This is a genomic window from Sagittula sp. SSi028, assembly GCF_048553715.1.
GTDB lineage: Bacteria > Pseudomonadota > Alphaproteobacteria > Rhodobacterales > Rhodobacteraceae > Sagittula.
Genome location: NZ_JBLZNC010000005.1, coordinates 1 through 56,541, shown reverse-complemented (window position 1 = coordinate 56,541; position 56,541 = coordinate 1). Strand labels below are relative to the sequence as shown.

50 protein-coding genes, 1 other RNA gene and 1 pseudogene (1 of these 52 only partly in view) are annotated in these 56,541 nt (G+C 62.6%); 23 read left to right on the top strand and 29 right to left on the bottom strand.

Annotated elements, in window-relative coordinates; all coding sequences use genetic code 11:
• The 7 genes from urtA to ACN5AZ_RS10890 all read left to right on the top strand — a co-directional run.
• Positions 1-550, top strand: partial view of an urea ABC transporter substrate-binding protein gene (urtA, locus tag ACN5AZ_RS10920; protein ID WP_419428916.1) — the final stretch only. Its footprint begins 740 nt before the window's first position; the window shows 550 of its 1,290 coding nt (coding positions 741-1,290); its start codon lies beyond the left edge, outside the window; the stop codon is at positions 548-550.
• Between the two features lie 116 nt (positions 551-666).
• Positions 667-2,595, top strand: coding sequence for an urea ABC transporter permease subunit UrtB (gene urtB, locus ACN5AZ_RS10915; RefSeq protein ID WP_419428915.1), 1,929 nt, complete (start codon positions 667-669; stop codon positions 2,593-2,595).
• Positions 2,596-2,597: 2 nt separating this feature from the next.
• Positions 2,598-3,065 (top strand): GNAT family N-acetyltransferase, encoded by a 468-nt coding sequence (locus ACN5AZ_RS10910; RefSeq protein ID WP_419428914.1) that lies wholly within the window; start codon positions 2,598-2,600, stop codon positions 3,063-3,065.
• Entirely contained in the window at positions 3,062-4,228 is a 1,167-nt protein-coding gene (gene urtC / locus ACN5AZ_RS10905; protein ID WP_419428913.1) for an urea ABC transporter permease subunit UrtC, read from the top strand. Before ACN5AZ_RS10910 ends, urtC begins: the two co-directional genes overlap by 4 nt.
• Entirely contained in the window at positions 4,225-4,965 is a 741-nt protein-coding gene (gene urtD / locus ACN5AZ_RS10900) for an urea ABC transporter ATP-binding protein UrtD (RefSeq protein WP_419428912.1), read from the top strand. The genes urtC and urtD overlap by 4 nt, the downstream gene beginning before the upstream one ends.
• A gap of 74 nt (positions 4,966-5,039) precedes the next feature.
• The gene (gene urtE / locus ACN5AZ_RS10895; protein ID WP_419428911.1) at positions 5,040-5,738 is read left to right on the top strand and encodes an urea ABC transporter ATP-binding subunit UrtE; all 699 of its coding nucleotides are present in this window, start codon (positions 5,040-5,042) and stop codon (positions 5,736-5,738) included.
• Positions 5,739-5,885: 147 nt separating this feature from the next.
• Positions 5,886-7,358 carry a methyl-accepting chemotaxis protein gene (locus tag ACN5AZ_RS10890; protein WP_419428910.1) on the top strand — a complete coding sequence of 491 codons (1,473 nt, stop codon included), beginning with the start codon at positions 5,886-5,888 and terminating at the stop codon, positions 7,356-7,358.
• Between the two features lie 8 nt (positions 7,359-7,366).
• Here ACN5AZ_RS10890 and ACN5AZ_RS10885 read toward each other — a convergent pair whose 3' ends face one another.
• From ACN5AZ_RS10885 to ACN5AZ_RS10855, 7 genes are all read right to left on the bottom strand, one after another.
• Positions 7,367-8,419, bottom strand: a complete 1,053-nt coding sequence (locus ACN5AZ_RS10885) for a Gfo/Idh/MocA family protein (protein WP_419428909.1) — start codon at positions 8,417-8,419, stop codon at positions 7,367-7,369.
• Positions 8,412-9,416 carry a Gfo/Idh/MocA family protein gene (locus ACN5AZ_RS10880; protein ID WP_419428908.1) on the bottom strand — a complete coding sequence of 335 codons (1,005 nt, stop codon included), beginning with the start codon at positions 9,414-9,416 and terminating at the stop codon, positions 8,412-8,414. Before ACN5AZ_RS10880 ends, ACN5AZ_RS10885 begins: the two co-directional genes overlap by 8 nt.
• 1 nt (position 9,417) lies before the next feature.
• A complete protein-coding gene (locus ACN5AZ_RS10875) occupies positions 9,418-10,434 on the bottom strand; it encodes a Gfo/Idh/MocA family protein (protein ID WP_419428907.1) in 1,017 nt (338 codons plus the stop codon).
• Positions 10,431-11,495, bottom strand: a complete 1,065-nt coding sequence (locus ACN5AZ_RS10870) for an ABC transporter ATP-binding protein (protein WP_419428906.1) — start codon at positions 11,493-11,495, stop codon at positions 10,431-10,433. The genes ACN5AZ_RS10875 and ACN5AZ_RS10870 overlap by 4 nt, the downstream gene beginning before the upstream one ends.
• Positions 11,492-12,571 carry a carbohydrate ABC transporter permease gene (locus ACN5AZ_RS10865; RefSeq protein WP_419428905.1) on the bottom strand — a complete coding sequence of 360 codons (1,080 nt, stop codon included), beginning with the start codon at positions 12,569-12,571 and terminating at the stop codon, positions 11,492-11,494. The genes ACN5AZ_RS10870 and ACN5AZ_RS10865 overlap by 4 nt, the downstream gene beginning before the upstream one ends.
• A 49-nt stretch (positions 12,572-12,620) precedes the next feature.
• Complete coding sequence (locus ACN5AZ_RS10860; protein ID WP_419428904.1) at positions 12,621-14,033, bottom strand: carbohydrate ABC transporter permease; 1,413 nt, start codon at positions 14,031-14,033, stop codon at positions 12,621-12,623.
• Positions 14,034-14,108: 75 nt separating this feature from the next.
• Positions 14,109-15,401, bottom strand: coding sequence for an ABC transporter substrate-binding protein (locus ACN5AZ_RS10855; RefSeq protein ID WP_419428903.1), 1,293 nt, complete (start codon positions 15,399-15,401; stop codon positions 14,109-14,111).
• Between the two features lie 246 nt (positions 15,402-15,647).
• Between ACN5AZ_RS10855 and ACN5AZ_RS10850 the strand changes: the two genes are divergently transcribed.
• Positions 15,648-16,583 (top strand): sugar phosphate isomerase/epimerase family protein, encoded by a 936-nt coding sequence (locus ACN5AZ_RS10850; protein WP_419428902.1) that lies wholly within the window; start codon positions 15,648-15,650, stop codon positions 16,581-16,583.
• 80 nt (positions 16,584-16,663) lie between these two features.
• Positions 16,664-17,614 carry an aldo/keto reductase gene (locus ACN5AZ_RS10845; protein WP_419428901.1) on the top strand — a complete coding sequence of 317 codons (951 nt, stop codon included), beginning with the start codon at positions 16,664-16,666 and terminating at the stop codon, positions 17,612-17,614.
• A gap of 5 nt (positions 17,615-17,619) precedes the next feature.
• Here the strand turns inward: ACN5AZ_RS10845 and ACN5AZ_RS10840 are convergent, their stop codons facing one another.
• The 4 genes from ACN5AZ_RS10840 to ACN5AZ_RS10825 form a co-directional block, all read right to left on the bottom strand.
• Positions 17,620-19,824 carry a xanthine dehydrogenase family protein molybdopterin-binding subunit gene (locus tag ACN5AZ_RS10840; protein WP_419428900.1) on the bottom strand — a complete coding sequence of 735 codons (2,205 nt, stop codon included), beginning with the start codon at positions 19,822-19,824 and terminating at the stop codon, positions 17,620-17,622.
• 3 nt (positions 19,825-19,827) lie between these two features.
• A complete protein-coding gene (locus tag ACN5AZ_RS10835; protein WP_419428899.1) occupies positions 19,828-20,841 on the bottom strand; it encodes an FAD binding domain-containing protein in 1,014 nt (337 codons plus the stop codon).
• Complete coding sequence (locus ACN5AZ_RS10830; RefSeq protein ID WP_419428898.1) at positions 20,838-21,347, bottom strand: 2Fe-2S iron-sulfur cluster-binding protein; 510 nt, start codon at positions 21,345-21,347, stop codon at positions 20,838-20,840. The genes ACN5AZ_RS10835 and ACN5AZ_RS10830 overlap by 4 nt, the downstream gene beginning before the upstream one ends.
• Positions 21,348-21,428: 81 nt before the next feature.
• The gene (locus ACN5AZ_RS10825; protein ID WP_419428897.1) at positions 21,429-22,709 is read right to left on the bottom strand and encodes an NAD(P)/FAD-dependent oxidoreductase; all 1,281 of its coding nucleotides are present in this window, start codon (positions 22,707-22,709) and stop codon (positions 21,429-21,431) included.
• A 187-nt stretch (positions 22,710-22,896) separates the two neighbouring features.
• Here ACN5AZ_RS10825 and ACN5AZ_RS10820 point away from each other — a divergent pair, with 187 nt between their 5' ends.
• Positions 22,897-23,370, top strand: coding sequence for a MarR family winged helix-turn-helix transcriptional regulator (locus ACN5AZ_RS10820; RefSeq protein WP_419428896.1), 474 nt, complete (start codon positions 22,897-22,899; stop codon positions 23,368-23,370).
• A gap of 72 nt (positions 23,371-23,442) precedes the next feature.
• Here ACN5AZ_RS10820 and ACN5AZ_RS10815 read toward each other — a convergent pair whose 3' ends face one another.
• From ACN5AZ_RS10815 to nudC, 3 genes are all read right to left on the bottom strand, one after another.
• Positions 23,443-24,249 carry a DUF4198 domain-containing protein gene (locus ACN5AZ_RS10815; RefSeq protein ID WP_419428895.1) on the bottom strand — a complete coding sequence of 269 codons (807 nt, stop codon included), beginning with the start codon at positions 24,247-24,249 and terminating at the stop codon, positions 23,443-23,445.
• A 52-nt stretch (positions 24,250-24,301) separates the two neighbouring features.
• Positions 24,302-24,772 carry an SRPBCC family protein gene (locus tag ACN5AZ_RS10810; RefSeq protein ID WP_419428894.1) on the bottom strand — a complete coding sequence of 157 codons (471 nt, stop codon included), beginning with the start codon at positions 24,770-24,772 and terminating at the stop codon, positions 24,302-24,304.
• An 80-nt stretch (positions 24,773-24,852) separates the two neighbouring features.
• On the bottom strand, positions 24,853-25,800 hold the full coding sequence (gene nudC, locus ACN5AZ_RS10805) for an NAD(+) diphosphatase (RefSeq protein WP_419428893.1): 948 nt from the start codon (positions 25,798-25,800) through the stop codon (positions 24,853-24,855).
• Positions 25,801-25,969: 169 nt separating this feature from the next.
• On the opposite strand from nudC, the gene ACN5AZ_RS10800 reads away from it, so the two are divergent.
• Both ACN5AZ_RS10800 and ACN5AZ_RS10795 read left to right on the top strand, forming a co-directional pair.
• Positions 25,970-27,946 (top strand): bifunctional 2',3'-cyclic-nucleotide 2'-phosphodiesterase/3'-nucleotidase, encoded by a 1,977-nt coding sequence (locus ACN5AZ_RS10800; protein ID WP_419428892.1) that lies wholly within the window; start codon positions 25,970-25,972, stop codon positions 27,944-27,946.
• A gap of 125 nt (positions 27,947-28,071) precedes the next feature.
• On the top strand, positions 28,072-28,734 hold the full coding sequence (locus ACN5AZ_RS10795) for an HAD family hydrolase (protein ID WP_419428891.1): 663 nt from the start codon (positions 28,072-28,074) through the stop codon (positions 28,732-28,734).
• 3 nt (positions 28,735-28,737) lie between these two features.
• On the opposite strand, the gene ACN5AZ_RS10790 is transcribed toward ACN5AZ_RS10795, so the two are convergent.
• On the bottom strand, positions 28,738-29,832 hold the full coding sequence (locus ACN5AZ_RS10790) for a THUMP domain-containing class I SAM-dependent RNA methyltransferase (protein ID WP_419428890.1): 1,095 nt from the start codon (positions 29,830-29,832) through the stop codon (positions 28,738-28,740).
• Positions 29,833-29,909: 77 nt separating this feature from the next.
• Here ACN5AZ_RS10790 and ffs point away from each other — a divergent pair.
• Positions 29,910-30,009: signal recognition particle sRNA small type (ffs, locus tag ACN5AZ_RS10785), an RNA gene on the top strand.
• Positions 30,010-30,068: 59 nt separating this feature from the next.
• Here the strand turns inward: ffs and ACN5AZ_RS10780 are convergent.
• Positions 30,069-30,644: a protein phosphatase gene (locus ACN5AZ_RS10780; RefSeq protein WP_419428889.1), complete on the bottom strand. Its 576-nt coding sequence runs from the start codon at positions 30,642-30,644 to the stop codon at positions 30,069-30,071.
• A gap of 80 nt (positions 30,645-30,724) precedes the next feature.
• Entirely contained in the window at positions 30,725-31,567 is an 843-nt protein-coding gene (locus tag ACN5AZ_RS10775; RefSeq protein ID WP_419428888.1) for a neutral zinc metallopeptidase, read from the bottom strand.
• A 117-nt stretch (positions 31,568-31,684) separates the two neighbouring features.
• Here ACN5AZ_RS10775 and ACN5AZ_RS10770 point away from each other — a divergent pair, with 117 nt between their 5' ends.
• The 4 genes from ACN5AZ_RS10770 (at position 31,685) to recR (ending at position 35,258) form a co-directional block, all read left to right on the top strand.
• Positions 31,685-33,445: a DNA polymerase III subunit gamma/tau gene (locus tag ACN5AZ_RS10770; RefSeq protein WP_419428887.1), complete on the top strand. Its 1,761-nt coding sequence runs from the start codon at positions 31,685-31,687 to the stop codon at positions 33,443-33,445.
• A 284-nt stretch (positions 33,446-33,729) separates the two neighbouring features.
• Positions 33,730-34,185, top strand: a complete 456-nt coding sequence (locus ACN5AZ_RS10765; protein ID WP_419428886.1) for a hypothetical protein — start codon at positions 33,730-33,732, stop codon at positions 34,183-34,185.
• An 86-nt stretch (positions 34,186-34,271) separates the two neighbouring features.
• Positions 34,272-34,616, top strand: coding sequence for a YbaB/EbfC family nucleoid-associated protein (locus ACN5AZ_RS10760; RefSeq protein WP_419428885.1), 345 nt, complete (start codon positions 34,272-34,274; stop codon positions 34,614-34,616).
• A gap of 48 nt (positions 34,617-34,664) precedes the next feature.
• The gene (gene recR, locus ACN5AZ_RS10755) at positions 34,665-35,258 is read left to right on the top strand and encodes a recombination mediator RecR (protein ID WP_419428884.1); all 594 of its coding nucleotides are present in this window, start codon (positions 34,665-34,667) and stop codon (positions 35,256-35,258) included.
• A gap of 48 nt (positions 35,259-35,306) precedes the next feature.
• Here the strand turns inward: recR and ACN5AZ_RS10750 are convergent, their stop codons facing one another.
• Entirely contained in the window at positions 35,307-36,056 is a 750-nt protein-coding gene (locus ACN5AZ_RS10750) for a DUF1013 domain-containing protein (RefSeq protein ID WP_419428883.1), read from the bottom strand.
• Between the two features lie 162 nt (positions 36,057-36,218).
• On the opposite strand from ACN5AZ_RS10750, the gene ACN5AZ_RS10745 reads away from it, so the two are divergent.
• Complete coding sequence (locus tag ACN5AZ_RS10745; RefSeq protein WP_419428882.1) at positions 36,219-36,848, top strand: ribonuclease T2 family protein; 630 nt, start codon at positions 36,219-36,221, stop codon at positions 36,846-36,848.
• Positions 36,849-36,925: 77 nt separating this feature from the next.
• Here the strand turns inward: ACN5AZ_RS10745 and ACN5AZ_RS10740 are convergent, their stop codons facing one another.
• Positions 36,926-37,576: a sulfotransferase family 2 domain-containing protein gene (locus tag ACN5AZ_RS10740; protein ID WP_419428881.1), complete on the bottom strand. Its 651-nt coding sequence runs from the start codon at positions 37,574-37,576 to the stop codon at positions 36,926-36,928.
• A 92-nt stretch (positions 37,577-37,668) separates the two neighbouring features.
• Between ACN5AZ_RS10740 and ACN5AZ_RS10735 the strand changes: the two genes are divergently transcribed.
• Both ACN5AZ_RS10735 and ACN5AZ_RS10730 read left to right on the top strand, forming a co-directional pair.
• Entirely contained in the window at positions 37,669-39,294 is a 1,626-nt protein-coding gene (locus ACN5AZ_RS10735) for an AMP-binding protein (protein WP_419428880.1), read from the top strand.
• Positions 39,295-39,391: 97 nt separating this feature from the next.
• Positions 39,392-40,408, top strand: a complete 1,017-nt coding sequence (locus tag ACN5AZ_RS10730; RefSeq protein ID WP_419428879.1) for a hypothetical protein — start codon at positions 39,392-39,394, stop codon at positions 40,406-40,408.
• Positions 40,409-40,467: 59 nt separating this feature from the next.
• On the opposite strand, the gene ACN5AZ_RS10725 is transcribed toward ACN5AZ_RS10730, so the two are convergent.
• The 6 genes from ACN5AZ_RS10725 to cdd form a co-directional block, all read right to left on the bottom strand.
• Positions 40,468-41,793, bottom strand: coding sequence for an SPOR domain-containing protein (locus ACN5AZ_RS10725; RefSeq protein ID WP_419428878.1), 1,326 nt, complete (start codon positions 41,791-41,793; stop codon positions 40,468-40,470).
• A 327-nt stretch (positions 41,794-42,120) separates the two neighbouring features.
• Positions 42,121-42,753 (bottom strand): uracil phosphoribosyltransferase, encoded by a 633-nt coding sequence (gene upp, locus ACN5AZ_RS10720; protein ID WP_419428877.1) that lies wholly within the window; start codon positions 42,751-42,753, stop codon positions 42,121-42,123.
• Positions 42,750-43,754: an adenosine deaminase gene (locus ACN5AZ_RS10715; RefSeq protein ID WP_419429154.1), complete on the bottom strand. Its 1,005-nt coding sequence runs from the start codon at positions 43,752-43,754 to the stop codon at positions 42,750-42,752. The genes upp and ACN5AZ_RS10715 overlap by 4 nt, the downstream gene beginning before the upstream one ends.
• A gap of 17 nt (positions 43,755-43,771) precedes the next feature.
• Positions 43,772-44,983 (bottom strand): phosphopentomutase, encoded by a 1,212-nt coding sequence (locus ACN5AZ_RS10710; RefSeq protein ID WP_419428876.1) that lies wholly within the window; start codon positions 44,981-44,983, stop codon positions 43,772-43,774.
• Positions 44,980-46,269: a thymidine phosphorylase gene (locus tag ACN5AZ_RS10705; RefSeq protein ID WP_419428875.1), complete on the bottom strand. Its 1,290-nt coding sequence runs from the start codon at positions 46,267-46,269 to the stop codon at positions 44,980-44,982. Before ACN5AZ_RS10705 ends, ACN5AZ_RS10710 begins: the two co-directional genes overlap by 4 nt.
• Positions 46,269-46,661, bottom strand: a complete 393-nt coding sequence (cdd, locus tag ACN5AZ_RS10700) for a cytidine deaminase (protein WP_419428874.1) — start codon at positions 46,659-46,661, stop codon at positions 46,269-46,271. The genes ACN5AZ_RS10705 and cdd overlap by 1 nt, the downstream gene beginning before the upstream one ends.
• 257 nt (positions 46,662-46,918) lie before the next feature.
• Here cdd and ACN5AZ_RS10695 point away from each other — a divergent pair, with 257 nt between their 5' ends.
• Together ACN5AZ_RS10695 and prpE are read left to right on the top strand one after the other, a co-directional pair.
• Positions 46,919-49,210, top strand: coding sequence for an NADP-dependent malic enzyme (locus tag ACN5AZ_RS10695; RefSeq protein ID WP_419428873.1), 2,292 nt, complete (start codon positions 46,919-46,921; stop codon positions 49,208-49,210).
• A 256-nt stretch (positions 49,211-49,466) separates the two neighbouring features.
• The gene (gene prpE / locus ACN5AZ_RS10690; RefSeq protein ID WP_419428872.1) at positions 49,467-51,356 is read left to right on the top strand and encodes a propionate-CoA ligase PrpE; all 1,890 of its coding nucleotides are present in this window, start codon (positions 49,467-49,469) and stop codon (positions 51,354-51,356) included.
• 35 nt (positions 51,357-51,391) lie between these two features.
• Here prpE and nhaA read toward each other — a convergent pair whose 3' ends face one another.
• From nhaA to ACN5AZ_RS10675, 3 genes are all read right to left on the bottom strand, one after another.
• Positions 51,392-53,188: a Na+/H+ antiporter NhaA gene (nhaA, locus tag ACN5AZ_RS10685; RefSeq protein ID WP_419428871.1), complete on the bottom strand. Its 1,797-nt coding sequence runs from the start codon at positions 53,186-53,188 to the stop codon at positions 51,392-51,394.
• A gap of 108 nt (positions 53,189-53,296) precedes the next feature.
• The gene (locus ACN5AZ_RS10680) at positions 53,297-53,977 is read right to left on the bottom strand and encodes a Hint domain-containing protein (protein WP_419428870.1); all 681 of its coding nucleotides are present in this window, start codon (positions 53,975-53,977) and stop codon (positions 53,297-53,299) included.
• A 146-nt stretch (positions 53,978-54,123) separates the two neighbouring features.
• A complete protein-coding gene (locus ACN5AZ_RS10675; protein WP_419428869.1) occupies positions 54,124-54,885 on the bottom strand; it encodes an NAD kinase in 762 nt (253 codons plus the stop codon).
• 191 nt (positions 54,886-55,076) lie between these two features.
• Here ACN5AZ_RS10675 and glyA point away from each other — a divergent pair, with 191 nt between their 5' ends.
• Positions 55,077-56,360: a serine hydroxymethyltransferase gene (glyA, locus tag ACN5AZ_RS10670; RefSeq protein WP_419428868.1), complete on the top strand. Its 1,284-nt coding sequence runs from the start codon at positions 55,077-55,079 to the stop codon at positions 56,358-56,360.
• Positions 56,361-56,430: 70 nt separating this feature from the next.
• On the opposite strand, the pseudogene ACN5AZ_RS10665 reads toward glyA, so the two are convergent.
• Positions 56,431-56,541, bottom strand: a pseudogene (locus ACN5AZ_RS10665) (bifunctional methylenetetrahydrofolate dehydrogenase/methenyltetrahydrofolate cyclohydrolase); the annotation flags it as partial.

The following is a 56,541-nucleotide window of genomic DNA, read 5'->3' as shown; positions in this document are numbered from 1 at the left end:
TGGTATCTCTGCCGATGACATCCCCGTTGTGGCCTTCTCCGTGGGCGAGGAAGAGCTTTCCGGCCTCGACACCTCGAACCTCGTCGGCCACCTCGCCGCGTGGAACTACTTCATGTCCGCCGAAACCGATGCCAACGCCGAATTCATCGAACAGTGGCATGCCTTCATCGGGTCCGAAGACCGCGTGACCAACGACCCGATGGAAGCGCATTACATCGGCTTCAACATGTGGGTGAACGCGGTTGAGCAGGCAGGCACCACCGATGTGGACGCCGTCCGCGAAGCCATGTGGGGCCAGGAATTCCCGAACCTGACCGGCGGCACCGCCGTGATGGGCGTGAACCACCACCTGTCCAAGCCGGTTCTGATCGGCGAGATCCGCGCCGACGGCCAGTTCGACATCATCTCCTCCACCGACCCGGTGCCCGGCGATGCATGGACCGACTTCCTGCCGGAATCCGCGGTTCTCAAGTCCGACTGGAAAGATCTGGCCTGCGGTATGTACAACACCGAGACCTCTTCCTGCGTCCAGCTGGAATCCAACTACTGATCGCGCTGGGTCGGGCGGGGATGACCGTTCCCGCCCGCACCACCCGCATCACAGCGTAGGGCGGCGCTATGCGCCGCCTTCCTTTCCCCAGACGATCCTTTACGACAGGCCCACCCATGCTCCGAGCCCTTCTCGCGGTCCTTTTGCTGATCGGGCTTCACAGCCCCGCGCACGCCCAGACTGGCGATCTCCAGACCATCCTCCAAGAGCATCAGGCCCAGATCGTGAAACCCTCGCGCTCCAAGGTGGCCCCCGCGATCGAGGCGCTGACCGCCTCTGGCCTGCCCGAGGTGCCGTTGTTTCTCGAAGATTGGCGGGACAAAAACATCTGGGTGGCCGACGACGGGCTGTTCTACGCCATAAGCGGCGACACTGTCACAGACATCACCACGCGCACCGATGTGGCCATTTCCAAGGATACGTTGACCCAGATCCGCCCCAACGGCGGCGTGCGCCGTGTCATCAACGAAGCCCTGGTGCAATTCCAGCTCTCCGATCCCGATATCACCCGCCGGACAGAAGCAGTGGATGCCATCGCACGCAACCTGTCCCCGGACCAGATCGCGCCGCTCTCGGGCGCGATCGACAACGAAGCCGACCCCGCGCTGAAACTGCGCAAACAGCGTTTGCTGAACTATCTCACCGCCCGCTACGGCGACAGCACCGAGGCACGTATTGACGCGATCGAGGCGCTGTCCTCTGACCTCTCTGTCGAAGGCCGCGCAGTGCTCAGCCAGATCCTGAGCACGCGGACCGAAATCGCCCAAACCGCGCCCGATGGCGCGAACATCGCCGGTCAACTCACCCCGGGCGAAGACCTGCCCCGCCTTGCGGCTTACAGCCAGATCGCACAGGCTGCGGACCTGCCGCCGGTCCTGTCAGACACCGACATCCGCAGCGCGCTGGAACAGCATGTGGACGGCGGCAAGGTGGCAGGTGTGTCCGTGGGCACACTCAGTGACCTCGACGCGCGTCTGACCGCCTATGACCGTCTCTCCGCAGAGGGTACCCTGCCCCCACGCGCCACCGAGGACATGATTTCGCAAACGCTGGCGGGCTACACCATCTTCGAGATCTACGACGAACCCGACGCGGCCATCACGGATGCCGCGCGCACCACGCAGAAGGCGGTCAACACCCGCGTCGGTGCCTCGCAAACCGCCGATCTGGCGCTGGACGCGATTTCGCTGGCCTCGATCTACTTTCTCGCAGCCATCGGACTGGCCATCACCTTCGGCGTCATGGGCGTCATCAACATGGCCCACGGCGAATTCATCATGATGGGCGCCTATACCGGCTTTGTCGTGCAGCAGATCATCCCCAATTACACGGTGTCCCTGATCGTCGCGCTGCCTTTGGCCTTTGCCGTCACCTTTGCCGCCGGTGTTGCGATGGAACGGTTGGTTATCCGGCACCTTTACAGCCGCCCTCTGGAAACCCTGCTGGCCACCTTCGGCATCTCCATTGCGCAGCAACAGCTGGCCAAGAACATCTTCGGCACGCAGGCCCGTCCGCTGACTTCGCCCGCGTGGCTGGACGGCAATCTCGCCTTTAACGAGGTCATCTCGATCAGCTACATCCGCATCGCGATCTTTGTTCTCGCGCTGATCTTTCTCGCACTTCTGCTTTTCATCCTGAAGCGCACCCGCCTCGGGCTGGAGGTCCGCGCCGTGACGCAAAACCCGCGTATGGCGGCCTCGATGGGCATCAACCCTGACCGGATCAAGATGATGACCTTTGGCCTTGGCTCCGGCATTGCCGGTATCGCAGGCGTGGCCATTGGCCTGTATGCCAAAGTCACGTCGGAAATGGGCGCGGATTACATCGTGCAATCCTTCATGACCGTGGTTGTCGGCGGCGTCGGCAATGTCTGGGGCACGCTGGCCGGGGCCACGATGATCGGCACCCTGCAAAAGGGCATCGAATGGCTGAACCCCTCCAATACGCTGGCCGCACAGACCTACATGATCCTCTTTATCATCCTGTTCATCCAGTTCCGCCCCAAGGGCATCGTCGCCCTCAAGGGCCGCGCCGCCGGAGACTGACCATGCGCATCGACATCCTGCCCGCCCCGACCCCCGCCTTCGAGGATCTGGTGAACACCCATACCACCTTTTGTGATGGCACCGCACCGGCCGAAAGCTGCCACCGCTTGCCCGTGACGGCCCTGTTCACCCCCGATATCACCGTTTGGGCCGCCCATGACGGTGACGCCCTGATCGGGATGGGCGCGCTCAAGACGCTCACCCCCACCAAGGCCGAGATCAAATCCATGCACACCCGGACCGCCGCCCGTGGCAAGGGCACCGCAAAGGCGCTGCTCGAGGCGATTGAGACCCACGCCCGCGCCCGCGGCATAACAAGCCTGTGGCTGGAAACCGGCGTGCATCCTGACTTTGCCGCGGCCCGCGCGCTGTACGCGGGTCTGGGCTTCACCGAATGCCCGCCCTTTGGCGACTACCAACCGGACCCGCATTCGACATTCATGACCAAATCACTGGAGGCCGCGCAATGAACCGCTCCTTCCTTGCTCAGAACCCCTCCGTCTTGTGGTTCCTCGCCATCCTCGGCTTGTTCACCCTGATCGTGACTGTGTGTTCCGAGGCTTTCGGCGCCGGGCTGATCTCCACCTCCTTTGTAAAGACATTGGGCAAAACCCTGTGCCTGTGCCTCATCGCCGTGGCGATGGATGTGGTCTGGGGCTATTGCGGCATCCTGTCGCTTGGCCATTTTGCGTTCTTCGGCATCGGCGGCTACGCCGTCGGCATGTGGCTGATGTATGCGCGCACGGAAATCATCGTGACGGGCAGCCTGTCAAACCAGTTGATCCCCCCCACCAGCACCGAAGTGCAGGACGCCATTGCCACGCAGATCTTCGGCGTGGTCGGCGCATCAGAATTCCCCGCCATATGGGCCTTCGCCCATTCGCTGCCACTTCAGCTTCTGATGGTGCTTCTGGTGCCCGGCGTGCTCGCCCTTGTGTTCGGCTGGCTCGCTTTCCGCAGCCGTGTGACCGGCGTCTACCTGTCGATCCTGACTCAGGCGATGACGCTGGCCCTGTCGCTGTACCTCTTCCAGAACGACAGCGGGTTGCGCGGCAACAACGGCCTGTCGGGCCTGCAAAACATCCCCGGTGCCGAGAACATCCCACAAAGCGTCATCTCGATCTACTTCCTCTGGGGGTCGGCACTGGCCTTGGGCTGCGGTTATGTCCTCTTCGCCTGGGTCGTCTCGGGCAAAATGGGCAGCGTGATCCGCGCCATCCGCGACGACGAAACACGCGTGCGGTTTCTGGGCTACCATGTGGAAAGCTACAAACTCTTCGTCTTTACCCTGACGGCCATTGTCTCGGGCATCGCGGGCGCGCTGTATTACCCTCAAGCGGGCATCATCAACCCCGCCGAGATCGCACCGATAGCCTCGATCTACCTCGCGGTCTGGGTCGCCATCGGCGGACGCGGTCGCCTCTACGGCGCGGTTCTGGGCACTGTTTTCGTCACACTTCTGTCGAGCTGGTTCACCGGCGGCGGGGCGCCGGACGTGAACCTTGGCGTCTACACCATCCAATGGACCGACTGGTGGTTGGTGCTGCTCGGCACGGCTTTCGTCGCGGTCACACTCTTCGCACCGCAGGGGCTCGGCGGCCTCGTCGACAAACTGAAAGGCGCCAAAGCATGACCACCCTTCTCGAAATGTCCGGCGTCTCTGTTTCCTTCGACGGGTTCAAGGCAATCAACAACCTCTCCTTCCAGATCGCAGAGCCAGAGCTGCGCGCCATCATCGGCCCGAACGGCGCAGGCAAAACCACCTTCATGGACATCATCACCGGCAAGACCAAACCCGACGAGGGGCGCATCACATGGGGGGATCGCAACATCTCCCTCCTCGGCCTCAGCGAATCCCAGATCGCGCGCGAAGGCATCGGGCGCAAATTCCAGAAACCCACCGTTTTCGAGGCCCAGACCGTGCGCGAAAACCTCGCCATGGCGCTAAAGAACCCGCGCGGCCCCTTCGACGTGCTGTTCTACAAGAAAACCAAACGTGGCGCCGAGCGCATAGAGGCCATCGCCGAACAGACCGGCCTCAGCGACGTGCTGCCGCGCATCGCGGGCGAACTCAGCCACGGCCAGAAACAATGGCTCGAAATCGGCATGCTTCTGGCGCAGGAGCCGCGCTTGTTGCTGGTCGACGAACCCGCCGCCGGCATGACCCCGGCAGAGCGCGAAAAGACCACCGAAATGCTGGTGGAGGCCGCCAAAACCCGCGCCGTGGTCGTCGTCGAACATGACATGGAATTCATCCGCCGCCTGAACTGCCGCGTGACCGTTTTGTGCGAAGGCTCCGTCCTCGCCGAAGGCTCCATCGACCATGTCACCTCCGATCCGCAGGTCATCGACGTCTATCTGGGCCGCTGATCCATGCTTTTTCTTGGTCCAAATACCTTCTTTCACCGCCTGCCACGGGCGGCCACGTCTAACGGGACGCACCAATGCTGACGCTTGAAAACCTGACCCTCCACTACGGACACAGCCAGATCCTTTACGACATTTCCATGCAGGCCGAACCAGGTGCGGTCACCTGCCTCATGGGCACCAATGGCGTGGGCAAAACCTCTCTGCTCAAGGCGATCTCCGGCACCCACCCGCGATCCGGTGGCACCATGACACTGGACGGACAAGACATCGCCGCCAACACCCCCGCCCATGCGCGCGCCCGTGCGGGCATCGGCTACGTTCCACAGGGCCGCGATATCTTTCCGTTGATGACGGTGCGCGAAAACCTGATGACGGGCTATGCCTGTATCGACAAAGCAGACTGGACCATCCCCGACGAGGTCTTCGACCTCTTTCCGATCCTCAAGGACTTTCTGAACCGCCGTGGCGGGGATTTGTCCGGCGGGCAGCAGCAGCAACTGGCGATTGCGCGTGCGATGATCGCCCAGCCCAAGCTGCTGCTTCTGGACGAACCCACCGAAGGCATCCAGCCCAATATCATCAAACAGATCGGCGAGGTCATCAAATATCTCCGCTCAAAAGGCGACATGGCCATTGTTCTGGTCGAGCAGTTCTTTGATTTCGCCTACGAACTCGGAGATCATTTTGTGGCGCTCGAACGGGGCCGGGTAATCCACAATGCGCCGCGCAGCGACACCGCCCGCGACGATCTGCTGGCCAAGGTATCGGTGTGACGGCGGCAAAGATACATCCCTGATTCCTAGAAACTTTTACTGGAAAATCCGGCTCTCCGTGCAGGTGCTTACCGAGCACGGCAGGAGAATGTTAACACTCCACGGGCTAGTCCATGGGAACATTGCCGCAACCGCCGGATTTTCCCAATGCCCCAATCGTTTGAAGACAAGCTTTCGGCCTATCAACTCGACGGATCGAACCTCGACCATTTGCGCGCCGCAGGTCAGCTTTTGATCCCTGAACTCGATCGCGTGTTGGAAAATTTCTACATCCGCGCGCGCGCCAACCCGGAGGCCGCCGCATTCTTTGACAGCCCCGACCACATGGATCGCGCCCGAAACGCACAAAAGCTGCATTGGGAGCGTATTCTGCGCGGCGAATTTGACGCCGAATACTTTGCCTCCATCGAACGGATCGGGCGGGTGCATGCCCGCATCGACCTGCCCATAACTCTGTATATGTCCGCCTACACGCTGGCGACGTCGGATCTGATCACGATCTTTTTGAACAAATGCCGCAAGGGGTTCCGGCGCGCCAAACTCACCACCATTCGTGAACAGCTGTGTGTGCTCAACCGCGCCTTTGCCTTGGATATCGAACGCGTGGTGGACACCACCTTTCGCGTACAGGCCGAGGCGCAGAATGCCGCCTTCCGCCACATCAACGACGCCATCGACAGGCTGGCCGATGGCGATCTGACCGGCACCATCCCCTCCCCAGACAACAGCGATTTTCCTGCCAGCTTTGATCCGGTCAGGGTGAAGCTCAACTCCGCCACCGACAAGCTGGGACAAACCTTGGCGCAGGCCTCCGGCACCATGCAGCAGTTGCTGGGCATTATCGGGGATGTGAACGGTGCAGCGATGGAGCTGTCGAACCGCACCGCCAGTCAGGCCGCCTCGCTGGAGGAGACAGCCGCCGCAATCCACGAACTGACAGAAAACGTTCGCCAATCCTCGCAGAACACCGATCTGGCGAAAAACGTCGCGGGCGGCGCTGCGCAAAACGCCCGCAACGGGGCAGAAACCGTGTCAGACGCGTCAGAGGCCATGGGCCGGATACAGACCTCGTCCGATCGCATCACGCAAATTATCGGGATGATCGACGACATCGCCTTTCAGACCAATCTGCTCGCCCTTAACGCCGGGGTCGAGGCCGCCCGCGCAGGCACCGCCGGACGTGGCTTTGCAGTGGTTGCCGAAGAGGTCCGTGTGCTTGCAGGAAATGCCTCCGATGCTGCCCGTCAGATCAAGGATCTGGTCACCGGCAGTTCCACGGAGGTTGCGACCGGCGTGGACCTGATCCAGCGGGCAGCGGAAACATTGGATACCATTGTCAGAGATTTCGGTCAGGTGTCAGAATTGTCGACCGACATCGCCACAGCATCCTCTGAACAGGCCACGGCATTGTCAGAGGTCAACGCAGCCATCGCCCAAATGGATAGCGTGACGCAACAAAACGCCGCCATGGTCGAAGATACCACCGGCGCGGCCGATACGATGCGCGGTGCCGCAGAACAGCTTATGGATCTGTTGGCCAATCTGCGGGTTCCGCCATTGGCAGAACAGGGCAGTTGGGAAACGGAGCGGCACAGCGCATCAGACCAGACCGCCGCTTGACCAAGCGTCTACGGCAGCCAACCGTCGTACAGTGCAAATCCGCTTTGCAATGGCAGGTCGACCGGCTGGCCAGTGCGGGCAGAGTGGTAGACCGCACTGACGAACTCCAGCGATCTGCGCCCATCGGCCAAAGTCACCTCGCGCCCCCCTTTGCCATCCAACGCATCGGCGACGGCCCCGAAAAACCCGGTAAAGCCCAGCGGCTCAGGCAAGGCATTGGCCACGACGTCATCAATCTGGGCCTGCGTGACAGGGGCGCGGGCGGTAAAACGCCACCCCTCTGCCGCGGGCTGATAGGGCGACACACCGCTTTCAACCGTGACCCCGTCAAACATCAAACGCAGGCGCGAAGTATCCTGCGCCGCGCCCAATGTGACGGAAGACGTCAAAACAGCCCCGTTCTGCATACGGATCGCCAAGGCCGCGCAATCCTCGACCTCGATATCATTGACCCGCGTGGCCAGCTCCGCATGCACACGCGCCACAGGCCCCAGAAAGGCGGGCAGGAAATCGTGGATGTGGATGGCATGGCCCAACACCGCGCCGCCGCGCTCACCAGTCCAGGTGCCGCGCCAATCCACAGCGTAATAGGCGGCATCGCGGTTCCAATGCGTCTCGACCGTGCCGGCATAAAGCGTCCCCGCCAGCCCCGCGTCGATCAGCGCGCGCAGTTGCGCGGCCCCGGGACCAAAACGGTATTGAAACACCGGAAACACCCGCTTTCCGGTTTCGGATGCTTTTGCGATCAATGCGTCTGCCTCGGCCAGTGACGCGACCAAGGGTTTTTCGCAAACCACATCCTTGCCCGCCTCCAGCGCGGCCATGGCGCAGGGCGCATGCAGATGGGGCGGCAAACAGATGTCAACCAGATCGACCTGCGGGTGCGCCAGAACCGCCTCGAAATCCGAGGACGCCTGAACCCCGTGCGGATGGGCGACGCTCTCGGCGCGGGCGCGGTTTAAATCGCAGACGGTCACGACCTCGAACCGATCGGGCAAGGCAAGGTAGGCGGCCAGATGCTCTGCCCCGATGCCGGCACCGACGATGGCGACCTTAATCATTCTGTTCGGCCTTCATCTGCGCCTCGAGGGCGATCTGCATGGTCAGAAAGGTATGCTCTTGCGGCGCGGCGGAATAGCCACGCGTCTGCACATCATCGACCAGTTGCCGGAAATAGGGCAGCTCCACCTCGCGACAGTCGATATGGGCGTTCTCGCGGCCATTCACGAGATACAGGTTATCCGTGCGATGCGGCTGCCCGATGTCGGTGTACTTTCTGCATTCAATGCTGCCTTCGGTGCCAAGGATAAACAGGCGACCATCGCCCCATGTGGGCAAGCCATCCGGCGTGAACCAGTCCAGACGCAAGTAGCCGTGCCCGCCATCACCGATCAGGGTCATCTCGCCAAAGTCCTGAAAGCCGGGATGTTGCGGCAAAGTGGTGTTCTCGACCAGCGCATGCGCAACGCGAGCCTCGGTCGAGCCGGTATAATGCAGGAACTGGTCCACCTGATGCGATCCGATATCCACCAAAATCCCGCCATAGCGTTCGCGTTCAAAGAACCAGTCAGGCCGCGTCTTCAGATTTTGTTTATGCGGGGCAAGTGTCACCACCTGAATGACCCGCCCCACGGCCCCCTGCGCCACAAGCTCCGACGCTTTGGCCGCAGCAGGCACCTGAAACCGTTCGGAAAAATTGACCGACCAGATGCGACCGGTGCGCGCGACACAGTCGCGGATGGCATCCAGCTGTTCCAGCGTTGTGCAGCCCGGCTTGTCGACCATCACATCCTTGCCGGCTTCCATCGCCTCGATCGCGAGCGCCGCGCGATCCGCGGGCACTGCGGAAATCAGGATCATGTCTGCATCGGATTCCAGAATGGCGCGCCGGTCAGAAACCTTGGCCACGTCGGGAAAGACGCTGTTGAACTTGTCCTCGGTCACGGCGGGGCCATCGGTCCAATACTGCGCGCAGGTGCAGCCCTGCGCCTGCATCCCCGCCAGCATGCCAAAGATATGCCCGTGATCGATGCCCAGCACCCCAAGCTTCAGGCCCATATCAGATCTCCCCCAATGATACGGTTTGTCCGCTGCGGCCCGCACGTTCCAGCGCCGCGATCAGCGTATGCACGGCCAGCGCATCCCGTCCGGACACCAAGGGCGCGCGCCCTTCGCGGACCGATTGCATAAAATCTTCGATAACAAAGCGGTGCCAGTCAGAGGTAAAGGCCATCGGATCCGCCCCCGCGCCGGACGATGCCGCCTGCCCGAATGTCTCGGTCTCGCCCGACTGCCAATCGACACGCAGCACCCCCGCCTCCAGATGGGCAGAGCCTTCGGCGCAGTGCAGCGTGATCGTCTCCCCCCGCCCCGGAAAGCTCGCAGTGGTGGCAAAGAGCTGACCCACAGCGCCGTTTTCAAACTGCAGTCCGGCGGCGATGGTGTCCTCGGCCTCCATGCTGTGGAACCCCGTGGTGGCTGTCATGGCGTTGACCTTTGCCACTGGCCCCGTCAGCGACAGCATCAGATCCATCGTGTGGATCGCCTGAGAGATCATCACGCCGCCACCGTCGCGGGCATAGCTGCCCCGCCCCGGTTCATCGTAGTAGGATTGCCCCCGCCACCATGGCACGTTGACCTCGGCCAGACGCAGGGGGCCGAGCCGTTTCATCACGCGGCGCAGATCGGCCACGACGGGCCGCGCACGGTGCTGCAACATAATGCCCAAAGGCACGCCCGCGACCTCGCACAGATCGACCAGCTCACGCGCGGCTGCAACGCTGCGCTCGACCGGCTTTTCCATCAGGATCGGCTTGCCCGCGACGGCGAGGCTGCGCACGATATCCACCCGCGCATTGGGGGGCGTGGTGACGATCACAAAGTCCACATCGGATTGCGCGATCTCCGCCAGATCATCGGCGGCCCGCGCCCCCAGATCAGCCCAGTCGCGCACCCAATTGGCGCGCGCCTCCTGCGAACGGGCGTAAACCAGCGACAGATCCAGCCCCGCGCAATTGCGGATGGCGTCGCCATAGGTGCCCGACACCATGCCCAGCCCGATCAGGGCGCATTTCATCGCGTGGGCTCCAGCGCCTGCTCATCTTCCCCGAACAGATGGAACGCCTCTGTCGGGAAGGTCACGCCAATCTGCTGCCCACGCTTTAGCGGGATCTGATGGGCGTGCTGGACCGTCAGCTTTTCCCCATTGGCGAACGCGCCGTAGATATAGGTGACCGCGCCAAGCTGTTCGTAGTTCTCGACGGTGATGACCTCGTCCCCGTGGCCGTCCAGCGATACACCGATGCGTTCGGGGCGAATGCCCAGCGTCACAGGCCCGCTGCCCGCAAAGGGCACATCGCGCACCATGCCGCTGTCGAGCTTCAGGATGCCCCCCTCCAGCGCGCCGCTAAGAAAGTTCATCTGCGGCGCACCGATAAAGCCCGCCACAAACTTGTTCGCGGGCCGGTTATAGAGATCAAGCGGCGCGCCCACCTGTTCGATCCGTCCGCCGCGCAGCACCACGATCCGGTCCGCCATGGTCATGGCTTCGATCTGGTCGTGGGTGACGTAGATCATCGTATTGCCAAGCTTGCCGTGCAGGTCGCTGATCTCGACCCGCATTTGCAGGCGCAATTCAGCGTCGAGGTTGGACAGCGGCTCATCGAACAAAAAGATCGTGGGTTCGCGCACGATGGCACGGCCGATGGCGACGCGCTGGCGCTGACCGCCGGACAACTGCCCCGGACGACGTGACAGCAGGTGGTCGATCTGCAGCATCTTGGCCGCATGTTCGATCCGTTCCGAGATCTCCTCTTTGGGCATGCGCATGTTTTCCAGCCCAAAGGACAGGTTCTGGCGCACCGACATATGCGGATACAGGGCGTAGCTTTGGAACACCATGCTCAGCCCCCGCTCGGACGCAGGCACGCCGTTGACGCGCCTGTCCCCCAGCAGGATGTCGCCGGACGTGGGATCATCCAGACCTGCGATCAGGCGCAACAGCGTGGATTTCCCGCAACCGGACGGGCCGACAAAAACGACGAATTCACCCTCTTTGATCTGCAGGTCGATGCCGTGGATGACATCAACGGAGCCAAAGGATTTGCGGATATCTTTAAGTTCCAAAGCGTGCGTCATTTCAGGCCTGTCGTCGCAATTCCGGTGGTGATGAAGCGCTGCAGCCAGACAAAGACCAGTGTGATCGGAATAAGGGTCACAACGGTCATGGCCAGGATGTAGTGGAAGTCCGAATTGAACTCTCCGGCGAACTGGGTCAGCCCCAGTTGCAGCGTGTGTTTGGACGGGTCCGAGATCAGCACGATCAGCGGCCACAAGAAGTCATTCCAGCGCCAGATCACGCTGAGGATCGCCAGCACGGACAGCGCGGGCAAGGACAGCGGGATGACAATGCGCCAGAAGATGCGCCATTCGCTGGCCGCATCCATACGCGCGGCCTCCAACAGCTCGTCCGGGATGGTCAGCATGTATTGGCGCAGCAAGAACACCCCCGTTGGCGTAGCAGCGGCCGGGATGATCACCCCCCAGAGCGAGCCGAATATCCCGAAGGACCAGACCACAAAGAACAATGACACCAGAATAATGGAGGCCGGGATCAAAAGCGTGGCCACAATCAGGATGGTAAAGGTCAACCGCCCCTTGAACCGGTATTTCGACAGGGCAAAGGCCGCCATCGCGTTGATCAACAGCGTCACCAGCGTCGCCGCCACGGTCACAAAGACCGAATTCCACAGATAGGTGAAAAAGTTGAACGTCTCCTGCCCGTTCCGCTTCAGGATCGGGTCAAGGTAGTTTTCCACCGCGACGCGCATTTCCTCATGCGGGGTCAGCGTCTCTTTGGGCACCTGAAACACGGTGTCGGGATCGTCCAGCGCCGCCACATCGGTGATCTTGCGGGTGGGGCCGGCTTTGACCACCAACTGCTCGCTTCCATCAGGCGCGGTGTAGATCCACACGGGCCGCTCGCCGCGATCCGCGGTTTCGGTCACCACCTGTGTCATCGGCAGAATACGGGTGTCGAAACTGTCCACCGCGATTTCCGATTTGATCGAGGAAAACAGCGTCCACAGCACCGGGATCAGGATCACAAGAACCCCGACCACCAGATAGCCATAGGCAAGGACATCCTGCAGGCCGATGCGGCTGGCGCTGTCCGCGCCGCCCTTTGTGCGGGTCAGAAAGGTTGCAACGCTCATGATGCGGCCTCCTGTGTGCGGGGTCGATTGGAGGTGTGCAAAGTCTGGGTCATAGCTCGGATTGTCTCCGCGTCAGCCACAGCTGGAAGAAGGTAAAGACCGCGATGACCACCGCCATCAGGATCGATCCTGCCGCCGCCTGCCCGTAGTCGGGATGATCGTTCGAGAATGCGACCTCGTAGATGTTTTGCACCACCATAAAGGTCTCGCGGCCCGGGCCACCGCCGGTCAGCAGGTAGACCTCGTCAAAGATCTGGAAGCTGCGGATCAGGCTGAGGACAATCACCACGGTGAGCGTCGGCATGACCAACGGCAGGGTGATGCGGCGGAAGGCGCGGAATGGGCTGGTCGCGTCCATCTTGGCGGCCTCATAAAGATCAGCCGGGATCGCCTGCAGACCCGCAAGCAAGATCAGCATGTAAAAACCCATGTGCGACCAGCAGAAGACAAACACCAGCCAGAAGAAGGCCCAGCCTGTGCGCGGGGTCACCAGCCAATTGACGGGACGGTAGCGCTCAAACGCAAAGACCGCGTCGAACTGGATCGAAAGCAGCAGCAGCGCCGCCAGCGCCGCCCCCACAAACAGCGCGGACCGAAAACCGCTGGCCACAGCCCACAACAGACCCAAGCCCAGCGCCAGCCCCAGCCAGCCGCTGCCCGACATGTCCAGCAGGCTCAGCGGGTTGGCCCACCACGTCAGCAGCGCCAGCAAGGCGGCGAACAGACCGGACCACGCCAGCGAAGGGGCCTCGCGCCCCCATGATTTCAGGAACAGGATCATCCCGACCGCCCCAAGGATCACGGTCATGGCAATATCAAAGCCCGCCAGCCCCGCCAAAGCGGTCAGCCCGTCGCGCCCTTCGCCAATAGCGGCGTTCAGCGCGCCTTTGCGGTGAAGCACCCAGTTCCAGATGTTGGCAATCACCACCGGTGACAGCATCACGGGATAAAAGAACATCGCCCGCCAGAACCCGCGCCCCTTGATGTCACGGTTGACGACCAAAGCGGTCAGCAGCGCGGCCACCACCATCACAGGCACCTGAATGACGACGAACCACAGCGTGTTGTACATGCCGGTCCAGAAGTTATAGCCCGCGTTGGTGCAGGTCTTGGGCACCAGAATGTTGTCGCAGTTAAAAATCTCGGCGTATTTCGCCAGCCCGACAAAGGGGCGGTCAAACAGCGCGATCGACGACCCGCCCGTCATGGACACATAGACGTTCAGTATCATCGGCGCGAAGGTAAACAGCCCGAAAATCAACATATTGGGCAGCAAAAGCGCATAAGGCACACCGCCCCGCCCGAACAGGCTTTGGGCCAGTTCCACCGGAAACCCCAACAGGTCCATAAAGAAGCGCGGCACCTGTGCCAGCGTATAGCTGCGATGTCGCAGCAACCAGATCGCACCGCCGAGCCCCCAAAAGAGTCCGAGTGCGGCCATCAGAATTCCGGCCGGGGTCATAGGTCTGTCTCCGTGAGCAGTCGTAGCAGGTCAGGACGCAGCGAATGCGCGCCCTGACCTGCGGATACCATCGCGTCAGCGCGCGTTGGTTTCCAGTTCTTCGGTGATCTTTTCCATGGCTTCGTCAAGCGTCAGCTCGCCGTTCATCGCGGCTGCCAGATACTGCACCGTCGCGTTGTACATCACAAAACCATACTGCGAACCTTGCAGGTCGTAGGCCTGCGGGGTCTGCTCGGCTGCGGTTGCGGCCATTTCGGTGAAGGCGGCCAGCGCCTCGGACACCTGCTCGGACGCACCGGCTGCGGCGTAGTCCAGACCTTCGGCCTGCAGACCGGCATGGGCGGGGATCGCAAAGGTGCGGCTGTACCATTCCCGTGCCTGCTCGGGCTCGCCCATCCATGCGACGAATTTGGCCGCTGCGGCCTCTTTCTCGGCATCGCCGGATTTCAGCGCCGCCAGACCGGTGCCGCCGGGCATGACGCCACAGCCTTCGGGACCACAGGGCACGGGCGCGACCATCCAGTCGAACTTGTCGCCCACATTTTCCTGCACGTTCGAAGTGTTCCAGGACCCGGACATGTAGAACGGTGTTTCCTGATTAAAGAACAGCTCGTTGCCGTTGGCGTATTTCGCGCCGGACACCGCAGGCCAGATATCGGGCGGCATCAGGCCGCTGGTGTGCCAGTCGAGCATCAACTGCGAGAAGGCCTTGAACCCGTCATCGACAACGATTTCACCCGCGTCGTTGAAATACTTCGCACCATACGACATCGCCGGACCGGCCATGCGGTGGCCCGAACGGTCCATGACCATACCGGCATAGGCACCGGTTTCATCCATCACCATTTGCGTGGCTTCGGCCCAGTCTTCCCATGTGGCACCTGCCTCGGGAACCTCGACGCCTGCTTCCTCGAACATGGTCAGGTTCACGTAAGGACCGGTGACGGTCATTTCGGTGTGGAAGCCGTAAATGCCCCCTTCGGTGCCCGCGCGATACCACGGCAGAACCGCGCCATAGGCTTCTTCCCATGCGGCTTCGTCCACGTGGGGTGTCAGATCGACGTAATAGGGGTGCAGACCGCCGAGGTTGGTGACCAGCGACAGGTCAGGGCCGCTGCCCGCCTCAAGCTGGATCGGCAGCTGCTCGCGGATCACCGAATAGCCCACGGCGTTCAGGGTGATCTGCACATCAGGGTTCTGCTCCTGATAGCGTTCTGCGAACTCCTGAATGATGGTGGATTTGCCATCCACATCGGAAATCATCAGGTCAAGCTCGACAGCGCCTGCCGCGCCTGCGGCCAGCAAAGCTGTCGACGAAACGCCAGCAGCCATCAGCCACCGACGCGCGTGTCCACGCTCAGTCATCATTTTCGTTTCCTCCCTTTTGGCTGCGCCCGTGCGCGTTTTCAGGCCGGGTGCTGCGCCGATACTGGTCATGACACCGGCCACGGTCAACATATTAACGTTTGGAGAGAGAACAAAAACCGCTTGATTGATCCACCATTGATACATTCAAGCGTCGCGCATCGGAAACGAAAGGATTTTAGCGGCTTTCAAAACCCGCCCTTTACCCGACGTGCGCTAGACAGCAGACGTAAAGAAGGATGCTCCTGCGTGCAACTGACACTGGAAACCGACAGTCTGGCCCATCTGCCCCTGCCACACGTGCTGGATGCGGCGCAGCGCTTGAACCTTGCCGGGTTGGAGCTGAACACAGGCGGGCAATCTGCCAGCCCCCACATCAATGTCGATCTGATGTTGCGCGACGCCGGTGCAAGGCGCGGCTTTCTGGCAGATGTCGCCGCCCGCGATCTGCGAATTTTCGGGCTGAACGCCTTTGGCAATCCGCTGCATCCGGTGGACCGCAAACCAGCCGACGATCTTGTGGCGACGTTGCGTCTGGCGGGCGAGATGGGCGTAGATACGGTGATTGCCGCCTCTGGCCTGCCTGCGGCCAATACCACGGATGAAACGCCCAATTGGGTGACGAATTCATGGACCCCTGAAAGCAAGGCAATCCTGCGCTATCAGTGGGAGGACGTGCTGTTCCCCTTCTGGACGGCGATTGGTGCCCTGGCCAAGGAGTGCGGCGTGCGGCGCATCGCACTGACGCTTGGCCCGAACCAATGCGTTCATAATGTGCCCACCTTGATGGCCCTGCGCGACACCATCGGTCCGCAGATCGGCGCCAATCTGGTGCCTGCCCATCAAATCCTGCTGGGCGCCGATCCAATCCGCGGGGTCGAGGTGTTGGGCGATGCTCTGTACAACGTGCAGGCGACGGATGTCCTGCTGAACCCGACGGTGCAATCCTTGTCCAGCCTGATCGACACCGGCGATGTAATGGAGGTCGCGGATCGCGCGTGGAGCATCACAACCCCCGGCTATGGACACGAACGCCATTGGTGGGCGCGGTTTTTCTATCGTCTGGCAATGATCGATTATGATGGCGGGATCTCTGTGACCCATCTCGATCAGGTCCTGTCGCCACTGGATTCGGTTCAGAAATCGGCAGAGTTCCTGCGCCCGATCCTGAGCGGTGCTGGCTGACGTGTCATTTCCATATTGGCGCGGGTCTTGGTTGACGGCATTGTCACCGCATAAGCTGAATGCCACGAATAGGACGCACCATGGACCGCAAAGCGCTTGGCCGCACCTCTTTGTCCGTCACGCCCGTGTGTTTCGGTGGCGCGCCACTGGCCGATATGCCCGATACATTCGGCTACAGCGTATCAGAGCAGCGGGCCCGCGACACGATCAACGCAATCTTCGACAGCGGAGTCAATTTTCTCGACACATCGCGCAATTACGGGCTTGGCCGATCAGAAGAACGTATTGGCGCGGCCATCCGTGACCGGGGCGGCCTGCCCGACGGGTTTGTCCTGTCCAGCAAGCTGGACCGCGACATGGACACGGGACGATTTGACGCCGATCAGGTGCGCCGCTCCATCGAGGAATCCCTGACCGCGCTGAACCTTGATCATATCCCCCTGCTGCACCTGCATGACCCCGAATACACCCGCGATTTGACAGAGGTGACCCGTGACGGCGGGGCCATCGACACACTGTTCAAACTGCGTGAGGAAGGGCTGTGCACGGCGGTCGGACTGGCCATGGGGCGGCTCGATATCATGGAGCCGATCTTGGGCGCCTACCAGTTCGACGCGCTGATCTCACACAATCGCTACACGTTGCTCAATCGCGCCGCCGATGCCATGTTTGAAAGCGCGCACCGCGCGGGCATGGCCATCCTGAACGCGGCCCCCTTTGCCGGGGGCGTCTTGGCCAAGGGGCCGGAACAGGTTCAGAAAATCAGTTACCAAGATGTTGACGACGCCGCACTGGCACCGGTGCGCGCCATCGCCCAGATTTGCGAGCGCTACAACGTTCCAATGGGCGCAGCGGCGCTCGCGTTTTCGATGCGCGATCCCCGCGTGACATCGACCATCATCGGCGTGTCAAAACCCGAGCGTGTCGCACAAACCATCGTTTGGGCCAACACGGAAATCCCGTCAGAGATGTGGGCGGAGCTGGACGCCCTGCCCTTTGCCACGGACGACCCCGAAGCCGCCCGCAGCTAAGACGCTTACGCCTCCATGGCGGCGATGACGCGATCCGGCAGCGCCGGGAAGTCGCGCACGCGCGCACCCGTCGCATGTGTTATGGCATTCAGCACAGCGGCCCCCGCCCCGGAAATGCCAAGCTCGCCCACGCCTTTGGTCTGGATCGGGTTGGCTTGGTCATCACGTTCCTCGTGGAAGTGCACCTCCATCGCGCGGGGAATGTCCGCATGGCTGGCCACGTGATAATTGGCCAGATCACGCGTGACCACATGGCCGTCGCACGGGTCGTTCTGCATCTCCTCGGTCAGCGCCGATCCGACGCCCCACACCATGCCACCAATCGCTTGGCTGCGGGCTGTTTTCTCGTTCAGCACACGCCCCATCGCCATAACCCCCAGCATGCGTCGCACGCGGACTTCGCCGGTCCATTCGTTCACCGCAACTTCGGCGAAATGCGCCCCGAACCCGGCCGAAAAGAAATCCTCGGCCAGCGACCCCGCCTGAACGCGGGCCTCCGCAACCATGGGGGCGTCGATCACCTCTGACAGGGGGCGGGTATCGGCCCCAGCGGTCGCACAACCCTCGGCCAACGCGAGATCATCGACATCGCAGTTCAGGCGCCGCGCCAGATCGGCCCGCAGCTGTTTTGCTGCCATAAAGACCGCCGATCCGGCAGAGTTCGCCCCGACCGAGCCACCGGAGCCCGCAGCAGGCGGCAAGTCACTGTCGCCCAGACGGACCTCCACCTGATCCATGCGCAGACCCAGCATTTCTGCCGCGATCTGACCAAGGATTGTGTAGGTGCCGGTGCCGATGTCGGTCATATCGGTTTCAACAATAGCCCCGTCAGATTTCAGCGTGATACGCGCGGAGGATTCTGCCAAGGCGCTCGCCCGCGCGGCGGAGGCCACGCCCATGCCGATCAGCCAATCCCCGTCGCGGCGGCTGCGCGCGGGGCCGCGCTGGTCCCAGCCGAATTTCTCAGCCCCCGTGCGCAAACAATCCGCAAGCCTGCGCACGCTATAGGCCTGCCCCGTCATCGGGTGGCGTTCGGGGATGTTCTTGATGCGCAATTCGACCGGATCCATGTCCAGCGCCTCGGCCAGTTCGTCCATCGCCACTTCGAGCGCGAGCATGCCGACCGCTTCGCCCGGTGCCCGCACTGATCCCGCTGGCGTCATGGCCGGGCGCGCGACCTTCTGACAAAACGACAGCGCGTCTGCCCCATACAGGAACTGTGACGCCTGAGAGACCGGCTCCGAAAATGCCTCTCGGTCGATGTTCGACACCTGATCGTCGTGGGATAGCGCAGTGATACGTCCATCACGCGTCGCGCCCAAACGGACACGCTGGCGGGTTTCTGACCGGCGCAGCACGCTGTCGAATACGCCTTGGCGCGTCATGACAACCCGCACCGGACGCCCCAGCTTTTGCGACGCGATAGAGGCCGCAACCGCTTCGGGGCCGATGCCCAGTTTGGACCCGAAGCCGCCACCGATGTAGGGCGACAGGATGCGCAGCCTGTCCGCAGAGATGCCAAGACTGTCGGCCAGCTCTTGCTTGTTGAACGCGATCATCTGCAAGGCACCGCGCAGGGTCAGCTGGTTGCCGGTCCAATCCGCAACGGCGGCGTGCGGCTCCATCGCGGCACCTGCGTGGGAGGGCGTGGTGTAGTCGCGGTCCACCCGCACCGGCGCCCGCCCGAAAGTGGCACCGAACTCCTCACCTGCCGTGTCAGGATCCACCGGATCAACCAGCGCGCTGTCCGGAGTGACGGGCACCCCGTCTTCGGTCTGGTAATGGACGACCAGACGCTGCGCGCCATCGCGCGCCGCCTCGAACGTATCCGCCACCACAAGCGCGATGGGCTGGCCGTGATAATGAACGTCGTCCCCGGTTTGCACCGGCGCCTTGCCCATGGCCCCCTGCGCAGGGTTCCGGATCATGCGCGGATCGCGGATCACATCACGGATGCCTTCGATCCCGTCAAGCGACCGCAGATCCACCTGTGTGATCGTGCCACGCGCAATTGTCGCGCGAACAAGCACGCCGTGTAAGCAGCCGTCAGGCAGAATATCCGCCGCATAGGGCGCCTGACCGGACACCTTCAGCGGGCCATCGGTTCGGTTCAGCGGCTTGCCGATAATCCCTTGGTTTGTGTGGTCCAGAAGGCGCGGCTGGATTTCGTCCATGGTGAACGAGAGGTTTTCGGTCGTGTGGTCCTTCATGGCTCAGGCCCTCGCTGTGTCGACGCCGGCATCATCGCTCAGGCCCGTGGCCTGACGCAGCGCGGCGATCAAGGTGCGGCGCAACAAGGGCCGCTTGTATTCGGTGTCGGGGTGCGGTGCGGACCCATGGGTTAATTGTTCCGCCACGCGGGCAAACAGATCGTTGTCCGGCACTTGTCCGATCAAAAGATCGGTCACAGCGGCGTTCTGATAGGGGTGCGGCGCGACGCTGCCAAAGGCCAAGTTCGCGCGGGTGATCCGCCCGTCCTCAACCTTGACCGAGGCTGCGACCGACACCAGTGCAAAGGCGTAAGACGCGCGATCCCGCACCTTCCGATAGACTTGGCGGCTTTGATCGAGTGGGGCGGGCAGGATAACGGCGGTGATGATGTCGTCCTGCGCCAGCACGGTTTCGACATCGGGCCGATCCCCCGGCCCCTGATAAAACGCCTGCATCGGCACCTGACGCGTGGTCCCGTCAGCGGACAGGATTTCAACCGACGCGTCCAAGGCCGTCAGCGCCACGGCCATGTCCGAGGGATGCGCTGCAAGACAGTGCTCGGACGTGCCGAACAACGCCAGCATCCGCCCTACCCCGTGACGGGCCGCGCAGCCTGTGCCCGGTGCACGCTTGTTGCACGCCTGCGAGGTGTCGTAAAAATACGGGCAGCGGGTGCGTTGCAGCAGATTGCCACCCGTCGTCGCCTTGTTGCGGATCTGGGCGGAGGCTCCGGCCAAAATCGCCCGCGACAACAGCGGCCAACCGCGCCGGACCTGCGCATCATTGGCAAGGGCCGTGTTTGTCACCAGCGCCCCGATGCGCAACCCGCCGTCGTCTGCTGTGATTTCGTCCAGACCGTCGATGCGCGTGATGTCCACCAGTTTCTCCGGCGTCATCACTTGGATCTTCATCAAATCCAGCAGGTTCGTTCCGCCCGCGATAATCTGCGCCGCAGGGTCCAGCGCCTGAGCGGCCTCGTCCAAGGCGGACGCGCGTGTGTAGTCAAAGGGCCTCATGCCGCGTCCTCCTGATCGGCGACCATGGCAATGGCCTCGCGGATAAGCGGATAGGCGGAGCAGCGGCACAGGTTGCCGCTCATGCGTTCGGCCATCTCGGGATCGGTCAACTTTGGCACCTCCAGATCATCCGAGACGTAAGAGGGCGCGCCAGCCTTGATCTCGGCCAGAAGCGCGGTGGCGGACATGACCTGACCGGGCGTGCAAAAGCCGCACTGATAGCCGTCGCTGTCCACAAACGCCTGCTGCAGCGCGGACAGTGTTTCAGGCGTGCCGATCCCCTCGATGGTGGTAATGTCGTCGCCATCGTGCATCGCGGTCAGGCACAGGCAGGCATTGACCCGCTCGCCATCCAGCAAAATCGTACAGGCGCCGCATTGCCCGTGATCACAGCCCTTTTTCGTGCCGGTCAGACCCAGCCCCTCGCGTAAAGTGTCCAGCAGGGTGGTGCGTGGGTCATGATCGACCTCACGGGTCTCACCATTGACAGTCAATTTGGTCTGCATGGGGTCCTCCGGTGCTGGGATACGTGCTGCGCCTCGCGCCTGTGTCACCCCAACGATCCGGACCGCCCCGAGTTCCCCGCCTTATAACCGCAAGGACATCGCCGCCGCTAAGTTCACAACCTGCCCGCGTATTTTCGCAAGTGCGACGGGCTTTGGCGCAGTCAGCGGCAAAGGCAGCCCTGCCGGATCGCCCCCCGCCAGAACATCCGCCAAGGCGCGCCCGAACACGGTGCCCGTCGTCACGCCGCGCCCGTTGTAGCCGATGGGGCAGTACAGCCCGTTATCAAGTTGCAAGATACGCGGCAGATGGTCCGGCGTCATGGCGATCTGCCCGTCCCATGCGGCCTCAAAGCGCTGCGGCCCAAGGTCGGGGAACCATCGCCGCAACAGCCGCTGCGCCCAAGCCGCGCTGGCCCCGCGATCAGCGCTCCCTGCAAGGTGCCCCATGGTGCCAAGGATCAAACGACCCGCGTGATCCTTTCGCAAAGACCGCATCACCAGCCCTGTGTCCCAAAGCCCCTCACCCCGTGGCAGGACATGAGCCACCTGCGGGCCCAAGGGCTCTGTGGCCAGTTGCTGATACCGGATGATGGCAAAGCAGCGCGCCAATTCCGGCCTCAGCGCGGCGGAAAAGGCATTGGTCGCCAGAACCACCGACGTTGCCCGCAGATCCCCCGCCGGGCCAGACACGATCCAGCCGCCCCCGTCGCGGCGCAGCGTCTCGACAGGCGCGCACTCTGCAATATGGGCGCCTGCGGTCCGCGCCGCCCAGGCCAGTCCGCGCGCGTAACCCATCGGGTTGACCGTGCCCGCCCGCATGTCGCGCAGCCCGCCAGCAAATGCCGTTGTGCCTGTTGCGCCCGCCATGTCCTGTGCATCCAGCAGTTCCACCGGCGCGCCGAGCTTGCGCCACGCCTGATGGCGCGCTGTCAGGTCCCGCATGCCCGACGACGCATGCGCCGCGTGCAGGGTGCCATCGCGACGCGCCTCGCAGCGGATCTGATAGCGCTCGATCAGGTCGAACACCTGACGGGGTGCATCGGCAAACAATGACACGAAACGCGGGCCGAGCTCTGGTCCAAGCCTCCGCTCGACCTCGCGCGGGGGAAGCCATAACCCCGCGTTCACCAATCCGACGTTGCGCCCGGATGCCCCGCTACCGATCTGCCCCGCCTCCAGAACCTGAACAGCCAGGCCTGCTTCGGCGGCAAACAGGGCCGTCGCCAAACCCGTATATCCGCCACCGATCACCGCCACATCGCAGGTGTTAAGCATCGGCGCGTCGACACTCAGACGCTCTGCGGTCGCCTGCCAAAGCGGAGGGTTGGCCCCGAACGGGTGTGTTTCGTTAACCTGTTTCATTCCAGCATCTCCGCACGAAACACCTGAAACACAAAGCAAAATCCGCATGCGCGAATCAAATTTTGATGCCACGTCGGCAATTTTACGCACAGGGATTGCAGACTTCGCAATAACGCAATTGCGCGGGCGCAAGTTGACAGAACAAGTGCTCAGGGCACATGTTTGTCACCTGCAAGGAGACGATTGCATGTCCGTTATCACCCACGATTCCATTCAACCTTCGGCCGGTGAACAGCTGCGCCAGTTCGTGACGTTTCGCCTTGCCCGTGTGCAGGCCAAGCTGAACGCGCAATCCAGCCGTATCCTGAAAGACCACAGCGGCATTACCCTGACCCAGTGGCGCCTGTTGTCCCTGATCGGGGCCGCAGGGTCGACCACCGCCGCGCATCTGTCGCGAGAGGTCGCGATGGACAAGGGCCTGATCAGCCGCAACATCAAAACCATGGTTGCGGACGGTTATGTCCGGGTCAGCGTCGATCCCGACGACAGCCGCGCGCAGAACCTTGAGCTGACAGAATCCGGTCTGGACATGCTCAACAACACCGCGCCGCGCATGCACGCCCGTCAGGATGCAATTCACGCCCTGATGGACCCCGAAGAAGAGGCCGTCATGAACCGTGTTCTTGACCGTCTGGAACGCGCCGCAGAAGAGCGCAACTAAACCGCCGATTTATTTCGGCAGGAACAGGCCCGCATCTTGGATGCGGGCTTTTTCATTTGCGCCGGGGGTGTTTCAGTCCGGCAGCGCAAAGGTCAACGAGGCCCATAAGCTGTGCCACGCGGGCCCATCCCCGTCAGGGTCCAGTTCCAGCATCTTGACCGCATCGGCAAGATAGCTGTGCCCCGGTTTGACATCGACCAGAACCCGGCCCTCGGGGTCGGTGGTGTAAAGGCGCACCTCGACCGTACCGTCGGGGGCCTTCTCGAACAGTTCAACCTGCGCGCCCGCGCGAGGCGCGCCCTCGAACGTCACCTGCAGCGGCAGACCGTCAGACAGATCATCGGTGTAAGGGTTCGCTCCGGCGGTGATCTCCGTGCGCAGGCCCAGCGGCTGATCCTGCCCGAGGCCATCGCCCAGCGCCACAAGGCTTTTGCCGTAGCGGGTATAGCGTTCCCGCACCACGTCGGGGTCAAGACCACGGGTATCATGCGCGGCGCAGGCCCATTCGATGGCCTTATGTGCGCAGAACCGCTCAAACGTCGCGCGGTCCTTGTAGGTCAGGGTATAATCGCGGGTCACGTGAACCACCTGTGCCAGCCCTGTTGCATTCACCGTCATGTTCAACGCGGGGCGGTCGCCCATACGCCCCGACACCGGCAGAATCTGATCACCCACAACCACGTCAAAGCGCCGGAAATTCGCTGGAACAAAGCCGAAGCCTACGCCCTCAAGGCGGTCACCCACCTTGATGTCCGCCACCAGTGGATTGTTCGGGGCGATCTGGTAGGTTTGCGGTTCGATCCAGAATTCATGCGCCTGTGCGGCGGACCATGTCAGGCTGGCAATAAGGGCGATTGGCGCCCATAAACGACGGCGCATGCCGGTCTCCTTCAAGTCGTGCGGGCGACGAAGACGCGGCAGGCGCGGCTTGTCAAACCCCGGCGTGCAAACGCCGCTCAAGCTCTTTGGCCAGAACGCTGACGCGATCCTTGAACCGGCGGTCCAGCCCGCCTTTTGCCAGCTTCAGCGATTGCACCATCAGCCGTGCTGACAGCGTTTTCGGCGCCAGAACCACACGAGCACCTATTCTGGTCCGCGCCCGCGACAAGGCCACAATGTCGAGAATCATCGTGATGTTCAGCCCGCCGCTGACGGTTTCAAACACCATCTGCTCGGGTGGTGTGTATTCGGCCAGGGTTATATCGGCGGAGCGGCGTTTGCCGCGATAGCTGAACACCGCGCGCCACGACATGCCTTCGGTGGGGCCGATGGCATCGCCGGACAGCCGCTGGACATCCACGCCACGGCGCAAGGCCTGACGTTCGACGCTTTCGAAATCGGTCAATGCGGCAAAGACCCGATCCAAAGGTGCCTCAATATCCTCGCGTGCGGTCAATTCCATATCTGCGCGCCCCTCGCCCCTGATTTGTTTGTCTGATCAAACTTTTTATAAACGGCTTGGATCATACCCCAGAAAGGGCGTCAATCCAAACGATCCGCAAGCCAGTTGTGCAGCAGAAAATGTGCAATTGCGCCTTTTCGGGCAGGCAGGATGTCGGGGCGATTGCCGGCTGTGACCTCGAACAGCTCTTCGCGGGTCAACCATCGGGCATCCTCCAGCTCGGCGGGGTCAAGGGTGATCTCCTCACTCAGCGCCTCGCCATGGCAGCCGATCATCAAGGACGACGGAAAGGCCCATGGCTGGCTGGCCAGATACCGCACCGGACCAACACGCACGCCGCTTTCTTCGAACACCTCGCGGCGCACGGCGGCCTCGATGGTTTCGCCCGGCTCGACGAAGCCCGCGAGGCAGGAATACATCCCCTCCGGCCAGCCGGGAGAGCGCCCCACCAGACAGCTGTTGCCGCGGGTGATCAGCATGATCACAACCGGATCGGTGCGGGGAAAGTGCTTCCCTCCGCAAGCGGCGCAATGCCGCTCCCACCCTGCCATGGCCATGTCCGATTGCGCACCGCAGCGCGCGCAGAACCGGTGCGAGACATGCCAGCCCTGCACCGCCTTTGCAGTGGCCGCCAGTTCTGCATCGCGCGGTGTCAGCGCGGTCATGACCCGCCGCAGCTCGGCAAAGCGCCCCTGAGGACAGGCGGGGTGGATTTGCTCGCTGGGGTCCGCAAAGCCGCCAAGCGTCTCGGCGTCCAGATCCTCAGGTGCCCAAGATGACACATCGGACGCCCAGATCAGCCCGCCGTCATCACGCCCAAGCAGGACCGGCGGGCCAACCGCGTCTGCCAAAATCGGGTGATCCATGGGCAGGCGCAGCACCCTGTCGGCGCTGTCATTGACCAGCGGCTTGCCGCGCCACATGACGATGGTCTCCCCCGGTCCGGCCAGCGCCTGTGCATCGCCACGGATCTCGGCGGCACGGTCCAGCCCGCTGCCTCCAAAGGTGACTGTCTCGGCGTGTTGCATCTGCGGCCCTCCTGCGTTCGTCTGCTGTTGTGACCTCCGCATGCGAAAGATGCAATTGCCCGGACCATCGCCACCCCAGAAGCCCAGGTTTCGGAATAATTCTAGCCCAGTGTCATAAACCCGTGCACTAATCATGCAACGACACGCCGACACACACCAAGAGGCCACCATGACCGACAAGACCTTTACCCTCAGCCGTCGCCAGTTTCTGGCAAGCTCCACCGCAGGCGCGGTTTTTATCACCCTGCACCCCTATTCGGCGCGCGCGGCGACCAATCAGGCGCATTTGCGGATCATGGAAACCACCGATGTGCACGTGCACGTCTGGCCCTATGACTATTACGGGGACAAGCCCGTCGACACTGTTGGCCTGTCGCGCGCGGCCTCTATCATCGGGGACATTCGCGCCGAGGCGACCAACACCTTGCTGGTGGACAACGGGGACTTTTTGCAGGGCAACCCCATGGGCGACTACATGGCCTATGAGAAAGGCCTGAAAGAGGGCGACCTGCACCCGATCATCGCGGCAATGAACACGCTGGGCTATGATGCAGCCACCGCAGGTAACCACGAATTCAACTATGGTCTGAGCTTCCTCGACAAGGCCGTGGCCGGTGCCGAATTCCCCGTCGTTCTGGCCAATATCGCCAAGAGCGAGGGCAGCGATCCCACCAAGGACGAAACCCTCTTCAAACCCTATGTGATCCTTGACCGCGAACTAACTGATGGCGCAGGCAACACGCACCCGATCCGTATCGGCATCATCGGGTTCACCCCGCCGCAGGTTATGCAGTGGGACGCCAAGCACCTGACCGGCAATGTCACCGCCCGCGATATCGTGCAAACGGCAGAGGCCTATGTGCCGCAGATGCGCGAAGAAGGGGCCGAGATCGTTATTGCGCTGTCACACTCCGGCATTGGCGCGGCGGATCACTCCGATGGGATGGAAAACGCCTCTGTCCCGCTGGCCGCCGTTGACGGCATCGACGCGCTGGTCACCGGCCACTCGCACCTTGTGTTCCCCTCGCCGACCTATGCGGATTATGCCGCCGTCGACGCCGAAGCCGGTCTGATCCACGGCAAGCCTGCCACGATGGGCGGCTTCTGGGGGTCGCATCTGGGGCTGATCGATCTGCTGCTGGAACGCGAAGGCAACGAATGGCGCGTGGTGTCGTCGACCACAGAGGCCCGCCCGATCTCGCAGCGCAACGAGGACCGCTCTGTGACCGCTCTGGTCGAGGATGACATGGCCGTTCTGGACGCCACCCGCGAAGATCACGAAGCCACGCTGGCCTATGTGCGCACCGCCGTGGGCAAGACGGACGCGCCGCTCTACAGCTACTTTGCGCTGGTCGCCGATGATCCTTCGGTCCAGATCGTGAGCAACGCGCAGACCTGGTACATTGAACAGATGATGCAGGGCACCGAATATGAAGGGCTGCCGATCCTGTCTGCGGCCGCGCCGTTCAAGGCCGGTGGTCGTGGCGGGCCGGAGTATTACACCGATGTCGCCAAGGGCGATGTGGCGATCAAGAACGTGGCCGATTTGTATCTTTACCCCAATACCGTGCGCGCGGTGAAGGTGACCGGCGCGCAGGTCAAGGACTGGCTGGAACGCTCGGCAGGTATGTTCAATCAGGTCACACCCGGCGCCGCCGATGCGCCGCTGCTCAACCCGGCCTTCCCGTCTTACAACTTTGATGTGATGGATGGGGTGACCTACCAGATCGACCTGTCGCAGCCGTCAAAGTTCGGCCCGAAAGGCGAGCTGGAGAACGAAGAAGCCTCGCGCATCGTGAACCTGCAGTTCAACGGGGCACCGATCGACCCCGCGCAGGAGTTCATCATCGCAACCAACAACTACCGCGCCTCGGGCGGTGGCAGCTTCCCCGGTGCGATGGGCGATACGGTGGTCTTTGAAGGTCCCGACACCAACCGTGACGTGATCGTGCGTTACATCGTCGAGCAAGGCACCGTGAGCCCCAGCGCCGATGCCAACTGGTCCTTTGCCCCGCTCGATGACACGACCGTGGTCTTTGAAACCGGCCCGAAAGCGCGTGATTACGTTGACGCCGTCAAGGGTGCTGTGATTGAGGACGCAGGGGAGGCCGCCGACGGTTTCGCCCTGTTCCGTATGAAGCTGTGATTATATGCGGGCGGGGGTATGTCCCCTGCCCGCACCACCAAGCTGCAAATGGCGGATGCCTCCGGCGGAGGTATTTGGCCCAAGAAAAAGCGCCACCTGTCCACGCCACGGGCCGCGGTTTTTAAATGAGATTCTATATGCATTTTGATGCGGTGATTTTTGATCTGGATGGCACGCTGGTGGACACCGAGCGGCTGATTTTCGACGCAGGGGTGGCGGCGCTTGGCGCATTCGGCACGCGATTTACACGGGCGCATTATGCGCGGGTGGTCGGGACCGATATGCCCACCTGTCACCGTTTGATGTGTGAGATGTTCCCTGATCTGGACATGGAACGTGTCAGTGAGGTTTGGGAAGACCGGATCAGGGCCGCCTACCAGACAGATATAACGCTGACCGAGGGCGCTTTGGCCGTGCTGCAGGATTTGCAGGCGCGGGACGTGGCCGTGGCCATTGCCACGTCATCGGGCCGGGCAGGGGCTGCGCATAAGTTGCAGGTGACGGGGCTTGCGCGGTTTTTTGACGTTGTTGTCACGGCCGATGATGTGCAGCGCCGCAAGCCTGCGCCTGATCCCTATCTGTTGGCCGCTGCGCGCTTGGGCGTTGATCCTGCGCGCTGTCTGGCTTTTGAAGATTCTGCCCCCGGTGCGCGGGCGGCACTGGCCGCCGGAATGACCACGGTTCTGGTCCCGGGCATGTCGCAGACCGGTGATGTCGCTGTGCACCACCGCGCGACGGGACTGGCAGACGGTCTGCGCCGGGCGGGGTTTGTTCCCGCACCGGCATAGCGCCTACAAGCGGGTCTGGTACAGCTTGACCGATAGCCCCCCGAAGGCGATGGGCGGGCCTGCGGTCAGAGACAAACCTGTCGCCTTGGCCAGCCCGCCATCAGAGGTCACCATGCCAAGCTGCCAACCGGCAAAGCGTTCCTGCAGCACAGTGCCAAAGGCGCCATAGAGGCCGAACAGCAGTTTGCGGTTCCCGATCCGTGCGCCGTAGGGCGGATTTACCATTACCAGACCGGGCGGCCCGTCGGGGCGTTTCAGATCGCTGACGGCGGCACGCTCAAACCGGCAGATATCGTCGACACCGGCGCGTTTGGCATTGGCGGTGGCGCCACGGATGGCGCCATCATCGCGGTCGGAGCCTGCGAACAGCAGATCAACGGGGGCACGGGTGATCGCTGCGCGCAGGTCAGTGAAACGTTTCGCGTCAAAGTTCGGGAAGCTTTCAAAGGCAAAGCTGCGGTCGCCTGCGGCGGGCAGACCTGCGGCCCAGCGTGCGGCCTCGATCACGAAGGTGCCGGAGCCGCACATCGGATCGACCACAGGCATCTGACCGGCAAAGCCGCATTCCCGCAGGAACAGGGCGGCGAGGGTTTCGCGCAGGGGCGCCTTGCCTGTGGCTTCTTTGTAGCCGCGTTTGTGCAAAAGCTCGCCCGAGCTGTCGATGGAGAAGGTAACAAGGTCGTCTTCGATGCGAACCTGAATGCGGGTTGCTGCCTCTGCCGAGACCTTGCCGCCCCAATGTTCGATGGCCCCCGCCACGCGGGCGCGGGCGGCGCGGTCATGGTAGATTTTGGAATTGCGGCAGGTCACGTCGATGCGGACCTCTGCCCCTTTGGGCAGGATCGCGCCCCAATCCAGTTTCTTTGCGCGTTTGTCCAGTTGTGCCAGATGGAAGGCGCGGAATTCGGCGAAGCGCACCAGCACCCGATTGGCCCCGCGCAAAACCAGATTGGCCCGCCAGACGTCTTCCCAGCCGCCTTGGATCGTCACGCCGCCTGCTGCGGGTGTTGCTGAAGAAAACCCCGCCTCAAGCGCTTCGCGATGCAGGGCGGGCTCCAACCCCGGTGGGGTGGCGAGAAAGATGTCGAATGTGTCCATGCCTTGCTCATAGCGAAACCGGCGGCCACGTCCAGTGCAGGCTCTTGCAATCCAGCACCGCTGCCCCTAAATACGCCCTTGAGAGGTTGTGCGGGCAGGCGCCTCGCCAACCCGGTCAGGTCCGGAAGGAAGCAGCCGTAACGAGTCTCGTTTGGGTCGTTGCAATCTCTCACCTCGAAACGCCTCTGCGCTGATGCGCGGGGGCGTTTGTGTTTCCGGCTTATGCCGCCAGTCTGTCAGGCATAGCGTGGCGAGGGGAGATGGCGCACAAACGGCACCGCGCTGCGCCGTGCCTGCAACGCCCATGCGATCTGTTCCGCTGTGCCGATTGTCTGAGGGCAAATCTGCGCGATCCGTGCCTGTGCGTCATCGGGGGCCTCGCCGGCCTCGATCATCAGCCGCAGCAACACCATGCCACAGCGCCCGGCGCCACCGGGGGATTGCAGCACGATGCGACCGCCGCCGAGCAGGGCGCGCCGTGCCTGATCCGACACCTGCGGCCAAAGATCCTGCATTGCGCGAGGGGCCGCCTGTTGTGCCGAGGCCGCCAGATGCGCCCAACGCGCGCCGCTGTCCTGCACCCGTTGGCGCAAATCCCAAGCGCCGCGCGCGGCAAGTTCGGTGGAGCTGAGCACCGAGATCACCATGGCCGGTTGCCAGCTTGCGAGATGGTCGAGATCGCCGTGCAGATCGCCCCCGCTGCCGGGCAGGGCCGACACGATCACAATACCCCCGCCAACGGGCACACCATGCATGGTCACAGGTGTCCCCGTGACCGTGGGCGTGGTCAAATCATGCACTCTATAAGCCATCACCTACCCCCATAGGCTGTTGGATGGCCAAAGCTTACACCCGTTGACGGGTTTCTCCAGTGATTCGATCTAATGGGCGATTACAGCCGGTCGGTGTTGAAGGTATCGCAGACACCGGGATTGCCGCTGTCATACCCGCGCGAGAACCACGCCTGCCGTTGCTCGGACGTGCCGTGGGTGTAGCTGTGCGGGTTGGGCACCTGCCCTGCGCGCCGCTGCAGATAATCGTCTCCGATGCGCTCAGCCGTGGTCAGCGCTTCCTGAATGTCGCCGGGCTCCAGCAGATCATCCACATATTGCGCCCAGACCCCGGACAGGCAGTCCGCCTGCAACTCCAACCGGACGGTCAGCGCATTGGCTTCGCGCTCGGACGCGCGTTGGCGCGCGGCGTGAACCTGCCCCAGAATGCCGATTTCGTTCTGGACGTGGTGGGCCACCTCATGGGCAATCACATAGGCCTGCGCGAAATCGCCGCCTGCCCCCAGCTCTGCCCGCATGAAGTCAAAGAAAGCCGTGTCGAGATAGGCCTTTTCATCCGCCGGACAATAGAACGGCCCCGTCGCGCCCGAGGCATTGCCACACGGCGACTGCGTCACACCGGAAAACAGCACCAGAACCGGCGGCTGGTATTCCATGTCAAAGGCCTGGGGAAAGATCTCGGTCCAGACGGTTTCCGTGGTGGCCAGAACCTGCGCGGTGAAATCTCCGGCCTCGCTTTCGGCGGTGGACAGATCACGGGTTTGCACCTGTCCTGAACTGGCGGTGCCCCCGTTCAACAAGGGCGTGACATCGATGCCGGTGAAATAGCCGATGGCCAGCACGATCAGAACGCCGCCAACGCCCAGTCCGCCCACGGCCGCGCCGCCGCTTTTGCCGCGCCGGTCCTCGATGTTCCGGCTCCGCCGAACGCCCTTTAATCGCATGTGCTGTCTCCCGCTTATATGCTGTGTCAACCACCAGACCTGCGGCGGGTTCCCTCGCGAGGTCTTGCGCTGACCGCAGCCGACCCATAGCTTGGCGCCGACCCAAAAGGAATCCGCATGTCTGACCAGCCCGCCTATCAGGTGCTTGCCCGCAAATACCGCCCTGAAACCTTTGCCGATCTTGTCGGTCAGGACGCGATGGTGCGTACGCTGAAAAACGCCTTTGCCGCGGACCGGATCGCCCAAGCCTTTATCATGACAGGGATTCGCGGCACGGGGAAAACCACCACCGCCCGCATCATCGCCAAGGGCATGAACTGCATCGGGCCGGACGGCAATGGCGGGCCTACAACTGAGCCTTGCGGCCAGTGCGAACATTGCGTGGCCATCATGGAAGGCCGCCATGTGGACGTGATGGAAATGGACGCCGCATCGCGCACCGGCGTGGGCGACATCCGCGAGATCATCGATTCGGTCCATTACCGCGCGGCCTCTGCCCGCTATAAGATCTACATCATCGACGAAGTGCACATGCTGTCGAAAAGCGCCTTCAACGCGCTTTTGAAAACGTTGGAGGAACCTCCCGCGCATGTGAAATTCATCTTTGCCACCACCGAGATCAGGCAAGTGCCGGTGACGGTTCTGTCGCGCTGTCAGCGGTTTGACCTGCGCCGGATCGAGCCGGAGGTGATGATTGCCCTGCTGCGCAAGATTGCCACGTCTGAAAGCGCGGAAATCACCGATGAGGCGCTGGCCCTGATCACCCGTGCCGCAGAAGGATCAGCGCGCGATGCCACCTCGCTGCTGGATCAGGCGATTTCGCATGGGGCCGGAGAGACCACCGCCGATCAGGTGCGCGCCATGCTGGGTCTGGCCGACCGTGGCCGCACGATGGATCTGTTCGAGCGGATCATGCGCGGTGACGCGGCAGGCGCCCTGCAGGAGCTGGCCGCGCAATACGCCGACGGGGCCGACCCCTTGGCCGTGCTGCGCGATCTGGCCGAGCTGAGCCACTGGATTTCGGTGGTCAAGATCACCCCCGAGGCCGCCGAAGATCCCACCATCTCGCCCGATGAGCGCACCCGTGGTCAGGCCTTTGCCGACGGGCTGGGCCAGCGGTCGCTGGGCCGTGCGTGGCAGATGCTGCTCAAAGCCATCGAGGAAGTGTCCACCGCGCCATCGGCGATCATGGCTGCGGAAATGGCGATCATCCGCCTGACCCATGTGTCCGACCTGCCCTCGCCCGAGGAGCTGATCAAGAAACTGCAAGACACGCCGCCCCCGCCCATGCCGACAGGCCCCGGCGGTGGTGGCGGTGCGGTCCATGCGCCCGCTGGATCAACGCAGGCCTATGGCAGCCCGACGCCCACGCACAGCGGCCCCTCCGGCCCGGTGGCCTCTGCTGGAAACACCGCCATTGCCGTGGCGCGGGAACAGGCGCTGGCGCAATACCCGACCTTTGACCACGTGCTTGACCTGATCCGTCACCACCGTGATGTGAAACTGCTGGTCGAGGTCGAGGGCTGCGTGCGGCTGGCCGCCTATCAACCCGGCCGCATCGAATTCACCCCGACAGATAATGCCGATAAAATGCTGGCGTCCAAGCTGGGCTCTGCCCTGCAACGCTGGACCGGTGCCCGCTGGGCCGTGTCGGTGGTCAACGGCTGCGAGGCGCAGACCGTGGTCGAGGTCCGCGAGGCCGCTGATCGCGCGCTCAAGGACGAGGCGGCAAAACACCCGCTGGTGCAGGCCGCACTCGCCGCCTTTCCAAAGGCAAAAATCACCGAGATCCGCACCCAAGCGCAGGCAGAGGCCGAAGCCCTGACCGATGGTCTGGCCGAGGTCGAGGATGAATGGGACCCGTTTGACGACGACTGAGGGAAGACGGTTTCGCCGCCCCGAACGGCTTTGGCGCACCGTTTTCATCCTATTTGGCGGGCTGTTTAATCCCGCATTGTTTCTGGCGCTCCGGTTCGATCTGCCGATCACATTGCTGTCTTGGGGGCATCTGGAACAAACGGTGCTCCTGATTTTGCCCGGCGGGATCATATGCGCTACGCTATGGGTCACGACCGCCCGCGACAGAAACAGGAAATCCTGACTTTTCCTGCGCTTGGTCCTGTGCTTTGAAAGAGGTCTGTATTCAGAAATGGACGTTTTTCATGAAATATCTTCTCCTGACCGGGCTGATCGCCCTGCCCCAGCTTGGGCTTGCCGGTGAGTTCTGCACCCTAGACGGCACCGAGCGCTTTGCCTGTACGCTCAAGGGTGGCCAAAAATATGTCGAGGTCTGTGATGCCCAATGGCTTGACGGGTTCAACGCAAGCTACGGCTATATGACGCCGGGCCAAGCTCCGGAACTGGAAATCACCCAGGACATGGCCTCCATGACGTATGAGCCTTGGAACGGCATGGGCAACCCGCCATGGGCCTCTGTCACCTTTACTGCCTCCGATCATCTGCACCGCTACCGCGTCTGGTATCACGGCGACGACGGCGGCATCACCGTGCTGAAAGGCGAAGAGGAACTGGTCACACTGGACTGCGATCCCGGCACAGTGGTGCATGATCTCGACCAGTTGATCGACAGCATCGACACCGCCCAGATCAGCCCCTAAGCGCCCCTTGTTCCCGGCGCGTTCAGTTGCGATATAACAACGGACACGCCGGGCCGGTCCCATGGCCCCCAAAAGGAGACACCAAGATGTTCAAAGGCCTCGGGAACCTTGGCGATATGGCCAAGATGATGCAATCCGCCAAGGAAATGCAAAGCAAGGTCACCCAACTGCAAGAAGACCTGAAATCCACGCTGGTCACCGGCGAAAGCGGCGCAGGTCTGGTCAAGGCCACCGCCACTGCCAAGGGCGAGCTGACCGCGCTGGACATTGATCCGTCGATCTTTGTGCCGTCCGAGAAAGAAGTGGCTGAGGATCTGATCCTCGCCGCCGTCAAGGACGCACAGGCCAAGGCACAGATCAAAGCCGAGGAAGAAATGCGCAAGCTGACGTCGGAAATGGGCCTGCCCGCCGACATGAAACTGCCATTCTGATCAGGCGCGTGGGGGCGCAACCGCCCCCACCCACCGTTAGGAGCCACCTTGGCCGACAAGACCCCCATCGACACGTTGATCGACCTGATGGCCCGCCTGCCCGGTCTCGGCCCCCGCTCGGCCCGGCGTGCGGTGCTGCACCTGATCCGCAAGCGCGGACAGCTGCTCGCCCCTTTGGCCGAGGCCATGGCCGAAGTGGCCGCAACAGCGCGCGAATGCCTGAACTGCGGCAATGTCGCCAGCGGTGATATCTGCCCGATCTGCGCCGACATCAAACGCGAGAACGGCATTCTCTGCGTGGTCGAGGACGTGGCCGATCTGTGGGCGATGGAACGCAGCGGCGTATTTCGCGGCCGCTATCACGTTCTGGGTGGCACGCTGTCAGCGCTGGACGGCATCGGGCCGGACGAGCTGCGCATCCCCCGCCTGAAGGACCGGCTTGCCACCGAACGCGTGAGCGAAGTGATCCTTGCGCTGAATGCCACGATCGATGGCCAGACCACGGCGCATTACATCGCCGACGAACTCGACGGGCGGGTCACGCTGTCCTCTCTGGCGCAGGGCGTCCCCATTGGCGGCGAGCTGGATTACCTCGACGACGGCACCATCACCGCCGCGCTCAACGCCCGCAAGCAAATATAAAAAAGGGCCGCCCGAAGGCAGCCCCGAAATGGTCGCGACCCTGTCCGATCAGGGCTGTTCGTCCTCGTCATCATCCCCGCCCGGCAGGTTAAAGAAGCTGTCGGCGTCGAGATAATCACTGTCGTCTTTCTTCTCCTCGTCCTCACGCGGATCGGACAGCGAGAACCCTTCAAGACCTTCCATGTTGGACGGCAGGCGCGGCTCTGCATCGTCCATCTCAAGGCTCTGCTCGGTGGACACCAGCTTGCGGCGCTCATCATCGGTCATGACCTTGGCCATGTCTTTTGCCGCCTTTGCAACGGCGGCATCCAGTTCGGACTGCTTGCACAGACCCAGCGCAACCGGATCGATGGGCTGCATGTTCTGGATGTTCCAATGCGTGCGCTCGCGGATCGACTGGATCGTAGGCTTCGTGGTGCCCACCAGCTTGGCAATCTGACTGTCTGCCAATTCGGGATGGAACTTCACCAGCCACAGGATCGAATTGGGGCGGTCCTGACGCTTGGACAGCGGGGTGTAGCGCGGCCCACGACGCTTTTCCTCATCCACTGCGGCGGCGTTGTACTTCACCTTCATCTTGTACAGCGGATCGTTTTCGGCACGGTCGATCTCTTCCTGCACCAGCTGGTTGTTGGCAACCGGGTCAAAGCCCTTCACGCCCACTGCGACATCGCCATCCGCGATGCCTTGGATTTCCAACTCGTGGAAACCGGTGAAATCGGCAATCTGCTTGAAGGTCAACGTGGTGTTGTCCACCAACCAAACGGCAGTCGCCTTGGGATGCAGCAGCTTGGACATATCAATTCTCCTATGCACAGACGAACGGCGATACCTGTTCCACCCCGCGAAACCGCCGATCAGGGGGCTTCGGGATACCTCGGATCAACTCCGGGGCGGGTTACCGTTGTCGGGAAACTCGCTGTGTATATAGTGCCGCCAAAGTCAAAAGGAAACGATAAAATGCGCGGCCTGCTTCTCTCTGTCCTGCTTGCCACCCCCTTGAGTGCCTTTGCCGATGGCGAACGCTCCGGCGAATTCGACTACTACGTCATGGCCCTGTCATGGTCCCCCACCTGGTGCAGCCTCGAAGGCGATGCGCGCAACTCCCCCCAGTGCGACGAAGACTTCGGCTGGGTCCTGCACGGCCTGTGGCCGCAATACCATCGCGGCTGGCCCGCCTACTGCCCCACCGTGGAACGCAATCCCTCGCGCGGCCAAACCGCCGAGATGGCCGATATCATGGGAACATCAGGCCTCGCCTGGCATCAATGGAAAAAACACGGCGTCTGTTCCGGCCTCAGCGCCAGCCAGTACTACGACCTCTCGCGCGACGCCTTCGCCACGGTCACCCGCCCTGAAATCTTCCGCAAACTCGACAAGGCGGTCAAACTCCCCGCCAGCGTTGTCGAGGACGCATTCCTTCAGGCCAACCCCGACCTTGACGCAGACATGGTCACCGTCACCTGCCGCGAGGGCTACATCCAGGAAGTCCGCGTATGCCTGTCAAAAGACCTCGACCCCGTCCCCTGCGGCCGCGACGTCATCCGGGACTGCAGCCTCGACGACGCGCTCTTCGAGCCGATCCGCTAGGCACCTCCGGCGCTTTTTCTTGGTCGAAATACCTCGGGGGAGCCCCCGCAGGGGGCGGGGGCAGCGCCCCCTGCCCGTCAAAAGACGTAGCCGAACCGCGCGATATCGGCGGCACAGATCTGCGCCACCACCTCCGCGCTTTCGTCGCTGTAATAGGTCCGGTGATCGCGCGCCCGCTCGGATCGGTTCAGATGGGTTACTTCGGGCCGAAAGCCCAGATGCGCCGACAATTCCTCCAGATCGTCTGGCAATCTTTCCAGCCGCAGGAACATCCCGCAGCGCTGCACGCCTTGGGCGTCGGTCGTATATCCCTCGTAGGGGCTGGCGCGGAGCGCGGCCACCGTCTCCCCATGTGCCACAAACTCTGCGAAATTAACCCGTTGCGCCAAGCGCACCTGCGGATGGTCGAACGTCTGCGCGCGCAGCCAGTGGTAGTAGCTGACCATCCGGTCCCACGGGTTGCGCACAACGGCAAACACAAACAGCCCCCGCAACACCTCGTCGGGCAGAACTCCCTGCACATCGCGCAGGGTGGAATGTTTCCACAACCGCCCTGCGGCCCGCGGTTGCAGCTTTTTGACCCGCCCGCGCCGCCGCACCGCTTTGGGGGTGTCGCCGATCAGGATGTCGTCGGCCATGGCGCGCGCCTCCAGCGCCGCTGCCAGCGACGTGCCCCCGGTCTTGGGTATGTGGACAAAGACATAGCCTCGCCCCGGTGAAACGATCATGGCGCGCATCCCCTTGCTGCGGGCCAGACAATCCCCCTTTTCAGCCAAGGTCAACTGCCGCAAACTCTCCCCGATCAAGGGAGGAGATCACCATGGGCTGGCTAAGCGATGAAACCGGACTGGACCGCACGGATGCGAACTACGTGGCGCTGACGCCCCTGTCATTCCTGCGCCGCGCCGTTGGCATCTGGCCAGAGCATACGGCGCTAGTCTACGGCCCGACACGGCGCAGCTATGCGGAATACACGCAGCGGATCAGCCGTCTTGCCTCTGCCCTTGCCCAGGCAGGGATCGCGCCCGGCGATGTGGTGGCCACGATCCTCCCCAATATTCCCGCGCAGGCAGAGGCGCATTTCGGCGTGCCCGCCTGTGGTGCAGTGCTTAACGCCATCAACACACGGCTGGATGCGGACACGATCGCCTATATCCTCGACCACGGCGAGGCCAAGCTGGTGCTCTGCGACCCGCAATTCCTGCCGACATTGGCGGAAGCTTTGGAACGCATGGACCGCACCGCCCCCCGCATCATCGAGGTCGCGGACCCAACCGCGGGTGTGCACGCGGGCGGTCACTACATGGAATACGAAACCTTCCTCGACAGTGGCGACCCGGAGTTTGACTGGATCCTGCCGCAAGACGAATGGGAAAGCCTTGCGCTGAATTACACCTCTGGCACCACGGGACGTCCCAAGGGCGTGGTGTATCACCACCGTGGCGCCTATCTGAACGCCATGGGGCAGGTTCTGTCGTGGCGCATCACCCTGCATCCGATCTATCTGACCATCGTGCCGCTGTTTCACTGCAATGGCTGGTGCCACACATGGATGATGCCCGCCGTCGGCGGCACGGTCGTGTGCTGCCGCGATATTCGAGCCGATGCAATTTTTGACGCCATCGCCGATGAAGGCGTGACCCACTTCGGTGGCGCACCCATTGTTCTGAACATGCTTGTGAACGCCCCCGAGGCGCAGCGCCGCCCCTTTGACCATGTGGTCGAGGTCTTTACCGCCGGTGCGCCGCCCGCCCCCGCCACATTGGCCGCGATAGAGCCCATGGGTTTTAATGTCACCCATGTCTACGGCCTGACAGAGGTTTACGGCCCCGCCACCGAATGCACATGGCAGACGCAATGGGACCACACCCAAGGGGCTGATCGCGCCGCGCTGAAGTCCCGTCAGGGTGTTGCCATGCCCTTTATGGAGCCGGTGGGCGTCTGTGACGATCAAGGCGCCCCCGTTCCCCGCGATGGCCAAACCCGGGGCGAGATCACCTTTCGCGGCAATGGCGTGATGAAAGGCTACTACAAGAACCCCGCCGCCACAGCAGAGGCCTTTGCCGGTGGGGTCTTCCACTCCGGCGACATCGCCGTGATGCACCCCGACAGCTATGTGCAGATCGCGGATCGTGCCAAGGACATCATCATCTCGGGGGGCGAGAATATCTCGTCTGTCGAGGTTGAAAACACGCTGATGACGCATCCCGCCGTGATGCTCTGCGCGGTGGTGGCCAAACCCGACGACACTTGGGGAGAGATCCCTTGCGCCTTTGTCGAACCAAAAGACGGCCACACCGCCACCGAGGCAGAGCTGATCGCCCATGCCCGCGCCCATCTGGCCGGGTTCAAATGCCCCAAGAAGGTCGTGTTTCAGGATCTCCCGAAAACCTCCACCGGAAAGATCCAGAAGTTTGAACTGCGCGCGCTTGCCCGAACGCTGTAGCACAGCGTTTGCAGGCCAAGGAACAGCTGCCAATTGCACATAATGCAGGCGCTGTGTATCGTCGCCCCAAACATCAGAGGCTGAGCAGCGCCCGCATATGACCGCATTGACCCAATTCACCCGGCTTGAGGCCACTGGCCTGTGGCGTCCCGACGCGGACACACAGCGGCGCGAGGTGATTGTCTCACTCGGCGACGCGACGCTGACCATGACCTCCACCCGTGGGGATGTGCTGGCCCATTGGTCGCTTGGGGCGATCACGCGCGCAAACGGCACGCAACTGCCCGCCATCTATCACCCCGACACCGACGACGAAGAGACGTTGGAACTGGGGGCCAACGAGACCGAGATGATCGAAGGGCTGGACAAGCTGCTGCGCGCCATCGAACGGCGCCGCCCCCATCCGGGGAAGCTGCGGTTTCTTCTGTCGGGGTCGATTGCGGCGGTGGTTGTTCTTGCAGCGGTGCTTTGGCTGCCTGACGCTATGGCACGCTATGCCACCAATGTCGTGCCCACCGTCAAACGGGCCGAGATCGGCAGCCGCCTGCTGTCACATGTGACACGGCTGACCGGACAGGCCTGCAGCACCCCCGATGCCCAAGGGCCGCTGCGCCGCCTGTCGCAACGGGTGCAGACCTCTGGCAGCGTTGTAATCGTGCCGGACGGGGCCTTTACCAGCATCCATTTGCCCGGTCGCATTATCGTGCTGAACCGCAAGGTCGTCGAGGATTACGAGGACCCCGATGTGGCTGCAGGTTTCGCCTTGGCAGAGGCCACGCGCGCCAGCAACACGGACCCGCTGGGGGATGTGCTGGATGAGGCAGGCCTGATCGCCACGCTCAAGCTGTTGACCACCGGCGCCCTGCCCGACAGCGCCCTGTCGCGCTACGCGGAAACCCTGATGACGCGCCCCGCGCAAACGCCGGACGCCGACCGGCTGTTACCTGCCTTTGCCAAGGCCGAACTGCGCTCGACCCCGTTTGCCTATGCGGTGGACATCACCGGCGAAAGCACCCTCCCCCTGATCGAGGCCGATCCCCATGGCGAGAATGGCTCGCGCATGGTGCTGACCGATGCGGATTGGGTGCGGTTGCAGGGGATCTGCGGCAACTGATCCCCAAGGACGCAAAAACCCCGCCAGTGGCGGGGTTTCTATGCTGTACTGATCGGGTTTCAGCGGATGTAGGCTTGGCGATAGCCCACCGAATGCACCGCAGACAGCGCGGCCTGCGCCGAAGCTGCGGAGGCAAACGGCCCAACCCGCAGTTTCTGCATGCTTTGCCCGTTGTGTGACACGGTCGCCGCGCGCACGGCCAGCCCTGCAGAGGCAAGCCGCTGGACGGCGGCCTGCGCCTTGGGCGCGGTCGAGAAGACACCGATTTCCACATAGCTGCGGGCGGCGTCGCTGCCTTTGGTCGACAAAACCGATGTGCGGTACTGCGCCTGATGTGCGTATTTCGCCTGAACACGCGCCGGCGGATAGGGCACATTCGCGTCGTAAGCAATGGTGGGGTCCTTGACCTCGTGCTTGTACTTGCGGGTCCAGAGGTTCCCCGGGAAGGACCGCCCCTCGTTCGCGCGCGACACCAAGCGGCGCGGCACCTGATTGGACCAGATGGCCTGCGTGTCGCGGTAACCCGCAACGGTTTGCACACCACGGTACGGGTTCAGGCGGTCGTCGCTCCACGCGGGCTTGTACCCCTGCGGCACATGCGCGATCTGCGCGCCTTTGTCTTCGAACACGGCGCGCGGCACGATCCGCGTTTGCGGCGACAGGGATGACCCCTGCCATGACGAGCGGTTGTAATGCACATTCGCCCCGTCGGTCGGCGCATCGCCGCGACGGATCACCTCGACCACGGGTCCGGTTTGCGGGCCGCAGCGCACATCCAGACGTTTGCCGTTTACGACACGGTAGGTCTTGCCCGCAGAGCAGGCCTCGCGGCTGCCAATGCGCACCGGCTGCAGGTTGCTGTTGATCGCGGCCGTGGGCGCGGGGTTGGCCACCTGCGGCACGGCACGGACCACGCGGGGTGGCTGCGCGGCAACGGGTTTGGAGGCCGGGGCCTTGATCACCTGCGGCGCGCTGCGCGCTGTGGCGACAGTCGTGGCCGTGCGGCGCACGACAGGTGCGGGTTTCGGCGCGGCGGCCGGGGCCGCAGCTGTAGCAACCGGCGCAGGCAATGTGATTTGCACCGGCTCCGCGCGGGGTGCTGGTGCGGGCTGTGCCGCCGGAGCAGAGGCCGTTGCCACGCCCCCGAATGTCGGACTTTGGCCGCAAACGTGGGTGCGTGCGCGCGTCACGCGCGGCACCCAAGTGACATTCCCGTCAAAGCCCGCGCGGACAAAAACACAGCCTGCGTTATCCACAAACTGGGACCCGTCAAAGCTGGCCGGTGGAAAGTTCACTGGCAGATCGGACTGCGCCGCCACGGGCTGCGCAAATCCGGTAAAATAGGTCAAAACTGTGGCGCAAAGCGCCATATTCTTTATCGTCATGTCTGCCCCCACAGATGTACCACACACAATGACGCAGCCGCATGCGCCTGTAAAGCTTTGAAAAATTAACACGACGACAGAACCGCCCCATCGGCGGCCATCATCAAGTGATAGTATCAGCCCGCCGCAGAATCGCCCCATTTTGGGCACAAAATAAAGCTGCAAAATGGAAACGGTCTTTTTCCGCAAGCCTGCGAACACCCCGAAACCATGCACAGATCATGTTTCAGAAGCGGGAAAAGCTCTCGGATTCCGAATCAGCAGACATAGAAAAACCGGCAAGGGCGCGATGCCCTGCCGGTTGATCCGTCAGCGTTGCAGAAACGGCTACTTGGTGCCGAACATGCGGTCGCCCGCGTCGCCAAGACCTGGGATGATGTACCCCTGCTCATTGAGCTTTTCGTCCAGCGATGCGGTGACCACCGGCACGTCCGGGTGCACCTCTTTCATCCGTGCGACGCCCTCGGGCGCGGCCAGCAGGCACAAGAAGATGATGTTCTTGGCGCCAGCAGCCTTCACCATGTCGATCGCTGCCGCCGAGGAGTTCCCCGTGGCCAGCATCGGGTCCACCACAATGGTCAGCCGATCCTCCAGATTGGAGGGCAGCTTGTTATAGTATTCGACGGGTTTGAGCGTTTCCTCATCGCGGTACAGGCCGATGAACCCCACCCGTGCCGCCGGAATCAGTTCCAGAATGCCGTCCAGCAAGCCATTGCCGGCCCGCAGGATCGACACCAGCGCCAGCTTCTTGCCCTCGATCATGGGGGCGTCCATCTCGCACATGGGGGTCTGGATCTTCACACCGGTCACCGGCAGGTCGCGCGTCACCTCATAGGCCAGCAAGTGGCTGATTTCGCGCAGCAACTGACGAAAGGACGCGGTCGAGGTGTCCTTGTTTCGCATGATCGACAGTTTGTGCTGAACCAGAGGGTGATCAACGACGGTAAGATGCTGTGTCATGGGCGCTCCAATATCTTGGTGACCGCCGCGCGGGTCGTGTCGTCGCAGAATGCGGCGTCGATGGCGGTCTTGTTCAACTCTCTGAACACCTCTTCGCCCCAGCGGAAGGTACGTGCAAGGGCTTCGTATTCCTTCTTCATGGTTGTGTGGAAAAAGGGCGGGTCATCAGTCGATACCGTCACGGGCACGCCACGGGCGCGCAGCTTCTGGATGGGATGCTGATCCAGCGCTCCAAACACCCCCAGAAACACGTTCGACCCGGGACAGACCTCTAGCGTGATGTTGCGCTCTGCCAGCAGGTCCATCAGCGCGGGGTCGCTATGGGCGTTCACCCCGTGACCGATGCGATCCACGCCCAGATCCTCAACCGCGTCGCGCACCTCGGACGGGCCGTTCCATTCGCCCGCGTGGGTCGTCAGCTTCAGGCCGGCCTCGCGCGCGCAATCGAACGACCACGCAAAATCACGCTGCTTGCCCTGTTTTTCGTCGCCGCCCATGCCAAAACCGGTGATCCAGTCGCCTGCCGTCTCGGCGGCGCAGCGCGCGGCGTCCTTGGCCTTTTCGGGACCAAAGTGGCGGATACAGGTCACGACACCGCGCATGACGATGCCATGATCGCGCCGCGCCTCAGCGGCGGCGTCCTGAATGGCGTGCAGGTATTCCTTCCACGCGCCGACATCACCGCCACCGCAGAAATCAGGACTGATAAAGCTTTCGAGGTAGACGATCCCCTGATCCGCGCTTTCGTCAAGGATGGCCTTGCACAGGCGGGCGAAATCCTCAGGCGACTTCAGCACAGATGTCGCGGCCTCGTACACTTCGAGGAAATGCCAGAAGTCGCGGTAATCATACGACCCGTCGGGGCGGAAGATCTTCGACAGGTCGACCTTCTTTTCCTTGGCCAGCCCACGGATAAAGGCAGGCGGCGCGCAGCCTTCGAAATGGGTGTGCAGCTCGACCTTTGGCAGATGCACAACCGTGTGCAGCTCTTCCTCGGTCATGGGTTCGTTCGGGTCTCTCACAAGAAGCTCCTTCCCGGCCCTTGTGCCGGTATGTCCAGATGTGCCGCAATCGAGGCCGCGACGTCCACAAAAGCCACCTGCCCCAAGGGGCCTGCACCCTGCCCCGCCACCAGAACCGGCACCCGTTCGCGGGTGTGGTCCGTGCCGGTCCATGTCGGGTCATTGCCATGGTCTGCGGTGATGACCAACAGATCATCCGCGCCCAGACGTGGCAACAGCGCGCCCAGTTGGGCATCGAACCATTCCAGATGGCGCGCATAGCCCGACACATCACGGCGGTGGCCGTAAAGCGAGTCGAATTCGACGAAGTTGGCGAAGGTGAACGACCCGTCAGGCTGCTGGTCCACCGCGTCGAACAGATGCCCCATCAGAACGTCATCTGCGCCTTTGACCACGCTGTCGATGCCGGTCATGGTAAAGATATCGCCAATCTTGCCTATGGCATGCACATGGCGCCCCGCATCCTGCGCCCAATTGGTCAGAACCGGCGCGGGCGGTGTGATGGCGTAGTCGTGCCGGTTGGTGGTGCGGGCAAAGCTGCCTTCTTCGCCGACAAAGGGGCGCGCAATCACACGACCGACCTTCATCCCGTGCAGGATCGGTGCCAGCGCCTCGCACAGGGCATACAGCCGGTCGAGACCAAAGTGTTCCTCATGCGCGGCGATCTGGAACACGCTGTCGGCAGAGGTGTAGCAGATCGGCTGGCCAGTGCGCAGATGCTCCGCCCCGAAGCGGTCGATCATCACCGTCCCCGACCCGTGGCAATTTGCCAGCGTGCCCTCCACTCCGGCGATCTCGCAGACGCGGGCCATCAGCTCGGGCGGGAAGGCTGGCTGCGCATCGGGAAAGTAATGCCAGTCCCATGGCACCGGCAGGCCGGCGAGCTCCCAATGGCCCGACGGTGTGTCCTTGCCCTTGGACTGCTCTGTCGCGGCGCCCCAGCGTCCGGTGATCGCATCGGCAGGCAGCACAGCGCGGCTGTCGCCCGTGGCCAGATCCGCGGCGTGATACAGCCCCAAAGCCGCCAGATGCGGCAGATGCAACGGACCACCGCGCCCCTCCTCGGCAGCCCCTTTTGCGCAGGCGTCGAAGATATGGCCAAGCGTGTTGGCCCCTGTGTCAGGACGGCTGTCGTTAAAGAACGCCGCCGCATCCGGCGCACCACCGATCCCGACCGAATCCATCACAACCAAGAATGCACGGCTCATCCGATACGCTCCAGAACCAAAGGGGGCTGCGCGCAGGGCGCACCATAGGTGATCGCCGCGCGCACGGCAGCGGCGGCCTGATCGGCGTGCTCTTCGCGCGCGGCGTGGATGCGGGCCAGCGGCTGCCCCTTTTCCACTTGGGCGCCAAGCCGCACGACCTCTGTCAGGCCAACAGCCGGATTAACGGGATCGGTTTCCACCCGACGCCCGCCGCCCAGATCGACCACGGCCAGGCCCAAGGCCTCGCCATCAATCGCGCTGACCGTGCCGGATTGCTGTGCGGTGACCTCGCGGATGACCGGCGCTTCGGGCAAAAGCCTTTGCCAGTTCTCGACAAAATCCACCGGCCCGCCCAGCGCGTGCACCATTTTGCCAAAACGTTCGGCGGCCGCGCCACTGTCCAGCGCGCGTTCCAGCCGCTCGGTTCCGCCATCGATGCCAGCGGTGTGCAACAGCTCCGCCCCGAGCGACAGGCACAGATCGCGCAGCGGCCCGCCTTGCGCCGTGGTCAGAACCTGCATGCACAGCTCCACCTCCAGCGCGTTGCCAAGGCTGGGCACCAGAGGTTGCGACATATCGGTGATCAGCGCCGAGGTCGGGCAGCCCGCTGCATTGGCCGTGCTGACCAGCGCCTGCGCCAAGGCGCGCGCATCTTCGGGCGTTTTCATAAATGCGCCGGAGCCGCATTTCACATCCAGCACCAAGGACTGCAAACCGGCTGCCAGCTTCTTGGACAGGATCGAGGCCGTGATCAGATCAAGGCTTTCGACCGTGGCAGACACGTCGCGCACCGCATACAGACGTTTGTCCGCAGGCGCGATATCGCCAGAGGCGCTGACAATGGCGCAGCCCACCTCCGACACCACCCGACGCAAGCGATCCTCGTCCGGGGACACAGAATAGCCGGGAATGGCCTCCAGCTTATCAAGGGTGCCGCCCGTGTGACCCAAGCCCCGCCCCGAGATCATCGGCACATAGACGCCACAGGCGGCCAGCATCGGAGCCAGAACCAGCGACACACAATCGCCGACACCTCCGGTGGAATGTTTGTCGACCACCGGTCCGTCAAGATCCCAGTTCAAAACATCACCGGAATCGCGCATGGCCAGCGTCAGCGCCACGCGGCCCGCATCAGACAGCCCACGCAGGCACACGCCCATGGCAAAGGCGCCGGCCTGCGCGTCGCTCACCCCGCCAGAGGCAAGCCCCGCCGCAAACCACGCCAGTTCCGACGGCTGCGGGTCTTCGCCGCGCCGCAATCGGCCAATCACCGTGCGCGCGTCCATCAGCCGTTGTCCATATGGTCGTTGGTAAACGCCCCCGGCAGCAGATCCGTGACGGTGATGACCTGCGTTTTCCCATCGGTCGTTGCCATGGTGATTTTCACATCTCCCTTGGCAAACTCCCGCAGCTTCTGGCGGCACCCGCCGCAGGGCGGCACGGGCGCGGGGCTGTCCGCGATCACATAGGCCTCGGTGATTTCGGTCTCGCCCGCAGCAATCATTGCCGCGATTGCCCCTGCTTCCGCGCAGGTGCCTTCGGGGTAGGCCACGTTTTCGACGTTGCAGCCTGCATAGATCGCACCAGACGGGGTGCGCAGCGCGGCCCCGACCTTGAACTGGGAATAAGGCGCATAGGCGTTTTCGCGCACCGCGCGTGCGGCATCAGCCAAAGACATAGGACACTCCAGAATTTTGATCACGGTATGTTGCTGAGCCGCCCCGACATTTGCAACCCCGCCCCCGACGGAAGGCCTGTGCAATTTTGCCCGGTTCAGCCCATCGCTTAAGGGAACGGAAATTTAATCCCTTTTGCGGCTTTTCTGCACGGACATGTCTGCTCTGCCTTGGCATTCGCCTATGGCTCCTGCTATCGCGACGTCACGTCAGATTGCGCATTTGTTCAACGCTAAACAAACTTTACCGGAGGCCCCCGATGAGCGACCAAAGCCAAGACACCGCCAAGGATACCCTCCGCGAGGCGGCGCTGCATTACCACGAAAACCCCAAGCCCGGTAAGCTGGAAATCCGCGCCACCAAGCCGATGGCCAATGGCCGCGACCTGTCGCGCGCCTATTCTCCCGGCGTGGCCGAGGCCTGCATCGAGATCAAGGCAGACCCAACCGCCGCGCGCAAATACACCACACGCGGCAACCTTGTGGCCGTTGTGTCGAACGGCACCGCCGTGCTGGGCCTTGGCAACATCGGCGCGCTCGCGTCGAAGCCGGTGATGGAAGGCAAGGCCGTCCTGTTCAAGAAATTCGCGGGCATCGACTGTTTCGACATCGAGCTCGACCAGCCCGACCCTGAAAAACTGGCCGACATCGTCTGCGCGCTGGAGCCGACCTTTGGCGCGATCAACCTCGAAGACATCAAAGCGCCCGACTGCTTTATCGTTGAACAGATCTGCCGCGAGCGGATGAACATTCCCGTCTTTCACGACGACCAGCACGGCACCGCCATCGTTGTGGGTGCCGCCGCGACCAACGCGCTGCATGTGGCCGGCAAGCGGTTCGAGGACATCAAGATCGTCTCCACCGGTGGCGGGGCGGCGGGCATTGCCTGCCTGAATATGCTGGTAAAACTGGGCGTCAAACGCGAAAACATCTGGCTGTGCGACATTCACGGACTGGTCTACGAAGGCCGCACCGAGGATATGAACCCGCAAAAGGCGGCCTTTGCCCAGGCCTCGGACAAGCGCACGCTGGACGAGGTGATCGACGGCGCGGACCTGTTCCTTGGCCTGTCGGGACCGAACGTTCTGAAACCCGAACACGTCAAGAAAATGACCGCCAAGCCGGTGATCTTTGCGCTGGCCAACCCCAACCCCGAGATCCTGCCCGACCTTGCGCGCGAGGCGGTGCCGGATGCCATCATCGCCACCGGACGCAGCGATTTTCCCAATCAGGTCAACAACGTGCTGTGTTTCCCGTTTATCTTCCGTGGCGCGCTGGACGTGGGCGCCACTACGATCAACGACGAGATGAAGATCGCCTGCGTCAAAGGCATTGCCGAACTGGCGCGCGCCACCACCAGCGCCGAAGCGGCCGCGGCCTATCGTGGCGAACAGCTGACCTTTGGCGCCGATTATCTGATCCCCAAGCCGTTTGACCCGCGTCTGTCCGGCGTGGTGTCGACCGCCGTTGCGCAGGCTGCCATGGACACCGGCGTGGCCGAGCGCCCGCTGGAGGACATCAAGGCATACAAGCAGCAGCTTGACGCCTCGGTCTTCAAATCCTCGATGCTGATGCGCCCCGTGTTTGAAGCTGCCGCCACCGCCGCCCGCCGCATCGTCTTTGCCGAGGGCGAGGATGAGCGCGTGCTGCGCGCCGCACAGGCCATTCTGGAAGAAACCACCGAAACCCCCATTCTGATCGGTCGCCCCGAGGTCATGGAAAGCCGCTGCGAACGTTTCGGCCTGAAAATCCGCCCCGGTCAGGACTTCCACGTGGTGAACCCCGAAAACGATCCGCGCTACCGCGATTATTGGGAAACCTACCACCAGATCATGGCGCGGCGCGGGGTGACACCGGATCTGGCGCGGGCCGTCATGCGCACCAATACCACCGCCATCGGGGCGGTCATGGTGCACCGTGACGAGGCGGACTCGCTGATCTGCGGCACCTTTGGTGAATATCGCTGGCATTTGAACTACGTCCGTCAGGTTCTGGGCACCAAGGCGCATCACCCGCAGGGCGCGCTGTCGTTGATGATCCTCGAGGACGGGCCGCTGTTTATCGCGGACACCCACGTCAATCAGGCCCCCACGCCGGAACAGCTGGCGCTGACAGCCCGCGGTGCGGCGCGTCACGTGCGCCGCTTTGGCCTGAAACCGAACGTGGCCTTCTGCTCGCAGTCGTCCTTTGGCAATCAGGCCGAAGGGTCCGGCCCCCGTCTGCGCGAGGCGCTGGAAATCCTCGATTCGCTGGAATGCGACTTCTGCTACGAGGGAGAGATGAACGTGGACGCGGCGCTGGATCCGGATCTGCGTGAACGTCTGCTGCCGTCGAACCGCATGCAGGGGGCTGCGAATGTGCTGGTCTTCGGGTCGTCGGATGCGGCCTCTGCCACGCGCAACATCCTGAAAATGAAGGCCGGTGGTCTGGAAGTCGGGCCGATCCTGATGGGCATGGGCAACCGCGCCCATATCGTGACCCCGTCGATCACCGCACGCGGCCTGCTGAACATGGCCGCCATCGCAGGCACACCGGTGGGCCACTACGGCTGATGAACACAGGCGCGGGGCTGGCCAAGGCAGGCCCCGCGACTCACCCGCTTTGCAGGGCAGGAAGCCAAGTTTGCAAAGTCCCAGTGACTTCGCAGAAAACCCCCACAAAACCTCCCGGTTTGCAAAATTTTGCAAGCCGTGCTCCCCGCGAAATCGCAAAGTAAAGCGCTATTCGACACTGTCATGCGCCAACACCCTTGCGAGGACGCCACGTCACATCCTAACCAAGATGTGAGGAGAATTAAGGGAGGAACACATGGGCTATTCACAGGTCTATGATGCTTGGCGCGCAGACCCAGAGGCATTCTGGACGCAGGCCGCCGAACAGATCGATTGGGACACGCCGCCGACGCGGGCGCTGAGCGATCTGGGCAACCACATGTACGAATGGTTTGCCGATGGCATGGTCAACACCTGCTGGAATGCGGTCGACCGCCATGTGGAGGCGGGGCGCGGCGAACAGACCGCCATCATCTACGACAGTCCGATCACGCAAACCAAACGCGAAATATCCTATGTCGAGCTGCGCAACCGCGTGGCATCGCTTGCCGGGGCTTTGCGCGCCAAGGGCGTGGAAAAGGGCGACCGCGTCATCATCTACATGCCCATGATCCCCGAAGCACTGGAGGCCATGCTGGCCTGCGCCCGTTTGGGCGCGGTGCATTCGGTGGTGTTTGGCGGCTTCGCGGCGCATGAACTGGCGGTGCGGATCGACGACGCCACGCCCAAGGCCATCATCGCAGCCTCCTGCGGGCTCGAGCCGGGGCGCGTGGTGCATTACAAACCGTTGCTTGACGCGGCCATCGATCAGGCCAGCCACAAACCGGACTTCTGCGTGATATTCCAGCGCGAACAAGAGGTCGCGCAACTGGTCGAAGGGCGGGACGTGAACTGGCACGGTTTCCAATATGGCGTGCAACCCGCAGACTGTGTGCCGGTGGAGGGCAATCACCCCGCATACATCTTGTACACATCCGGCACCACGGGTCAGCCCAAAGGCGTTGTGCGCCACACAGCCGGTCATTTGGTCGCGCTGAACTGGACGATGAAGAATGTCTTTAACGTCGATCCCGGCGATGTCTTTTGGGCCGCGTCTGACGTGGGCTGGGTCGTGGGTCACAGCTATATCTGCTACGGTCCGCTGGTGCACGGCAACACCACCATCGTATTCGAGGGCAAGCCCGTGGGGACCCCTGATGCGGGCACCTTCTGGCGGGTGATTTCCGAACACAAGGTCAAGACGTTCTTTACCGCCCCCACGGCCTTTCGCGCCGTCAAACGCGAGGACCCAAAGGGCGAATTCGTGCGCAAATACGATCTCGGCTGCCTGAAACAGGTGTTTCTGGCGGGAGAGCGCGCAGATCCCGACACGATCAAATGGGCGCAGACACAGCTTCAGGTGCCGGTCATCGACCATTGGTGGCAAACCGAATTGGGCTACCCCGCAATCTGCAACCCCTTGGGGATCGAAGAACTGCCGGTCAAGCTCGGCAGCCCGACGGTGCCCCTGCCCGGCTACGAGATGAAAGTGCTCGACGATGAGGGGCGCGAACTGCCCGCAGGTGAGCTGGGCGCGATCGTGGCCAAACTGCCCCTGCCCCCCGGAACGCTGCCGACGCTGTGGAACGCCGAAGACCGCTTTCGCAAAAGCTATCTCGACCGCTTTCCGGGATATTACGAGACCGGCGATGCGGGGCTGATCGACGAAGACGGCTACGTCTATATCATGGCGCGCACCGATGACGTGATCAACGTTGCCGGCCACCGCCTGTCCACCGGCGCGATGGAGGAGGTCCTGTCCTCTCACGCGGATGTGGCGGAATGCGCGGTGATTGGCGTGACAGACCCGCTCAAGGGGCAGTTGCCGTTGGGGTTTCTGTGTCTGAACGCAGGATGCAACCGACCACACGCGGAGGTGGTGCAGGAATGTGTATCCCTCGTCCGTGACCAGATCGGGCCGGTGGCCGCGTTCAAACTGGCCTGTGTCGTGGATCGCCTGCCCAAGACACGGTCGGGCAAAATCCTGCGCGCCACAATGGTCAAGATCGCCGACAATGCCGAGTTCAAGATGCCGGCCACCATCGACGATCCCGCCATTCTGGACGAGGTGCGCGCAGCCCTACAGGGATTGGGCTACGCGGCTTGAACACAGGGCAGGCCCATCCGGTGGGCCTGCGCCAATCAGTTTGACCCGATCTTAGGTGCGAACCACAACAGCAAGGATCCGGTGACCGCCGCCGCCGTCGAGGCCAGCAACACCGCCAGTTTCACGCTTTCCAGCTCGCTGCCCTCAAACGCGGCAGAGCTTATAAAGATCGACATGGTAAAGCCCACACCGGCAAGGAATCCCGCCCCGATCATCTGCGTCCAACTGATCTCGGACGACAAGCGCGCCCACCCCAGATGCGTCGCGATAAAGACCACGCCAACGATGCCCAGCGGCTTGCCGATGTACAGGCCCAGCATGACGCCAAGGCTTTCTGGTGCCAGCGGCGAGAATGTCGACCCGATGATCAACAGCCCCGTATTAAAGAACGCAAACAGCGGCAGGATGATAAAGTTGGAATAGGTTTCCAAAGCCTGTTGCAGGTGGAACCCCGGCTCGCGCAGTCGGTCCACCGCATTTTGCAGACGGCGCACGGCGGCATCGCCCACCTGTTCCGGCTCATCTTCGCCATCGACAATGGCGGCGGCCTGCATGGCCACACTGCGCCCGTCGGCGGGACGCCGTGACGGCAGGGCTGCGGCCGTCAACACACCGGCCAGCGTCGCGTGCAGGCCGCTTTCATAGACAAAGAACCACAGGGCCACGCCCAACACCAGATAAGGCGTGCGGTTGTACACCTTGCCCCAGTTCAGCGCGAACATGGCCGCCAGCACCACGACCGCCCACAAAAAGGCGTCCAGATGGAACCCGTGCCCATAAAACAACGCGATCACCAGAATTGCCCCGAGGTCGTCCGCAATCGCCAAAGCAGACACGAACACCTTCAAAGATGTGGGCACTTTAGAGCCCAGCAGCGCCATAATCCCGAGGGTAAAGGCAATATCCGTCGCCATGGGAACGCCCCAGCCGTGGATGTATTCTCCGCCATAGTTCACCGCGACATAGATGCCTGCGGGTACCAGCATCCCGCCCACCGCGCCAATGATCGGCAAAATGGCGCGGTTCCAATCGCTGAGTTCGCCGAAAATGATTTCCCGCTTGATCTCGACACCGATGAGCAGGAAAAACAGCGCCATCAATCCGTCGTTGACCCATGTCTCCAGCGGCAGGCCAAAGCCAGCCTCGCCAAAGTTCAGCGAAAACTCGGTCTCGCGGAAGGCCTCATAGGCATCGTGGAATCCGATATTGGCCACGATCAGCGCTGCAATGGTCGCAAGGATCAGCACCAGCCCCGCCGATGCGGCCCAATGGAAGAAGTCATTTCCCGCAAGCGTCAGACGCACGCCAAGGGGCTTTTCGATGGCATCGATGATGGCATCTTCGGCCCAGGCCCCTTCGTAAAACCGCCCGTCGATAAAGATCAGCGGTATATGCACATGGGATGTATCGCCCAAGGCCCGCCGGTCGAAATCAATCTTCTCGTCCGTCTCGTCCGAGCGCATATCGCGGCGAAGCCGGTCCACGTCCAGTCCCAGACCGGATGCCAGCTCCTCTATGCTTTCCTGCGTAAAGGGCGGCTTCGCCTCGAACAGGGCCGTGTGGAGTTCGGCGAATTGTCCTTGCTGGTGGGCCGCAATCGCCGCGCGAATGGCCAGCTCGGCCCCGGCGTCGTCGTGGTCTGGCAGGATGAAGCGGACCACAACCGCCGTGCTTTGCGCCCCGAACCGCGCAGGCGACCGGCGGACAATATCGCGCACCCGTCGCGTGTGCGGGCAGGTGTAATCCACGTACCAGATGATTTCGACGCTCCCTTCCCCATCAAGAAGAAAGTCACGGTCCGGCACATAGGTGCAGTTCAGTTCTTGTGCCATCTATCGGCCCCCATCATGCGCGCGCCGGGCTATTAACCCGATTGATCAGGCAAGATGGGGCAAATCGATGCGTGAACAACCCTGTCACTTTCGGCAATGCGCCGAATATCAAACGTCGGCTTCACGCGCTTGCGGCTGGGGGGCGCCCGGCGGCAAATACATCGGCATGCGGCTGCGCATACAGCGTTGGACCAAGGTTTCGGCCTTGCGCATGGACAAAACGGGGCGCGCGTGATCGCCCGGCCGCAGGCTGTAGGGGGTCCATTCCATCTGCTCGGACACGCTGACCCGTTCCGCAGACCCAAGCTCCTGCAGGGTCGACGGCTCCGGCAGAATGCTCTCTACTCCGATCCCCTCGACCAGCAACACACTGTGTCGCGCGCACGCCAGATGCAGGTACTCCAGTTCTGGCAAGGGCGGCATGACCCGAATGCCCGGCAGGCTGGTCAGCGACAAGGCAGGCACAAACGCCTCGGCGCTGCCAAGCATCCGCAAAACCTGACGCGACCGGACCAACACGCGATGCTGTGGTGAAATCAAAACCGCCTTTTGCGGCACTTGCGGCCCTAAGGCCCCACGTCCGATTCGCACGGGCCGTTTGCGCGTGTTGATCATCTGCTCGGCAAAGGGGATGCGCGACAGCCCTGCCCACAGCACCTGCTCGACCCGGCCATCTACTGTGTCGACCAGATCGCCCGCCCGAATATGCTCAATCGGGCGACCACCGCCCGGCGTCGAAATGTTGCAGCCCGCCACGAAACACATATCAGCCCCCTTTACGTGTCGCATTGATCACAGTCCGCGTATCGAACTGCCCATCTGCGGGGGACTATTCACGCAACCCGTAAAGCCGAGGTTCACAGCCATATTATTTTGCGCTGGACGGGTCGGCGGGCGGGCGCTTTTGCGTTAGCAAACAGAGCCGCCCGATGACCCTAAACGAATTGTTCCTGGATCAGACGTTCTTCCAGCCCGTGACCGGGATCGAACAAAACCCGATGCGCCACGCCCGGCTCGGAGCGGATATGCACCCGCGTGACATCGCGCACAGCGACGCTGTCCGCCTCCGCCATAACCGGACGCTTCTCCGCTTCCAGAACGTCAAAACAGACCTCTGCCGCCTTGGGCAACAGCGCCCCTCGCCACCGGCGCGGGCGAAAGGCGGCAACCGCCGTCAGTGCCAGAACATCCGCCCCGATCGGCAGAATCGGCCCATGCGCGCTGTAATTATAAGCCGTAGACCCCGCGGGCGTCGCCACCAGGGCCCCATCACAGACCAGCTCGGGCAGACGCACCTTGCCGTCTACGCTGATCCGCAGCTTGGCCGCCTGAGGACCGGCGCGCAGCAATGACACTTCGTTGATTGCAAGGCCACGGTGCTCTGTTCCGTCCGCACACAGGGCGCGCATCCCCAGCGGATTGATCACCGCTTCCTCTGCCGCTTGCAAACGCTCCACCAGCGCGTGTTCGGAATATTCGTTCATCAAAAATCCGACGGTTCCACGGTTCATACCGTAGACCGGCGCAGGATTGGCTTGTGTGCGATGCAGGGTTTGCAACATAAAGCCGTCCCCCCCAAGCGCCACGATCACATCGGCCCCCTCTTCCGCATGATCGCCATAGCGCCGCGACAATCCTGCCGCCGCCGCCTGCGCAATCGGCGCGCGCGAGGCGCAAAAGGCAATCCGTAAAGACATGGCATTCTCCAAGCCGACAAGAGAGCACGCCTGTTTCCTGTGCACCCCGAACCGTGCGGATCGAAGCACATTCACCCCAAATGAGCCAGATCTGGCGCAAGAATATTCTGCATAGTCGTTTTGCCGCCTTTGCGTCGGGCTTTCTTTGCGATACTTCACCGCGCAAAGCCATCCTGACAGGAGATCAGACCATGTCCGCCAAAGGTTTCTTCACAGAAAGCCTCGCCGACCGCGACCCCGAGCTTTTTTCCTCCATCACTGGTGAACTGGGCCGCCAGCGCAACGAGATCGAGCTGATCGCCTCGGAAAACATCGTCAGCCGCGCCGTCATGCAGGCGCAGGGGTCGGTGATGACCAACAAATATGCCGAAGGCTACCCGGGCAAACGCTACTACGGCGGCTGCGACTGGGTGGATGTGGCTGAAAACCTCGCCATTGACCGCGCCAAGCAGCTGTTCAACTGCGAATTCGCCAATGTGCAGCCGAACTCCGGCTCTCAGGCCAACCAGGGTGTCTTTACCGCACTGCTGCAGCCCGGCGACACCATTCTGGGCATGAGCCTCGACGCCGGTGGCCATCTGACCCACGGCGCGCGTCCCAACCAGTCCGGCAAATGGTTCAACGCCATCCAGTACGGCGTGCGCAAACAGGACAACCTGCTTGACTACGATCAGGTTCAGGAACTGGCCAACGAACACAAGCCCAAGCTGATCATTGCCGGTGGCTCTGCGATCCCGCGCCAGATCGATTTTGCCAAGATGCGCGAAATCGCGGACAGCGTCGGCGCCTATCTGCACGTTGATATGGCGCATTTTGCAGGTCTCGTTGCGGCGGGCGAACACCCCTCGCCCTTCCCGCACGCCCATGTGGCCACCACCACCACGCATAAAACCCTGCGTGGCCCGCGCGGCGGCATGATCCTCACGAATGACGAGGCACTGGCGAAAAAGTTCAACTCCGCCATCTTCCCCGGCATTCAGGGCGGCCCGCTGATGCATGTGATCGCGGCCAAGGCCGTGGCCTTTGGCGAGGCGCTGCGCCCCGAGTTCAAGGCGTACCAAAAGCAGGTCATCGCCAACGCGCAGGCGCTGTCGGACCAGTTGATCAAGGGTGGTCTGGACACCGTCACCCACGGCACCGACACCCATGTGGTGCTGGTCGACCTGCGCCCCAAAGGCGTCAAAGGCAATGCCACCGAAAAGGCATTGGGCCGCGCGCATATCACGTGCAACAAGAACGGCGTTCCCTTTGACCCGGAAAAGCCGATGGTCACCTCGGGGATCCGTCTGGGCTCGCCCGCTGGCACCACCCGTGGCTTTGGCGAGGCAGAGTTCCGCCAGATCGCCGACTGGATCATCGAAGTGGTCGACGGCCTTGCCGCCAATGGCGAGGACGGCAACGCCGAGGTCGAAGCCAAGGTCAAAGCCGAAGTCGAAGCGCTTTGCGCCAAATTCCCGATCTACCCCGACGCATGATCGGCACGCACTGAAACGACGTAGGGCGGGGATCTTCCCCGCCCTTTTCATATGCGCAAGTTTTAAAGTGTTACGCCGTCAGCCCGTCCGGTTCGGTCAACCCGTTGGCGCGGCAGCAGGCGGTGACGGTGTTGGCCAGCAGACAGGCGATGGTCATAGGGCCGACGCCGCCGGGGACCGG

What these genes read in the sequence shown, in the direction of transcription:
- urtB (WP_419428915.1), top strand. Translation starts at nt 667, where the DNA reads ATGCTCCGAGCCCTTCTCGCGGTCCTTTTGCTGATCGGGCTTCACAGC.
- ACN5AZ_RS10910 (WP_419428914.1), top strand. Translation starts at nt 2,598, where the DNA reads ATGCGCATCGACATCCTGCCCGCCCCGACCCCCGCCTTCGAGGATCTG.
- urtC (WP_419428913.1), top strand. Translation starts at nt 3,062, where the DNA reads ATGAACCGCTCCTTCCTTGCTCAGAACCCCTCCGTCTTGTGGTTCCTC.
- urtD (WP_419428912.1), top strand. Translation starts at nt 4,225, where the DNA reads ATGACCACCCTTCTCGAAATGTCCGGCGTCTCTGTTTCCTTCGACGGG.
- urtE (WP_419428911.1), top strand. Translation starts at nt 5,040, where the DNA reads ATGCTGACGCTTGAAAACCTGACCCTCCACTACGGACACAGCCAGATC.
- ACN5AZ_RS10890 (WP_419428910.1), top strand. Translation starts at nt 5,886, where the DNA reads ATGCCCCAATCGTTTGAAGACAAGCTTTCGGCCTATCAACTCGACGGA.
- ACN5AZ_RS10885 (WP_419428909.1), bottom strand. Translation starts at nt 8,419, where the DNA reads ATGATTAAGGTCGCCATCGTCGGTGCCGGCATCGGGGCAGAGCATCTG.
- ACN5AZ_RS10880 (WP_419428908.1), bottom strand. Translation starts at nt 9,416, where the DNA reads ATGGGCCTGAAGCTTGGGGTGCTGGGCATCGATCACGGGCATATCTTT.
- ACN5AZ_RS10875 (WP_419428907.1), bottom strand. Translation starts at nt 10,434, where the DNA reads ATGAAATGCGCCCTGATCGGGCTGGGCATGGTGTCGGGCACCTATGGC.
- ACN5AZ_RS10870 (WP_419428906.1), bottom strand. Translation starts at nt 11,495, where the DNA reads ATGACGCACGCTTTGGAACTTAAAGATATCCGCAAATCCTTTGGCTCC.
- ACN5AZ_RS10865 (WP_419428905.1), bottom strand. Translation starts at nt 12,571, where the DNA reads ATGAGCGTTGCAACCTTTCTGACCCGCACAAAGGGCGGCGCGGACAGC.
- ACN5AZ_RS10860 (WP_419428904.1), bottom strand. Translation starts at nt 14,033, where the DNA reads ATGACCCCGGCCGGAATTCTGATGGCCGCACTCGGACTCTTTTGGGGG.
- ACN5AZ_RS10855 (WP_419428903.1), bottom strand. Translation starts at nt 15,401, where the DNA reads ATGATGACTGAGCGTGGACACGCGCGTCGGTGGCTGATGGCTGCTGGC.
- ACN5AZ_RS10845 (WP_419428901.1), top strand. Translation starts at nt 16,664, where the DNA reads ATGGACCGCAAAGCGCTTGGCCGCACCTCTTTGTCCGTCACGCCCGTG.
- ACN5AZ_RS10840 (WP_419428900.1), bottom strand. Translation starts at nt 19,824, where the DNA reads ATGAAGGACCACACGACCGAAAACCTCTCGTTCACCATGGACGAAATC.
- ACN5AZ_RS10835 (WP_419428899.1), bottom strand. Translation starts at nt 20,841, where the DNA reads ATGAGGCCCTTTGACTACACACGCGCGTCCGCCTTGGACGAGGCCGCT.
- ACN5AZ_RS10830 (WP_419428898.1), bottom strand. Translation starts at nt 21,347, where the DNA reads ATGCAGACCAAATTGACTGTCAATGGTGAGACCCGTGAGGTCGATCAT.
- ACN5AZ_RS10825 (WP_419428897.1), bottom strand. Translation starts at nt 22,709, where the DNA reads ATGAAACAGGTTAACGAAACACACCCGTTCGGGGCCAACCCTCCGCTT.
- ACN5AZ_RS10820 (WP_419428896.1), top strand. Translation starts at nt 22,897, where the DNA reads ATGTCCGTTATCACCCACGATTCCATTCAACCTTCGGCCGGTGAACAG.
- ACN5AZ_RS10815 (WP_419428895.1), bottom strand. Translation starts at nt 24,249, where the DNA reads ATGCGCCGTCGTTTATGGGCGCCAATCGCCCTTATTGCCAGCCTGACA.
- ACN5AZ_RS10810 (WP_419428894.1), bottom strand. Translation starts at nt 24,772, where the DNA reads ATGGAATTGACCGCACGCGAGGATATTGAGGCACCTTTGGATCGGGTC.
- nudC (WP_419428893.1), bottom strand. Translation starts at nt 25,800, where the DNA reads ATGCAACACGCCGAGACAGTCACCTTTGGAGGCAGCGGGCTGGACCGT.
- ACN5AZ_RS10800 (WP_419428892.1), top strand. Translation starts at nt 25,970, where the DNA reads ATGACCGACAAGACCTTTACCCTCAGCCGTCGCCAGTTTCTGGCAAGC.
- ACN5AZ_RS10795 (WP_419428891.1), top strand. Translation starts at nt 28,072, where the DNA reads ATGAGATTCTATATGCATTTTGATGCGGTGATTTTTGATCTGGATGGC.
- ACN5AZ_RS10790 (WP_419428890.1), bottom strand. Translation starts at nt 29,832, where the DNA reads ATGGACACATTCGACATCTTTCTCGCCACCCCACCGGGGTTGGAGCCC.
- ACN5AZ_RS10780 (WP_419428889.1), bottom strand. Translation starts at nt 30,644, where the DNA reads ATGGCTTATAGAGTGCATGATTTGACCACGCCCACGGTCACGGGGACA.
- ACN5AZ_RS10775 (WP_419428888.1), bottom strand. Translation starts at nt 31,567, where the DNA reads ATGCGATTAAAGGGCGTTCGGCGGAGCCGGAACATCGAGGACCGGCGC.
- ACN5AZ_RS10770 (WP_419428887.1), top strand. Translation starts at nt 31,685, where the DNA reads ATGTCTGACCAGCCCGCCTATCAGGTGCTTGCCCGCAAATACCGCCCT.
- ACN5AZ_RS10765 (WP_419428886.1), top strand. Translation starts at nt 33,730, where the DNA reads ATGAAATATCTTCTCCTGACCGGGCTGATCGCCCTGCCCCAGCTTGGG.
- ACN5AZ_RS10760 (WP_419428885.1), top strand. Translation starts at nt 34,272, where the DNA reads ATGTTCAAAGGCCTCGGGAACCTTGGCGATATGGCCAAGATGATGCAA.
- ACN5AZ_RS10750 (WP_419428883.1), bottom strand. Translation starts at nt 36,056, where the DNA reads ATGTCCAAGCTGCTGCATCCCAAGGCGACTGCCGTTTGGTTGGTGGAC.
- ACN5AZ_RS10745 (WP_419428882.1), top strand. Translation starts at nt 36,219, where the DNA reads ATGCGCGGCCTGCTTCTCTCTGTCCTGCTTGCCACCCCCTTGAGTGCC.
- ACN5AZ_RS10740 (WP_419428881.1), bottom strand. Translation starts at nt 37,576, where the DNA reads ATGATCGTTTCACCGGGGCGAGGCTATGTCTTTGTCCACATACCCAAG.
- ACN5AZ_RS10735 (WP_419428880.1), top strand. Translation starts at nt 37,669, where the DNA reads ATGGGCTGGCTAAGCGATGAAACCGGACTGGACCGCACGGATGCGAAC.
- ACN5AZ_RS10730 (WP_419428879.1), top strand. Translation starts at nt 39,392, where the DNA reads ATGACCGCATTGACCCAATTCACCCGGCTTGAGGCCACTGGCCTGTGG.
- ACN5AZ_RS10725 (WP_419428878.1), bottom strand. Translation starts at nt 41,793, where the DNA reads ATGACGATAAAGAATATGGCGCTTTGCGCCACAGTTTTGACCTATTTT.
- upp (WP_419428877.1), bottom strand. Translation starts at nt 42,753, where the DNA reads ATGACACAGCATCTTACCGTCGTTGATCACCCTCTGGTTCAGCACAAA.
- ACN5AZ_RS10715 (WP_419429154.1), bottom strand. Translation starts at nt 43,754, where the DNA reads ATGACCGAGGAAGAGCTGCACACGGTTGTGCATCTGCCAAAGGTCGAG.
- ACN5AZ_RS10710 (WP_419428876.1), bottom strand. Translation starts at nt 44,983, where the DNA reads ATGAGCCGTGCATTCTTGGTTGTGATGGATTCGGTCGGGATCGGTGGT.
- ACN5AZ_RS10705 (WP_419428875.1), bottom strand. Translation starts at nt 46,269, where the DNA reads ATGGACGCGCGCACGGTGATTGGCCGATTGCGGCGCGGCGAAGACCCG.
- cdd (WP_419428874.1), bottom strand. Translation starts at nt 46,661, where the DNA reads ATGTCTTTGGCTGATGCCGCACGCGCGGTGCGCGAAAACGCCTATGCG.
- ACN5AZ_RS10695 (WP_419428873.1), top strand. Translation starts at nt 46,919, where the DNA reads ATGAGCGACCAAAGCCAAGACACCGCCAAGGATACCCTCCGCGAGGCG.
- prpE (WP_419428872.1), top strand. Translation starts at nt 49,467, where the DNA reads ATGGGCTATTCACAGGTCTATGATGCTTGGCGCGCAGACCCAGAGGCA.
- nhaA (WP_419428871.1), bottom strand. Translation starts at nt 53,188, where the DNA reads ATGGCACAAGAACTGAACTGCACCTATGTGCCGGACCGTGACTTTCTT.
- ACN5AZ_RS10680 (WP_419428870.1), bottom strand. Translation starts at nt 53,977, where the DNA reads ATGCGACACGTAAAGGGGGCTGATATGTGTTTCGTGGCGGGCTGCAAC.
- ACN5AZ_RS10675 (WP_419428869.1), bottom strand. Translation starts at nt 54,885, where the DNA reads ATGTCTTTACGGATTGCCTTTTGCGCCTCGCGCGCGCCGATTGCGCAG.
- glyA (WP_419428868.1), top strand. Translation starts at nt 55,077, where the DNA reads ATGTCCGCCAAAGGTTTCTTCACAGAAAGCCTCGCCGACCGCGACCCC.